Raw genomic sequence first — 57671 nt, 5'->3', positions numbered from 1 at the left:
CATTAAACAAAGCACGATACTACAATTGATCACAGAAGCTTTTGAACTGTATCAAGAGCATATTCCAGAGGTTATTCCTACAGAATTAAGAACGAAATACCGCTTGATCTCTCATCATGATGCTGTTTATGCGATGCATTTTCCAGCTTCAGAAGAACAAAAAAAGCAAGCCAGAAGAGAAGTTGTTTTTGAAGAATTCTTATTGTACCAAATGCGCATGCAGATCGTGCGAAAAAAACAAAAAGCTATGGGCAAAGGAAATACACTAAATTACAATGTAAATGATTTGAGAAATTTTATTGAGACATTGCCTTTTGAATTAACAACAGCACAAAAAAGAGTAGTGAATGAAATCTGCAGTGATTTAAGGCAACCGATTCATATGCATCGCTTACTTCAAGGAGATGTTGGGAGCGGAAAAACAATCGTAGCTGCGATTGCTTTATACGCTGCCACGAACGTTGGCGTTCAATCGGCCTTGATGGTTCCTACAGGAATTCTTGCTGAACAGCATATGGAAAGTTTAACGGAATTATTCAACCCACTTGAAGTGAGAATTGCATTACTGACAGGTTCAACAAAAACAAAAGAGCGGCGCATCATATTAGAACAATTAGCTAGTGGTGAATTAGACGTTCTTATAGGTACACATGCATTGATCCAGCAAGATGTTTATTTCTCTCGTTTAGGTTTAGTCATTACCGATGAACAACATCGTTTTGGGGTGAATCAACGGAAATTATTAAGAGATAAGGGGAAAGATGCGGATGTTTTATTTATGACAGCTACCCCCATACCTCGGACCTTAGCAATTACGGCATATGGTGAAATGGATGTCTCTATTATTGATGAAATGCCTGCTGGAAGAATCCCAATTCAAACCACGTGGATCAAACCGAAAAATTTTGAAAAAACGCTAGAGTTTATTGAAATTCAGTTAAAAAAAGGGTCACAAGCCTATGTGATCTGTCCGTTGATTGAAGAATCGGAAAGCGTCGATGTTAAAAATGCAACTGATATTTATGAAAAATTAACAGCTTATTATGGCGATCGTTTTCAAGTGGGTTTGTTGCATGGGAAAATGAAATCAGCCGATAAAGAAAGCATTATGGAAAATTTTAAAGAAAAAAAACTACAAGTTCTTGTTTCCACAACAGTAATCGAAGTAGGTGTAAATGTACCGAATGCAACAACTATGATTATTTACGATGCAGATCGCTTTGGATTGTCTCAATTACATCAGTTAAGAGGTCGGGTAGGTCGAGGAGATAAAGAATCGTATTGTATTCTTGTCGCAAATCCTAAAACTGAAAATGGGATGGAACGTATGAAAATCATGACGGAAACAACGGATGGTTTTTTGCTAAGTGAAAAAGATTTAGAACTTAGAGGTCCTGGAGATTTGTTTGGCAATAAACAATCTGGGATACCTGATTTTAAAATCGGGGATATAGTGGGAGATTTTGGAGCTTTGGAAGCAGCTAGACAAGAAGCAGTTCAATTGATCAATCAAAAAGACTTTCTAACAAATGAACTTTATCAACCGATTAGAGAAGCTGTTGGATTTAATGAATTAGAAGGATTAGATTTTAATTGAGGTTCAATCATGATTAGTGGTAATATCTATTAGGAACGTAAAGTTTAGAAATGTTGGAAGTTAACTAGGGAGGCAAATGATTTGAAAATTGCAGTAGATGCTATGGGCGGAGATAACGCTCCAAAAGCAATTGTAGAAGGTGTCATGATGGCAGCTAAAGAATACAATGATATTGAGTTTCTTTTATATGGAAAAGAAGAGTCAATAAGAAAATACTTAACGGATGAAACGAATATCACCATTATTCATACAGATGAAAAAATTGCGAGTGATGACGACCCTGTTCGCGCAGTTCGTCGTAAAAAAAATGCTTCAATGGTTTTAGCGGCGCAAGCTGTAAAAGACAAGGAAGCAGATGCTTTATTTTCTGCAGGAAATACAGGCGCATTATTGACTGCTGGATTATTGATTATTGGAAGAATTAAAGGAATCGATCGACCAGGATTGTTAGTTTCATTACCTGTAATTGGAACAGAAAATGGAACATTTAATTTAATGGATGTTGGTGCAAATGCAGACACTAAACCAGAAAACATTCACCAATATGCGATACTGGGAAGCTATTACGCTCAATTCGTTCGAGGAATCAAAAATCCAAAAGTTGGCTTATTGAATAACGGAACAGAAGAAAACAAAGGAAATGATGTAACAAAAAGAGCTTACCAACTGTTAGCAAACAATACAGATATTAACTTCATCGGAAATGTTGAAGCACGTGAATTGTTAGGCGGGGCAGCGGATGTAGTCGTTACAGATGGTTTTACTGGAAATGCTGTATTAAAAACAATTGAAGGTACGGCTATGTCTATGATGAAACTTATTAAAAATGCTGTGTATGAAAATGGCACAAAAGCTAAATTAGGCGGATTGTTATTAAAAGATAGTTTTTCTAATATGAAAGATGTTATGGATTACTCAAAACATGGCGGAGCTGTGTTATTCGGAGTTAAAGCTCCTGTTGTCAAGACTCACGGATCAACTGAAAAAGAAGCTGTGTACCATACAATCAAGCAAATTCACGAAATGTTGGAATCGCATGTTATTGATGACTTGGTTCACTATTTTGAAGCAAAAGAAACACAAGCTGAATAAGTTTTTCTGAACAAATAAAAAAGGCACATTAAAAAATAGTTGGACAATGTTTGTGAATATCGTTAAAATGTATAAAGTAATGGTAATTTATCCTTAATTACAAAGTCGAATACGGAGGTGTAACAAATTGTCTACTAATGAAACTTTCGAAAAAATAAAAAAAATCATTGTTGAAAGATTTGGCATTGATGAAGAAAAAGTAACTAAAGAACTTACTTTTAAAGATGATTTAGGTGCTGATTCTCTTGATGTTGTAGAATTAGTTATGGAATTAGAGGATGTCTTCGGAACAGAAATATCTGATGAAGATGCTGAACAAATCGCTACAGTTGGAAATGCAGTAACTTATATCGATCAACATAAAAATTAATATGGTTCTCTAGAGTCGCTTAACTTATTTTGAGTTTAGCGACTCTTTCTTTTGAAGTAAACCAGATGAAGGGAGTCTTCACTCTTGTTGCACGTTAGAGGATAAAGCTAGAAATGGTTTATTTTTATGACTAAACACAGTATAATGAAAGAGCATGGAGAAATTTTTATAGAAAGGAAGAATACAATGGATGACGCATTTTTAACACAATTAAAGACTAAATTTGATTTGGTTTTTCATGACCTATCATATTTAGAAGAAGCATTTACCCATTCATCATATGTGAATGAGCACAGGAATCTTGAATTAAAGGATAATGAAAGAATTGAATTTTTAGGAGATGCGGTATTAGAATTAACCGTATCAAGATTTTTATACGAATTATATCCTAACTTGCCTGAAGGGAAATTAACACGATTGAGAGCGACTATTGTTTGTGAAGCTAGTTTGAGTCAATTCGCAAAAGAATACGAATTCGATCAATTTATCCGTTTAGGTAGAGGCGAAGAACGTATGAATGGACGAAAACGTCCAGCATTACTTTGCGATTTATTTGAGTCCTTTATTGGAGCATTATATTTAGATCAAGGAATAGATAGCGTATTATCTTTTCTTGAACAAACAATTTTTCCAAAAATCAAGTCCGGTGCTTTCTCACATGTGATGGATCATAAAACTAATTTACAAGAGTTTTTACAACAAAAAGGTGAAATTGGAATCGACTATCAATTAGTTGATGAAATTGGGCCAGCACATCAAAAGGCCTTTGTGGTAGAAGTACTCGCTGAAGGGCAAGTACTTGGACAAGGACAAGGGAAAACTAAAAAAGCAGCTGAACAAGTGGCTGCAGAAAATGCATTACTTGCTTTGCAAGAAAAATAGTACAGGAGAAAGGAGCCAGTAGTTGTGCAATTAAAAAGAATAGACATCGCTGGTTTCAAATCATTTGCGGATAAAACAACAATTGAATTTCATGATGGTGTGACAGCTGTAGTAGGTCCCAACGGAAGTGGGAAAAGTAATATAACAGAAGCCATCCGTTGGGTTTTAGGTGAACAATCAGCAAAGAACCTACGTGGCGGAAGAATGAACGATGTTATTTTTTCAGGATCTGATACAAGAAAACCAGTCAATTTAGCTGAAGTTACGCTGATATTAGAAAATGAAGATCACTTTTTACCGTTAGAATTTAGCGAAATAAGCATCACGAGACGATTGCATCGAAACGGTGAGAGTGAATTCTATTTGAATAAACAAGCTTGTCGGTTAAAAGATATTGTTGATCTTTTTATGGATTCGGGATTGGGAAAAGAATCTTTTTCGATTATTTCTCAAGGGAAAGTTGAAAGTATTTTCAACAGTAAGCCAGAAGAAAGAAGAGCAATTTTTGAAGAAGCAGCCGGTGTACTAAAATACAAAACACGTAAGAAAAAAGCCGAACAAAAATTAACTGAAACCGAAGAAAATCTAAATCGTGTCCAAGATATTGTCTATGAACTGGAAGGGCAAGTTGAACCTTTGAGAGAACAAAGCAGTATAGCGAAAGACTTTTTATTTTATAAGGAACAATTGACTGAAATGGACATTGCTTTGACGGTTGTTGAAATTGAACGTTTGAAAGTAAAATGGGATGAAAGCAAACATGAGATGAGTTCTTTTGAGAAACAATTAGTTGAAAAGCAAATAAGCTTATCGGATTGTGAAACGCAATTGAAACACAAACGGAAACAAAAAGCTGAATTGACTGATGAAATTGAAAAAACTCAGCAAAATTTGGTTGAAACCATTCAATTATTTGAACAGACTGATGGTCAAAAGAATGTTTTATCTGAACGCAATAAGTACACCACTGAAAATCTGCAGCAACTTGAAGCCACTAAAGAGCAAGCAAATCAGAGAGTGGTTCAATTAGAGCAACAATTAAAAGGGATCGATGAAAACCTTGCTGAGAAAACGGAACAAGAACGACAATTAAAGTCAGAACTTCTAGCTGTTGAAAAAGAAGCCTTGTCTCTTTCTGGAAATTCAAAAGAGACGATTGAGAGTTTGCGAGATGAATATGTTGATTTGATGCAAAAACAAACCAGTTTGCGCAATGAGCAAACCTATCTTGAAAGAAGCTCTTATCAAATGGCACAAAAGAACTTAAAGTCAACCGCATCGGTTAAGGAACTTGAACAAACGATTGGAAAAATTACGGAAGACTTCACACGTATTGCTGAAGAATTAACGAATACACAACAAGAGATTGCTCAGAAATTGTTATTTTATCAAGAGAAACAAGCGAGTATTCAAACTAAAAGACAAGAATTAGAAGCGAACGAGACGCGTATGTATGACGCTTTAAAAGTTGTGCAGCAGGCAAAAGCAAAAAAAGAAAGTTTGAAAGAATTAAATGAAGATTATGCTGGTTTTTATCAAGGGGTAAAAGAAGTTCTGAAGCGCAAAAAAGACATCGGTGGGATCATCGGAGCTGTTGCTGAATTGATTGAAGTACCCAAACAAGCTGAGTTAGCTATTGATATTGCACTCGGTGCAGCTAGCCAAAATATCATTGTTCAAGATGAGCAAAGCGGACGTAAAGGTATCCAGTACTTAAAACAAAAACGCATTGGTCGAGCAACATTTTTACCTTTAACCACAATAAAAGCTCGTCATCTGCCAACATCTGTAGAAAATAAAGCTAGCAGTTGCGATGGTTTCTTAGGGATTGCGAGTAAATTGATTGCCTATCCTGAAGCTGTTGCAACGATCATACAAAATTTATTGGGAACAACCATTGTTGCCAGAGATTTGTCTTCTGCTAATACCATTGCACGTGAAATCCAATTTAAGTACCGTGTAGTGACTCTTGAAGGCGATGTGATGAATGCCGGGGGCTCAATGACTGGTGGAGCGAGCAAGTCTGGCAATCAGGGGAGTTTATTTGCTCGGAAAAATGAATTAACAAATTTAACTAAGCAAATCGCTCAAATGGAAACAACTTTGACGGAAAAAGAAATAGAAGTTCGCACAATGAAACAAGTAATAAAAAAAGAAGAGACAAACTTAAATGAATTACGTGAACTTGGAGAAAAACAACGCTTGAAAGAACAAGAACTAAAAAATCAAGCGGAAACATTAGAAGAAAAACAAATCCGGTTAACAAGAGAGTTAAAGGCTGTCCAATATGAATACAAAGAAGCAAAAGAAGAAGTAGAGTCCTATGAGTTGAAAAAAACGGAGTTAACGGAATCTATTCAAACGGTCAAAAAAGAAATGGAGCACATTAATCATCAGATTTTACTGGCTTCTTCTCAAAATGAAGAGCGTGAAAAAAATCATACATTGGTTAATGAGAAACAACAACAACTACGAACTAAATTAGCTGCTTTAAAAGAGCAATTGCTTAGTTTGAAAAAAGAACAAAAAGCGGTCTCTAGTCAACTAGATGATCAACAGAAAGACATTACGACCATCACTAGCCGAATGGAACAAATGACGCATTTTGACGGTACGCATCAGATGACTAAAAAAGAATTAAGCGATCAGCTAGCGCAATTATCAGCCACAAAGCAAACGCTAGAAAATCAATTATTAAAAATAAAAAATGAAAAAGTACGTATTGAAGATCAATTGAATGACATCGAACAATTAACGACACTAACAAATAATCAAAAACATTATCTGTTAGAAGAAAAAGCAAGAGCTGAAGTTTCAATGAATCGTACAGATGTGGCGATTGAAAATCGCTTGACTTATTTAAATGAAGAGTACAGTATGACTTTTGAAGCGGCTAAAGAAAGCCATTTGCTTGAGGTTTCTATAGAAGATGCGACACGTAAAGTGAAATTGCTGAAACAAAGTATTGAAGAGCTGGGTGCTGTTAACATTGGTGCTATCGAAGAATTTGAACGTGTGAATGAGCGGTATTCTTTCCTTGTGGATCAACGTGAAGATTTGATAGAAGCAAAAGTTAGTTTGTATACCACGATGAATGAAATGGATGAAGAAGTAAAGATTCGCTTTTCTGAAGTGTTTGAAGATATTCGACTGAAATTTTCTGAAGTTTTCCCACAGATGTTTGGCGGAGGATCAGCTGAATTACGGTTAACAGATCCTAAAAACTTGTTAACGACCGGTATTGAGATCATCGCTCAACCTCCTGGGAAAAAACTACAGCAGTTAAGTCTCTTATCTGGAGGGGAACGAGCATTTACAGCAATTGCTCTAATGTTTGCTATTATACAAGTCCGGCCAGTACCCTTCTGTATTTTAGATGAAGTTGAAGCCGCACTAGATGAAGCTAACGTCATCCGATTTGGTCGATATTTAAAGCGATTTGATGGAGATACTCAATTTATTGTCATTACTCACCGTAAAGGAACAATGGAAGAAGCGAATGTTCTTTATGGGATAACCATGCAAGAATCTGGTGTTTCTAAAGTTGTATCTGTTCGTTTAGAAGAATTAACAGAAGCACATGTAGGAATAACCTAGAAACGATAGCGGAGGAAAGGTCGATTAGTGTCGATCTTTTTTTCCCTTTTAAAGTAGTTATTAAAGAGATTGGAGTCAAAGCATGATTAAACTAGTTGCAATTGATTTGGATGGAACATTATTAAATGGAAAACATGGTATATCAGATGAAAATAAAGAAGCAATCAAACAAGCAAAAGAACAAGGCGTAAAAGTAGTCCTTTGTACCGGCCGACCTTTGTTAGGAATGATCGCCTATTTAGAAGAGTTAAATTTAAGAGAAGCTGGAGATTATGGCATTACTTACAATGGTGGACTAGTACAACGTACAGATACTGGCGAAGTATTATCTAAGACAACATTAACAAAAGCCGAAACAGAAGAAATTTTTGAACTAAGCAAACAGATCAATGTTCCTTGTAACTTCATTGATTTAGAAAAAATTTATGAGCCTCCATACCCTAAAGGAAGAGACTCGCTATATCCAACAGTCATGTCAGCATTGCCATATGTTCCAATAGCAATGGAAGAAGTACCAGAAGATATTGCCATCAATAAAACAGTGTTTTGTTACGCTCAAACTGATTTAGATGAAGCCATCAAAAACATCCCAGTTCATTTTTATGAAAAATATACGATAATGAAATCTCGTCCAATATTATTAGAGCTAATGCCTAAGGGTGTAGATAAAGGTAGTGGAATAGCTGTTTTAGCCGATTTACTAGGTTTTGAAGCATCAGAGGTAATGGCATTAGGGGATGAAGCTAACGATGCAGCAATGATTGAATATGCAGGTATGGGAGTAGCCATGGGAAATGCTACGGATGACATTAAATCCATGGCTCAATATATTACTAAAACAAATGAAGATCATGGCGTGGCACATGCCATTCAAAAATTTGTGCTCAATTAAACATTAACATTGCCAAGAAAAGAGGGTGTAAAATGGGATTATTCGACAAAATCAAAAAAGCTTTTACAGGTGAAGAGAAAGTTGAAACCACAGAAGTAACCGAAAAGTATGAAAAAGGTCTTGAGAAAACGAGGAAAACATTTTCTCAACGCATGAATGAATTGTTTGCTAATTTTAGAACAGTCGATGAAGACTTCTTTGATGAACTTGAGGAAGTTTTAATTGGGGCAGATGTTGGTTTTGAAGCGACAATGGAAATCACAGATGCCTTACGCCAAGAAGTAAAATTGAAAAATGCAAAAGCATCAAATGAAGTTCAACAAGTTATTATTGAAAAAATGGTTGAAATTTATGAAAAAGGGAATACTGAAAAACCGGAAGTTCTTATCAATCCTGATGGTTTAACGGTGATTCTGATGGTTGGCGTAAACGGTGTAGGGAAAACCACAACAATTGGCAAGATGGCGCATCTTTACCAACAAGAAGGAAAAAAAGTACTCTTAGCAGCTGGAGATACTTTCAGAGCCGGTGCGATAGAACAATTGCATGTTTGGGGTGAGCGTGTTGGCGTAGAAGTAATCAGTGGTAAAGCTGGCGGAGATCCAGCAGCTGTAGTATTTGATGCGATTAAAGAAGCTAAACAGCAACAAGCTGATATTTTATTCGTAGATACAGCTGGACGTTTACAAAATAAAGTAAACCTTATGAATGAGTTAGAAAAAATGAAACGTATTATAGAACGTGAAATACCAGGTGGTCCACATGAGGTATTGCTTGTATTAGATGCCACAACTGGACAAAATGCGATGAACCAAGCTAAACAATTTAAACAAACGACCAATGTAACTGGAATCGTATTAACTAAATTGGATGGTACAGCAAAAGGTGGAATTGTTTTAGCTATTCGTAAAGAGTTGGATATTCCTGTGAAATTTGTTGGGTTAGGTGAAAGTATGGATGACTTGCAACTATTTGATCCAAATGAATACATTTATGGATTATTCAGCGAATTAATTCAAAATTCGATTTAATAAAATTCTTATAGAGTAGCCTTTTAAGTAAAATTAAAAGGCTACTCTTTTTTTCTCGAACGTGTGTGCGTTTACATTTTGAAACTGGTTCACCAATGTGATAACATTGCAAAGTATGCTGTTATTTTACATTCATACAAGCACTTATTTTAGATTTTAAGGAGGAAAAAAAGTGAAAGATAAAATTTTTGAAGGGCTGCAAAAAATGGGTAAAACCTTTATGCTGCCTATTGCATTGCTTCCAGTAGCAGGTTTGCTATTAGGAATAGGGTCATCTTTTACTGGAGATTCATTTGTAAGTCTATATGACTTAGAGTGGTTACTAGGGGAAGGTACTGTTTTATACGGTGTTTTAACAGTACTAAAAGATTGTGGCACGATCGTGTTTGATAATTTACCACTGCTCTTTGCAGTTGGGGTTGCTTTAGGAATGGCTAAAGCTGCCAAAGAAGTTGCGGCTTTATCAGCTGTTGTAGCGTACTTTATGATGTATGCATCTTTAACAAGTACTATTACAAACTTTGGAAATATAGAAAAGTTGCAACAAACGCCAGGATTAATTGCTTCGGTACTTAGTTTTGATGCAACAATGAATACAGGTGTATTTGGCGGAATCATTATGGGATTAATCGTTGCTGCCTTGCACAATCGCTTCTATAAAATCGAATTACCAGATGCTTTATCGTTCTTTTCTGGAACGCGTTTCATACCAATCGTATCAGCATTTGCAGCTGTAATCGTAGGGATGATTCTTGCATTTGTCTGGCCATATGCTGGTGCAGGGATTGCATGGTTAGGTTCAGTTGTAGCTGAACTTGGGTACATTGGAACTTTCTTGTATGGTTTTATTTATCGTGCATTGATTCCATTAGGTCTACATCACGTGTTTTATCTTCCTTTCTGGCAGACAGCACTTGGAGGAACAGCTGAAATTAACGGAACAATTGTTGAGGGAGCTCAAAACATCGTCTTCTCACAATTAGCTAATGGACAAGTTGTTGATCCTGAAGCAGCAAAATTCTTCTCTGGGTTATTCCCGTTCATGATTTTCGGATTCCCAGCCGCAGCTTTTGCAATGTACCAAACGGCTAAACCAGAACGTAAAAAAGACGTTAAGGGACTGATGATGTCTTCTTCACTAACGTCAATTTTTACAGGAATCACAGAACCGCTTGAATTTTCATTCTTATTTGCTTCGCCGTTCTTATACTTCGGAGTCCATTGTGTATTAGCTGCATTCTCGTTTGTAATTATGCACTTCTTGAATGTTGGAGTAGGGCTGACTTTCTCAGGTGGCTTACTTGACTTTGTATTGTATGGTATCTTACCAGGACAAGGAATAACCAACTGGATACCAGTTGTCTTAGTAGGAATTGTTTATGCACTTGTTTACTATTTCGTTTTCCGTTTCTTTATTACAAAATTCGACTTGAAAACACCAGGTCGTGAAGATGAAGTAGCTGAATCAAAAATGTATACAAAAGCAGATTACCAAGCTAAAAAAGCTGGCGGAACTACATCTAATGAACCCGTTCAAGATGAAATGTCACATGATATTATAGAAGGACTGGGTGGAAAAGAAAATTTAGTCGATGTTGACAATTGTGCAACACGCTTAAGAGTAACGATCAAAGATGGACAATTGGTTGATCAAGCTATGTTGAAATCAACTGGAGCAGCTGGAGTCGTTGTCAAAGGAAATAGTGCCCAAGTTATTTATGGACCAAAAGTTTCAAATATTAAATCAAATATAGATGAATATTTAGCTAGCTCAACAAATACAGCAACTGCATCTTCTGTTAAAAATTCTAACCCTGCTGATGAAATGTCTGCAAATATTATTGAAGGACTTGGTGGAGAAGAAAATCTAATCGACGTTGACAATTGTGCTACTCGTTTACGAGTTACAGTTAAAGATGGTCAATTAGTTGATCAAGCTAAGTTAAAATCAACTGGAGCAGCTGGAGTTGTTGTCAAAGGAACTAGCGCTCAAGTCATTTATGGACCTAAAGTAGTAAATATTAAATCAAATATTGAAGAATACCGTAATGGCAAGCTATAATTTGTTTCTTAAGTAATTAAACTAGTGAAGAACTCCTTTAACGGGCAAAGATTGTCCTGCCGTTAAGGGGGTTCTTTTTGTAAGTTATCCGATAACCTTATAACTCAGTAATTAGAAATAGTGAAAACGACTAAATGGATTAAAGAAATGTTTGTAAAAACAAGACAAACTATTGATTATTTAGGCAAAAACAGGTACGCTATTAAGGTGTGTAAACGTGTTTTCCTTGACAGTTGTTAAGCAAAGAAAGAAGGGTTACGATTGGAAATTGAAAAAACAAATCAAATGAACGCCTTGTTCGATTTCTATGGCTCTTTATTGACCGACAAACAAAAAAGTTATATGCAATTATATTATGCAGATGATTTTTCTCTGGGTGAAATTGCAGAAGAATTTGAAGTTAGTCGTCAAGCAATTTACGATAACATCAGGCGAACTGAAAATAGCTTAATCGAGTATGAAAAAAAGCTACACTTATTGGAAGATTTCAATACAACAAAGGCCGTCATAGAGGATATGTCAAGTTACATTAAAAGTCACTATCCAAAAGATGAGGTATTAGAACAGTTTATTGAGTTATTAAAAAAAGACAGAGATGAGAAATAAAGGAATGGTGAAGTAGAATGGCATTTGAAGGTTTAACTGAACGTCTCCAAAATGCGATGACGAAAATGCGTCGCAAAGGGAAAGTATCAGAAGCTGATGTAAAAGAAATGATGAGAGAAGTACGTTTAGCCTTATTAGAAGCTGACGTTAACTTTAAAGTTGTAAAAGATTTTGTTAAAACGGTGAGTGCTCGTGCAGTAGGTTCTGAAGTATTGGACAGCCTTTCTCCTGGACAACAAGTAATTAAAATTGTTAATGAAGAATTGACCGAGTTGATGGGTGGAGAACAAGCCACGATTCAAACGGCACCTAAAGCACCTACAGTTGTCATGATGGTTGGTTTGCAAGGGGCAGGTAAAACGACTACAGCTGGTAAATTAGCTAGCTATTTGCGTAAAAATCAAAACAAACGGCCTCTATTGGTTGCTGCCGATATTTATCGTCCAGCAGCAATTCAACAATTAGAAACCATTGGTAAGCAGTTGGATGTTCCTGTTTTCTCTATGGGAGATCAAGTCAGTCCTGTTGAAATTGCAAGACAAGGGATCGAAAAAGCAAAAGCAGAACACTTAGATTTCGTGTTGATCGATACTGCTGGTCGTTTGCAAATTGATGAAACATTGATGCAAGAGTTAAGCGATATTAAAGAAACGACACAGCCAACAGAAATTTTCTTAGTTGTTGATGCAATGACTGGACAAGAAGCTGCAAATGTTGCTTCATCATTTAATGAGCAATTAGATATCACCGGTGTCATCTTAACGAAATTAGATGGAGACACTCGTGGAGGAGCAGCCCTTTCTATCCGTGCTGTTACTGGTAAACCTATCAAATTTACAGGTTCTGGTGAAAAATTAGATGCTTTAGAACCATTCTATCCAGAGCGTATGGCCAACCGTATTTTAGGTATGGGAGATATGTTAACGCTGATTGAAAAAGCTCAAGAAGATTTTGACGAAAAGAAATCAGAAGAAATGATGACAAAATTACGTGAAAATAGTTTTGACTTCAATGATTTCATTGAACAAATGGATCAAGTCAGCAATATGGGGCCGATGGAAGATATTTTAAAAATGATTCCAGGTATGAGCAATGTTCCTGGATTAGATAAACTTCAAATCGATCCAAAAGATACTGCCCGAATGAAAGCTATTGTTTTATCTATGACACCGCAAGAAAGAGAAAATCCTGATCTTTTATCTCAAAGCCGACGTCGTAGAATTGCTCGAGGATCAGCTCGTCCAATAGCTGAAGTAAATCGATTGATCAAGCAATTTAATGAATCGAAAAAAATGATGAGTCAAATGTCTAAAGGAAATATGAACGGTATGGAAAATTTATTTGGACAAGGTGCAAAAGGCAAACTTGGAAAAATGGCTATGAATTCTATGGTTCGTAAGAATAAGAAAAAAATGAAGAAAAAGAATAAAAAAAGTCGCAAATAATATCTTGAAATAGCAAATAACTACTTTATAAAAAAAAAACAAGCTGTAAAGAAAAAACACTTTACAAGCTATAAATAAACTGGTAAACTACTTATTGTGAGATAGTTAATGGAGGTGTAAGAAATATGGCAGTAAAAATTCGTTTAAAACGCATGGGATCAAAAAGAAATCCTTTTTACCGTATCGTAGTTGCAGATTCACGTTCTCCACGTGATGGACGTTTCATCGAAACTGTAGGAACATACAACCCAGTTGTTGATCCAGCAGAAGTAAAAGTGGACGAAGAAGCAGTATTAAAATGGTTAGCTAATGGTGCTCAACCTTCTGATACAATTCGTAACATCCTTTCAAAAGAAGGCATTATGAAAAAATTCCATGAATCAAAAAACACTAAATAAAAGGATGTTTTCTATGGCTGACATAAAAGATTTAATTCTTACAGTTGTGAGTCCTCTTGTAAGTCATCCGGATGATTTGGCAATTGCTTTAGTAGAAACTGAAGAGTTTTTAGATTATCAATTGTCTGTTCATCCTGAAGATGTTGGACGAGTAATTGGAAAAAAAGGTCGCGTAGCAAAAGCTATTCGTACAATTGTTTACAGTGTTAGAGTTCTTGGACCCAAACGCGTAAGATTGACAATTGCCAATAGCTAAATTCCGGAAAAGAAATCATTTCTTCAATAAGAGATGGTTTCTTTTTTTATAAATGATTTTATTAGACATCCAGCTGAATAGATACTTAAATGAAAAAATTAATTGTAAATGAGGGAACGCAATGAAAACATTGTATAATGTAGGGAAAATTGTTAACACACAAGGGATAAAAGGGGAAGTTCGAGTTATTTCAAAAACTGACTTTCCTGAAGAAAGATACAAAAAAGGGTCTACGTTATCCTTATTTCAAGATGGCAAGTTAGTAACGGATTTAACTGTTGCAAGCCATCGTAAACACAAGAATTTTGATATCCTATCTTTTGAAAACCACCCAAATATCAATGATGTAGAAAAATACCGTGATGGCATATTGAAAGTTAGTGAAGATCGCTTAACAGAATTGCCAAAAAATGAATTCTATTTGCATCAAATAGTAGGATTGACTGTACAAGATGAAGAAAAAAATATCATTGGGAAAATCAGCGAAGTAATGTCTCCAGGTGCTAATGACGTATGGGTAATTGAACGTCCGAAAAAGAAAGATCTACTGATTCCATATATTGAAGAGGTCGTATTAGAGGTTGATTTAGAAAATCAAATGGTAACGATTCATATGATGGAAGGGCTAGATGATTAATGAAAATTGATGTTTTAACATTGTTTCCACGAATGTTTCAAGGACCATTGACCGAATCCATTATTGGAAAAGCAATTGATAAAGACCTACTACAAGTAAATGTGATGAATTTTAGAGACTATACAGATAATAAGCACCAGAATGTAGATGATTATCCGTATGGCGGCGGTGCAGGAATGTTATTAAAAGCGCAGCCTATTTTTGCTGCCATAGATGCAATCAATGAACAGGCGCCTGATACTAAAAAGCGAGTGATCTTATTAGATCCTGCTGGTGTTCCGTTTACTCAAGCGGTAGCGGAAGAACTGGCAGAAGAAGAACATCTAGTATTTATTTGTGGTCATTATGAAGGTTATGATGAACGAATTCGGTCATTGGTAACGGATGAAATTTCGCTAGGGGATTATGTTTTAACCGGTGGAGAACTAGGCGCCATGGTGATGATCGACGCAACGGTACGTTTGTTACCAGAAGTTTTAGGAAACGATCAATCAGCTAAAACGGACTCTCATTCCACTGGATTATTGGAACATCCACAATATACTAGACCAGCTGAGTATCGTGGTATGAAAGTTCCTGATGTGATCATTAGCGGAAATCATAAAAAAATAAAAGAGTGGCAAGACAAAGAATCCATCAGACGTACAATGGAAAGACGTCCGGATATGCTTGAAAAAGTTTTATTAACAGCTGAACAACAAAAATATTTAGAAGAACTAAAAATGGAAAAAGAAGCTTCTAAAGAATAAAGAAACCAAGTTTATCAGAGTTTTTTCTGAGAAATAAGGAAATTTACTTTACACCCTTTAGTGCTTATGTTAGAATTATTTGGTGAGCGGGTAAAGCCTGCCATTAAAACGATGTTCCGCTGTATCCATATGTGATATATGAAGGTTTGTTGGAAGGAGAAAAACATAATGAGTAATTTAATTGAATCAATCACTAACGAACAATTACGTGAAGACATCCCAGCTTTCCGTCCAGGAGATACTGTACGTGTTCATGCTAAAATCGTTGAGGGTACTAGAGAACGTATCCAATTATTTGAAGGTGTTGTAATCAAACGCCGTGGTGCTGGAGTTAGCGAAACTTACACAGTTCGTAAAATTTCTAATGGAATCGGCGTTGAACGTACATTCCCATTACACTCACCACGTGTTGCTCAAATCGAAGTTGTTCGCTTTGGTAAAGTACGTCGTGCTAAATTGTATTACTTACGTGCATTACACGGTAAAGCAGCTCGTATTAAAGAAATCCGTCGTTAAGATGATTTTTTTAAGTTCTAACTCTCCTGAGTTAGAACTTTTTTTGTTTTCTTAAATACGCTGTTAATTATGAATAGAGTACGTTATAATTGAAAATGAAAAAGCGATTAGAACTTAAAAAAGTGGGGTATTGTAGAGTGAATAAAGCATTAGTAAACTTTGAAGCCATCTTGAAGGCAAAACATGTGCCTTTAGCTAAGAAAGAAATAAAAAATGGACAAATTTTGTATAATGGTAAATTTAAACTGAATGATCAGCAAGCTTTGCCATTTGGGGTTGTTTTTGATAATAAAGAAGAAGGCATCATTGATTTTCAAATTGTGTACCATAAACTAGCTTATGTAACGAATTTTGATGCAAAACAAAAAGTGTTAGAAGTTTTAAATGAATTAAATGAAATGAAAACAGGTTATTATCGTGTTTGTCTTGCTGGAGATGGGGAAATTTATATGAGACTTCTTTCACGGACAACAGAAGATGTAAGAGCAGCTTATGAAATGATGATCGTAGGATCCACGATTGCTAAAAGTATCCTTCCTAAAATAGAAGAAGCTGTAGGGAAAAAATAATTTTAGTAGAATCGTTATCATGAATAAGAGAGTAGGGATTTCATGAAAGACCGCAAACCGTTATTTCATGCTGAGATAGTCAACGAAACAGGCGTGAATGGTCAAGCATTTGTAAAAAATGGCGGATTGAATGTTAAACTGTCCAGTCCCTTAAGTGATGAGGAAGGCACAAATCCCGAAGAATTACTTGGATTATCTTTTAGTACGTGCCTCAATGCTACGATTCAATCCTTGTTGAAAGCCAGAGGAAAAGAGAATGAAAGCCGCGTTGAAGTTCATGTTGACTATATGCGTGAACCCAATGGAATCGGATTTTTCTTTAATGTAGAAGCTTTTGCAAAAATTGAGGGGCTACCCTTTGAAGAAAGCGAAGAAATCGTGAAAGAAGCTGAAAATCGTTGTCCGGTATCTAAATTGTTGGTAGGAAGCCAGACAGTTTCTGTAACAGCGGTTGAACAATTTTAAATAAAAACGCTAAAAAGACCTTCAAGTTCATATTTGAAGGTCTTTTGCATTTTACTCACTAAAAAAGTGTCGAACTATCTGTAATTGATAAATTGCAAATCAATTGGGAGATCTGTATCTCTTAATAGAGCAATAACTTGTTGCAGATCATCACGATTTTTACCGGTTACTCGTATTTGATCGTCTTGTATCTGAGTTTTAACTTTAATACCAGATTTTTTAATCAATTGAGTAATCGTTTTTGCGTGTTCTTTATCAATTCCATTAACTAAGTCAGCGAATTGGCGCACATTTCCTCCAAAAGCTTTTTCAGTTGAAGAATAGTGGAGATTTCTGGTAGGAACGCCTCTTTTAACCAATTTATTAGACAATACGTCTTTTACTTGCTCTAATTTGAAGTCGTCATCTGAAACTAAAACCAATTTTTCTTTTTCTAATTTGATCTCGCTGATGGAGCCTTTAAAATCAAAACGATTGGCGATCTCTTTTGTTGCCAACTGAATGGAATTTTTTATCTCTTCCATATTCATTTCTGAAACGATATCAAAACTTGCTTCTTTTGCCATAATTCTTTCCTCCTTCTACATTGTGCTCTTAAATTGTACCACAAAGACGTGTGTAGGAGAAGGAAACGGATACAAATGAGAGCGTAATGAATAAAAGTATTTTTTGCTTTCCTTATAAAGAAAAACTTGTTATCCTTGTTTGATTAAGTAAGTAGGGGGTTGCCAAATGACAAAATTAAAAACACCAAATTTTTGGATCGAACACACAAAAAAAATCTTTTTTATCTTTTTTGCAGCCATTACAAATGCAATAGCTATGAATAACTTTTTAATTCCCTCTAATATTTATGCATCTGGGATTAATGGAGTATCGCAATTATTAGCAGATATTCTTGGAAGCAGTTCAGGAATTGTCATTGATACAGGTATCCTGATTCTCGTATTTAATATCCCAATCGCAATACTTGGGTGGTTTAAAGTAGGGAAAAACTTTACATTATATAGTTTTTTAACCTCTATCTTAATTTCATTTTTCATCATTCTCTTGCCGGTTAATCCATTAACGACTGATCCTATGATGAATGCTTTATTTGGAGGTATTATCAGTGGAGCCGGAATTGGATTTGCTTTGAAATACGGTTTTTCAACTGGTGGAATGGATATTATTTCAATGGTGCTAGCTAAAACAACGGGGAGATCAATTGGCACCTTAACATTTGCCATGAATTTGTTGATTGTTTCGTCAGCTGGTTTTTTATACGGATGGGAATATGCGTTGTACACATTGGTATCGATTTACGTCATGACTAAAGTGATTGATACGATCCATACTAGTCATCAAAAAGTTACGGCCATGATCGTGACCAATGAACCGGATGCTTTAGTAAAAGGTATCCATGAAAAATTAATCAGAGGCATCACTATTATTCCTGCCAAAGGGGCATATTCAGGAATGGATCGTTCTATTTTAATGGTGGTTATCACTCGTTATGAAATGTATGAACTCGAACAAGCGGTCAGGGAAGCTGATGCTTCAGCGTTTGTTAATTTTATGGAAACGAATAAAGTGTTAGGTGAGTTTTGGAGTTCTGATCGACAAAAGGAATCTCAATTAAAGAAATAAAGTAAGACAAGGAACCATTCCTAATGAATGACTCCTTGTCTTTTTTCACGTTTAATTAAAGGAAGAAACTAGACTAATTTAAAGTAATTTTCTAAATAATGAGCCAAGCCTTCTTCATTATTGGTTTTTTCCGTTACATCATTTGAAATGTGTTTTAAAGTATCGATTCCATTTTTCATTACTACGCCATGTCCTGCATATTGAATCATTTCATAATCATTGTCTTCATCCCCAAAAGCAATAATATCTTTTTGTTTGATACCATATACTTGAGCAATGCGTTCGACACCTAATGCTTTTTGTACACCTGCTGCTACGATTTCTAAACAAGGCGTTTGTCCGCCCCAAGTTCGAATTTCGACTGAATCGCCATAACGAGCTGAGATTTTTTCAATGATATACGCTTGATTTTCTTTATCTGTAAATACACAAACAGCAGTAGGGTCTTCTTTTAAACTAGAAGATGTTAGTTTTGAAGCGCCTTTTTTTCCTTCTGGAAAGAAATCACTATAAGGAACGAAATAGTTATCCGCAAAAACCGTATCTCTGAGTTCAGCTGCAATTAAGTGGATATCTAACTCTTTTTTTAACGTTAGCATATCTAAGGCAATTTCACGATCTAATGTTTTGTGGTATTGTGATTCCCAATTTAATTGGTCTGGCAAATGACACAACGCTCCGTTAAAGTTAACCATGGGCGTTTCCATACCTAATTGAGTATAAAACTGTTTGCTGTTTCTATAAGGTCTGCCGGTTACGATTGAAACAAGGTGACCCGCATTTCTTAAAGTTGTGAGAACATTTTGTGTTCTTACTGAAATTTCCGAACGATTGTTCAATGTAGTGCCATCTAAATCAAGAGCAATTAATTTTTTATTCATCAAAATCCTCCGACTATTCTTCATTTGTCTTTATAAAAGCTTCTATGTTTCTTTTATGCTACACTTATCGCATAGAACCTTTACGAATAGTGTACCACAAAGTCTATAAGAATAAATATAGAAAGAGGTTAGATAGATGATAACGGTAAAACAGGAGAATGTGAATGGTATCCCTATATTAGAAGTTGTTTCAACAGAAAGTATAAATGAAACTTTACCAACTGTTGTTTTTTATCATGGATGGACAAATTTTAAAGAAAGCTCTTTAGTCCATGGGTATGAAATCGCCAAAAAAGGATTTAGAGTATTAATTCCTGAAGCTTATTTACATGGAGAAAGAAGTCAAGGAGCACCAGTAAACGAAAGAAGCATGGAATTTTGGGATGTTGTCCAACATAGTCTAGTGGAATTTCCATCCATCATCGACCATTATGTAAAAGCGGGATTAACAGATCCTAGTCGCATCGGTGTGTCTGGCCTTTCTATGGGCGGCGTAACAACTTCAGCTTTATTGACGCAATATCCTTGGATAAAAACAGCGGTTGTCTTGATGGGAAGTCCTGCACCGATTCCATTTTCTAAATGGTTATTGACCTCAAAATGGCAACAAGGGGTAGAAATCGATTTTGAGTCAGAACAATTTGCTCCTGCTATTGAATCGTTAAAAGCTATTTCACTCGATTTACAACCTGAAAAAATTGATGGCAAATTTGTTCACTTCTGGCATGATGAAGATGATGATTTAGTGCCTTATCAACCCACTTTTGATTTTTATAAAAAAATTAAAGATCAAGATTATGGACAACATATGAGTTTTACAACGACAGAAGGACATGGTCATCATGTCCCTTATATGATTTCGGTTGAAACAGCTGAATATTTCAACAAACATTTATAAAAAAATCACAATCTCTCGTTGAAATGATTTACTTTGCCTCTGATAAGAGGTAAAATAAAGTCAAAAATGAGAAGGTGGTTACCCAATGGAACCAACTAGTGAAGATCGTATAGAAGAGCTTAAAGGACGCATAATGACAGCTTTGGAACAAGTTATAGATCCAGAACTGAACATTGACATCGTCAATCTAGGATTAGTTTACGCTATTGAATTGATAGATGAAAATCACTGTGTGATAAAGTTAACGTTAACTACAATGGGTTGTCCATTAGCAGATACTATTACTAATGATATTATGACAGCTATGCAATCAATCCCTGAAATTACTTCAACTGAGGTTAAGTTAGTCTGGTATCCTGCTTGGGATACTAGCAGAATGAGCCGTTATGCAAGAATTGCGTTAGGCGTTAGATAAAAAAAGTTTACTCTAATAACAGCTGAAAGTAAGTTCTGATCCTATAAGTCCAAAAAATTTAAAAATTCAATCATTTTAGTTTGACCTTTACTGACTAATTGAATATAATAAAATTAGAAAAAATCAAGGAGGGGTTCCAATGGATATAGAAAAAATGACCACTACGATGCAGCAAACCCTTGGTGAAGCTCAAAGTATTGCCGTAACGAGAAAACATCAAGAAATTGATCTTCTCCATTTATGGAAAGTATTTTTGACTCCTGATCATTTTGCACGTGGACTTTATCAATCTCTCGGAATCGATACAGATGATTTTGAATTTTTTGTAGACCAAGAATTAGACAACTACCCAACTGTGGAAGGCTCAAATGTTCAATATGGACAAGGAATGAGTCAAAATTTATATCGGTTGCTAACTGAAGCAGATGCGCTGAGGGCTGAATTTCAAGATGATTTCCTTTCAACCGAAATCGTTTTGCTAGCGCTTATGAAATTGAAGAACCATAGTTTAACAAAATATTTAACCAAAAATGGATTAACTGAAAAAGCATTAAAAGCTGAAATTGAAAAGATAAGAGGAGGAGATCGCGTGACCTCACAAAATCAAGAAGAAACCTATCAAGCACTTGAAAAATATGGAACAGATTTGGTTAAAGCAGTAAGAAGTGGAGATCAAGATCCGGTTATTGGAAGAGATGATGAAATTCGTGATGTGATTCGTATTTTATCTCGTAAAACAAAGAATAATCCTGTACTGATTGGAGAACCTGGTGTCGGTAAAACGGCGATAGTAGAAGGTTTGGCTCAACGGATCGTTCGAAAAGATGTTCCCGAAAATTTAAAAGGAAAAACTATTTTTTCATTAGATATGGGCGCATTGATCGCGGGAGCTAAATACCGGGGTGAATTTGAAGAGCGGTTAAAAGCAGTCTTAAAAGAAGTGAAAAAAAGTGAAGGACAAATCATCTTATTTATTGATGAGATCCACACTATTGTAGGTGCCGGTAAAACAGAAGGCAGCATGGATGCAGGAAATCTATTGAAGCCTATGTTAGCTCGTGGCGAATTGCATTGTATTGGCGCAACGACACTAGATGAATACCGGAAATACATGGAAACGGATAAAGCGCTGGAAAGACGCTTCCAGAAAGTACTTGTTGATGAGCCAACAGTAGAAGAGACCATCAGTATTTTAAGAGGGTTAAAAGAACGGTTTGAAATTCACCACAGTGTAAATATTCATGACAATGCTTTAGTTGCTGCTGCAACGTTATCCAACCGTTACATTACGGATCGCTTTTTACCGGATAAAGCCATCGATTTGATAGATGAAGCTTGTGCAACGATTCGAGTGGAAATGAATTCACGACCTACTGAATTGGATCAAGTTTCGCGTCGTTTGATGCAGCTGGAAATCGAAGAAGCAGCGTTGAAAAAAGAGAAAGATGATGCTAGCATCCGAAGATTAGAGATCATCCAAGAAGAATTGTCTAATCTACGTGAAGAAGCCAATCAGTTGAAAATGAAATGGGAAACTGAAAAAGAAGAAGTCGCTAAATTGCGTAACAAACGTGCTGAAATTGAAAAAGCCCGTCATGAGTTAGAAGAAGCTGAAAGCAACTATGACTTAGAACGTGCAGCTGTTTTAAGACATGGACAAATTCCTGCTTTAGAAAAAGAACTGAAAATGCTAGAAGAGGAACAACTAGCTGCCCAAGGCAATTCAATCAGACTTGTACAAGAATCGGTAACGGATGAAGAAATTGCCGTCGTTATTGGTCGAATGACGGGTATTCCTGTTAGCAAGTTAGTTAAGGGAGAACGCGAAAAATTGATGTACTTAGATACGTCATTAAGTGAACGCGTCATCGGTCAAGATGAAGCGGTACAAAGTGTATCAGATGCAGTTATCCGAGCTCGAGCTGGTATCCAAGATCCTAATCGTCCACTAGGTTCATTTCTGTTTCTAGGGCCTACTGGGGTAGGGAAAACTGAATTGGCTAAAGCTTTAGCCGAAAACTTATTTGACTCACAAGATCATATGGTGCGGATCGATATGAGCGAGTATATGGAAAAACATACTGTTTCAAGATTGATAGGAGCGCCTCCAGGTTATGTTGGATATGATGAAGGAGGGCAATTGACCGAAGCAGTAAGAAGAAGTCCTTATACTATTGTCTTGTTAGATGAAATCGAAAAAGCTCATCCGGATGTATTTAATATTTTGTTACAAGTATTAGATGATGGACGCTTAACTGATTCTAAAGGCAGAATGGTCGACTTCAAAAATACGGTTTTAATCATGACAAGTAACATTGGTTCTGGTCTATTGTTGGAAGGTACGGATGAACAAGGGCAAATAAAAGAAGCGACGAAAGAACAGGTGATGTCATTGTTAAAAACATCCTTTAAACCAGAGTTCTTAAATCGAATCGATGATACGATTTTATTTGCACCACTTAGCATACAGGTTGTGAAGAAGATCGTTCTCAAATTAGTACAAAATTTGTCAGAACGTCTAGCAGAACAAGATATTGAACTGACTATTTCAGAAGAGGCACAAATATGGATAGCAGAAAAAGCTTACGACCCAATGTATGGTGCAAGACCGTTGAAGAGATTTATTACTAAAGAAGTAGAAACACCTTTGGCTAAAGGGATTATTTCTGGAGAGATCCCACCAAAATCCAAAGTAACGATTACATTAAAAGAAGATCAATTATCCTATGAGACAGTGATATTCGAGGACTAACAAAAAAAGACATTCGTTAGAATGTCTTTTTTTGTTTATAAAAAGCTTATTTAGCTGCATGTCCGTGTTTTTGATTAGGAAAAGACTTGGCAATTAAAATAACCATAACGCCAATGAATAATCCAATAGCAGATGCTGTAACAAAGTCATACGAGCCGCTTGATAATGAACTACCAATGTAATTTACAGCTTGTCCTATAAGGAATCCCCAAAATAATGTCACTAAATATTTCATGATATAACCTCTCTTCTTTTACTCGTTCATTTTAGCACTTTCAAAAACTTTGTAAAGCAAAAGTAAGTGGGTTTTTTTGGTCTTCGTCTACTTTAAGATAGTGCAGCAAGAATAAAAGTTCTTTTTAGAAGGTTTGCGTATACGAATCTTAGAAGGGTATAATAGATAGTAATGAGTTAGAATGGGGTGACAAAATGTCATTTGTACAATTACAAGTTATTAGTTCTTATAGTTTATTACAAAGTACAACTTCAATTGAAGAGCTAGTGGTCAGAGCAAAAGAAAGAGGTTATCAAGCGATTGCTTTAACCGACCACAATGTCTTATATGGAATGGTCGACTTTTATAAAATGTGCAAAAAACATCAGATCAAACCCATTTTAGGGTTAACGTTAGATGTTGGCGGCATTGTAAATAACGATGAGACGTATTCAATTATTTTATTAGCTAAAAATGCTAGAGGCTATGAAAGTTTGATGGCTCTTTCAAGTGAAAAAATGTTATTAGCTGAAAATGAACGCCTTACAATTGAACAAATAAGTCAATATAGTCAAAATTTAATCGCAGTAACACCTGGAGAAAAAGGGGAAATAGAAACCTTTTTACTTCAAGACGAAAAAAAATCAGCAACAACAGTGGTAAAAAAATGGCAAACTGCTTTTCCTGAGCAACAGTTTTATCTTGGTATACAGTTGCATCAAAAACTTAAACCAATCAAAGATGCAGTAAACGAACTAGCAAATGAAACGAACACTTTAACAGTTGCTATGCAAGATATACGATATATGGATTCAACTGACGACTTTGGCACTACAGTATTAAGAGCGATCAATAAGGGAGAGATCCTCTCCAATCAACAGGAAGCTGAAGAAGGCGAGTATTATTTGCCTGAAAGCAATGAGGTAGAAAAGCTATTTAAAGATAACGACTTGGAACAAGCTGCTCAACGAACCAACGAGATAGCTGGAATGATTGATGCAGATATATCCTTGCATCAACAATTGTTGCCAAAATTTCCTTTACCTAAAGACACAGTGACAACGGAATTTTTAAAAGAACAATGCCTAAAAGGGTTAACGTTGAGAGTAACTCAACCAGATGAGCGATACACAAAGCGATTAGATTATGAGTTAGCCGTTATCCAAAAAATGGGATTTGAAGATTACTTTTTAATTGTGTGGGATGTTATGGCTTATGCTCATAAAGTAAAAATTGTTACGGGTGCAGGCAGAGGTTCAGCAGCTGGATCTTTGGTGGCTTATTTGCTGGAAATCACAGATGTTGATCCAATTGAGTACAATTTATTATTTGAACGGTTTTTGAATGAAGAACGGTATACAATGCCTGATATAGACTTGGATTTCCCTGATAATCGACGTGAAGAAATTTTGCATTATGTAAAAAATAAGTATGGTCAAAATCATGTTGCTCAGATAGCTACTTTTGGAACATTAGCAGCTAAAATGGCTCTAAAAGATGTAGCACGAGTATTTGGGCTAAGCCCTTCAGAAGCAAATGTGTGGTCAAAAGCCATTCCAAAAATATTGGGTATCACTTTAGAAAAAGCCTATAAAGAATCAGCAACACTCAGGAAATTAGTTGAAGAAAATGATAAAAACAACTTGCTATTTAAAACAGCCAAAAGAATTGAAGGTTTGCCTCGACATATTTCCACACATGCAGCAGGAATCGTTATCAGTGATAACCCACTAACTCAGTATGTTCCTTTGCAAAAAGGTGGAGGAGAAATTCTATTAACACAATACCCGATGGGAAATGTAGAAGAAATCGGGTTGTTAAAAATGGACTTTTTAGGATTGAAAAATCTAACGATTATTGACAGTACGCTAAAAATTGTCCAAAGGGAAACTGGAAAACGCTTGGATCTTTTGACTATTCCAATGCAAGACCAAGAGACTCTGCAATTATTCCGTCAAGCAGATATGGTGGGAATTTTTCAATTTGAATCTACTGGAATAAAAAACGTTCTTCGTAAATTAGAGCCTTCTTCAATCGAAGATATCGCAGCCGTAAATGCTTTGTATCGTCCAGGCCCAATGGAACAAATCGATACATTTATTAAAAGAAAAAAAGGTGTCCTTTCCATAGAATACCCTCATGAAAGCTTGTCAGAAATATTAGCGGTCACTTATGGTGTAATGGTATATCAAGAACAAGTCATGCAGGTAGCTGCCAAAATGGGTGGGTACACATTAGGTCAAGCGGATATTTTAAGACGAGCGATCGGGAAAAAACAAAAATCAATTATTGATAAAGAGAGACACCATTTTATTTCTGGTGCAAACCAATTAGGCTACACTAAAGAAGTGGCCATGCAGGTTTATGATTATATCGAACGATTTGCGAATTATGGGTTTAACCGTTCCCATGCAGTAGCTTACTCATTCATTGCGTATCAGATGGCCTATTTAAAAGCGCACTACCCAAATGCTTTTTTTGTGGCGCTATTAAATTCAGCCCTAAATAGTTCTGCAAAGATGAAAGAATACATTATTGAAGCAAAGAAAAGAAAAATAAAAGTTATTCCACCTAATATCAACACGAGTTTTAGCGGATTTACATTAACTGAAAAGGATATTTTATTTGGTTTCAATTCAATCAAGGGATTAAGAAGAGATATGATTGTCGAAATGATCCAAAATCGAAAAAGCGATGGGAAATATTTAGATTTGATTGATTTTCTCAAAAGATTAGATAAAAAATGGTTGAAGCCAGAATACATTAAACCCTTGATCTACGCAGGAGCATTCGATCAATTTGATTACACTAGAGGGGCTCTTTTAGCTTCGGTTGATGGAATTGTTCAAAGTATAAAAATGAGTGGAAACAATATTGATTTATTTGAATTATTAAAACCCAAATATGAATTTGCTCCAGATTTAACGCTTGAAGAAAAATTAGAAACAGAAGAACAGTACTTAGGCACGTATTTGTCAGGTCACCCAACTGAAAAGTATGATCAGCTGAGACAATGGAAACAAGTTGAGTACACAAGCGAGTTGACTGTTGGAAAAACAAGTAGAATTATAGGTATGGTAAAAAATGTGCATAAAATCCGCACGAAAAAAGGCGAGTCCATGGCTTTCGTAACAATTAGTGACACTTCTGGAGATTGTTCGCTCACGCTTTTCCCAACAAAATATCGTCAATTTATTGATCTTCTTAATAACGGGTCTATTTTATATGTTTCTGGGAAAGTTGATTCAAAACGAGAAGATACGCCTCAAATGATTGTCAGTCAAATGGAAGATGTTGAGAGAGTAATGGACAGTTATACTACTAAAAAGTGTTTTATACGGATACAAGAGGTGCAAAATACCAGTGACACCTTAGAAAACATGAAAAGAATAATGATGAAGGCAAAAGGGAATATACCGGTCGTTCTCTATTATGTACAAACAAATAAAAAAATCGTTTTAGCAGAAGAAAATTGGATCCATGATACACCTGAATTAATAGAACAATTGGAAGAGTTACTAGGGAAAGAAAATGTTGTGATTAAAAATAGTTAAATATAAGTATTTTTTTAATAAAAACTGATTTTTAAAAAGACAAGACGTTATAAAAATGGTAGAATAGCAGTTGAGCTTATGTTTGTAAGTTTGAAGAAAGAATGATTTGTGCTAGAATATATATGTGTAATGAGTAAAAAGATTTTTTAGATGATACTAGTTATGAGTTGTTTAGAAGAGCTGTTTTACTTTAATCTATTTTATGAGGTGAAGTCAATATGAAACGTATCGCTGTTTTGACAAGTGGTGGAGATGCTCCAGGAATGAATGCAGCTATTCGAGCTGTTGTACGTAAAGGTCTTTATGAAGGTATGGAAGTATATGGTATTAACTATGGCTATGCTGGTTTGGTAGCTGGTGATATACGTAAATTAACTCGTAGAGATGTAGGTGATAAGATCTCGAGAGGTGGAACTTTTCTCTATTCTGCTCGTTATCCTGAATTTGCTACTGAAGAAGGTCAATTAAAAGGTATTGAACAACTAAATAAATTTGGGATTGAAGGTTTAGTAGTTATTGGCGGAGACGGTTCTTATATGGGAGCTGCTGCGTTAACTAGACACGGCTATCCAACTGTAGCTTTACCAGGTACAATCGACAACGATATACCAGGTACTGATTTCTGTATCGGATTTGATACGGCTATTAACACTGTATTAGATTCTGTTGATAAAATCCGTGATACTGCAACAAGTCACGTGCGCACTTTCATTATTGAAGTTATGGGACGTAATGCAGGGGACATCGCATTATGGACTGGTGTAGCAGGAGGAGCAGAACAAATTATTATTCCTGAAACAGAATTTAATATGGAAGAAATTTCAAGCACGATTCAAAAAGGCCGTGAACGTGGGAAAAAACACAGTATCATTATTTTAGCTGAAGGCGTAATGAATGGAAACGACTTCGCAGATGAATTATCAAAATTTGGTGATTATCAAGCTCGTGTTACAGTTCTAGGACATGTTCAGCGTGGAGGTTCTCCAACTGCTCGTGACCGAGTATTATCAAGTGTTTTTGGTGCGAGAGCTGTTGACCTGTTAAAAGTTGGTAAGGGCGGATTATGTATAGGAATTGTAGACAATAAAATTGTTGAAAATGATATTGTTGAAACCTTGAAAACAAAAAAACATATGCCTGATGTCAGCTTATACAAATTAAATCAAGAAATATCTTATTAAACGAATTACAAACTTTAAAAAAATTGTAATAAAAAATTGCTGTTGGGAGAGATAATAGAATGAAAAAAACGAAGATTGTATGTACGATTGGTCCAGCAAGTGAAACAGTTGAACAACTGGTTCAAATGATAGATGCAGGTATGAATGTAGCCCGCTTAAATTTTTCACATGGTGATTTTGAAGAGCATGGTGCACGTATCAAAAACATTCGCGAAGCCTCAAAACGTACTGGCAAAATGGTAGGAATTCTATTAGATACAAAAGGTCCTGAAATGCGTACACACAACATGAAAGATGGTCGTGTGGATTTTGAAGCAGGAGACGTTGTTCGCATCTCAATGACAGAAGTTGAAGGAACAAAAGAAAAATTCTCAATCAGTTACCCTGAATTGATCAATGATGTAAACCCTGGAACTCACATCTTATTAGATGATGGTTTAGTGGATCTTGAAGTAACAGACTTAGACCATGCAAATGGTGAAATTGTTGTTTTAGTTAAAAACCCAGGAACATTGAAAAACAAAAAAGGTGTTAACGTACCAGGAGTATCTGTTAACTTACCAGGTATTACTGATAAAGATGCTGCTGATATTCGTTTTGGTTTAGAAAATGATATTGACTATATTGCTGCAAGTTTCGTACGTCGTGCAAGTGATGTATTAGAAATCACACAAATTCTTGAAGAAGAAAACATGACTCACGTTCAAATTATTCCTAAAATTGAAAACCAAGAAGGCGTAGATAACATTGACGAAATCTTGAAAGTTTCAGATGGATTAATGGTTGCACGTGGAGACTTAGGAGTTGAAATTCCTACAGAAGAAGTTCCTATCGTTCAAAAAGCCCTTATCCAAAAATGTAATCAAGCTGGTAAACCAGTTATCACAGCTACACAAATGTTAGACTCAATGCAACAAAACCCACGTCCAACTCGTGCGGAAGCAAGTGACGTTGCAAATGCTATCTTTGATGGTACAGATGCTATTATGCTTTCTGGAGAAACTGCTGCTGGGGATTACCCTATTGAAGCTGTACAAACTATGGCACGTATTGCTATTCGTACAGAAGAAGCATTAGTAAACCAAGATGCATTTGCATTAAAAGCTTACAGCCAAACAGATATGACTGAAGCTATTGGTCAATCAGTAGGACATACTGCTCGTAACTTGAACATTCAAACAATTGTTGCAGCAACTGAATCTGGACATACTGCACGCATGATTGCAAAATATCGTCCAAAAGCTAACATTGTTGCTGTTACGTTTACAGAACGTCAAATGCGTGGTTTAGCATTAACATGGGGAGTTTCTCCAGTAGTTTCTGAAAAACCTGGTTCAACTGATGATATGTTTAATCTAGCTACTAAAATCGCTCAAGAAACTGGATTTGCTTCTGCAGGAGATTTAATCATCATTACTGCTGGTGTACCAGTTGGAGAACGTGGAACAACTAACTTAATGAAAATCCAATTAATTGGAACTAAATTAGCTAGTGGTCAAGGTGTAGGATCAGATGCTGTTATTGGTAAAGCAACTGTCGCAACAAGTGCTGAAGAAGCAAATAAAAACGCTGTTGAAGGTGGAATTTTAGTTGTTAAAACAACAGATAAAGACTACTTGCCAGCAATTGAAAAATCATCAGCTTTAGTAGTAGAACAAGGCGGTTTGACTAGTCATGCAGCTGTTATTGCTATTGCAATGAGCATTCCTGTAATTGTGAATGTTGAAAATGCAACAACACTTATTGAAAATGATGAATTAATTACTGTTGACTCACGTCGCGGAATTGTTTATCGTGGAGCTACAACAGCAATCTAATCACAATTAACTAAACAAAACTCTCTTGAGGATTGATTTTAGATCCGATAGGGAGTTTTTTTGAGTAATTTATTATTTAGTTTACATAAAAAAAATATGGTAAACTTGCTTTGGATAAATTGTTCCTTACTTCCCATCTTCTTCTTTTTCCTATAAAATGAAGGAGATGGATCAGTAGAACAAAAATGCAAAGATTATTTTGAAACTTATGGAGGAAAAAATATGAATCAATCATTAGGAAAAGTTATTACAGGTCTTGTTACAGATGTAAACGAGGATGCGTTTTTTGTACAAAAAGATGGAGTAACCTATAAATTAGATAAAGCAGAAGGAATGGAGTACAAACTTGGAGATACCGTTGAAGGTTTTGCTTATATCTCAATGGATAAAGACTTTATGTTGACTCAAGACATACCTAAAGCTCAAGTTGGACATTACGCATGGGGAACGGTTATAGATACACGTAAAGATCTAGGTGTATTTGTAGATGTAGGCTTACCCGATAAAGAATTAGTTGTTTCACTTGACGAGTTGCCTACAATTAAACAACTGTGGCCTAAAAAAGGTGACCGTTTACTGATAACAATAAAAGTAGATGATAAAGACCGTATGTGGGGAGAACTAGCAAGTGATGAAGTATATCAATCACTAGCAAAAAAAGGAACAGAAGAACTAATCAATCAAAATATCAAAGGAACAGCTTACCGTCTGAAAATGATTGGAACTTTTATTTTGACAGAAGATAATCAAATTGGATTCATTCATCCTTCAGAACGTAAAGACGAACCGCGTTTAGGAGAAGTTGTATCAGGACGTGTTATTGGTGTTAGACCAGATGGTGTTATAAATGTTTCCTTAATGCCGCGTGCTTATGAAGCTATCGGAGACGACGCTGCAATGTTGATGGCCATATTAGAAAGAACCAAAACTGGAAGCTTCCCTTATACCGACAAAAGTTCGCCAGAAGACATTTCTGATCGATTTGGAATCAGCAAAGGTCAATTTAAGCGTGCTATTGGCAATTTAATGAAACAACGTTTAATCGTGCAAGAAGATGGCGAAACAAAACTTGTTGCACCCGTAACTAAAGTAGAAAATGAAGAAGATCAAATAGAACTAGATAATGAATAAACTAAAGAAGGCAGTTCACAAAGTGTTCTTGCCTTCTTTTTGTGTTTCACTCAGGATAGTATTTTTAATGAGATAGAGGTGAAGAAATTGAATGAAGATATAGAAGAATATATACGTTTTCTTACAATCGAACGAGGTCTTTCAAAAAATACAATTGAAAGCTATAAAAGAGATATCAGACAATACTTGATTTTTATTGAACAAATCAAGGTAACCGAATGGAATCAAATTGATCGATATACTGTGTTGTCATTTTTGCAGGATTTAAAAGAAAAAGAAAAATCAGCAGGTACTATTATTCGAATGGTTTCTTGCCTAAGACAATTTCATCAATTTTTAAAACAGGAACAAATATCTCAAAGTGATCCGATGTTACATATTGACACACCAAAGAAAGCACAAAAATTGCCAAAAGTATTGTCTATTAAAGAAGTAGATCGTTTAATAGAAACTCCGAATACAGGAGAGACACTAGGATTAAGAGATCGTGCAATGCTTGAAGTGATGTATGCAACCGGTTTGCGAGTTTCTGAATTAACAGAATTGAAATTAGATGATTTGCATTTATCACTTGGATTGATTCAGACGATTGGTAAGGGTGATAAAGAACGAATTATTCCCTTAGGCGATCTGGCAATCACATGGATTGAAAAGTATTTGCGGTATAGCCGGACAAAATTAGAAAAAGAAGGTCAGCGTTCACCGCACTTATTCCTAAACCATCATGGGCGTAAATTAACCAGACAAGGCGTATGGAAAAACTTGAAAATAATCGTAAAAAAAGCTGGGATAGAAAAAGAAGTGACACCTCATACGTTGCGTCATTCATTTGCGACACATTTATTAGAAAATGGTGCTGATTTAAGAGTGGTACAAGAGTTGTTAGGTCATTCAGATATCTCCACAACTCAAATATATACTCATATTACCAAACAAAGGATGTCAAGCGTTTACAAAACCTATCATCCCAGAGCTTGAAAAATAAAGTATTCAGAGTTTTACTCGCTTTCTTGTGTACTTTTTACTATAATGAAACTGTAGAAACCTATTATTAGGAGGATGAAAAACGAATGTCATATAAAAGAGTGCATTTAATCGTTATGGATTCAGTCGGTATTGGAGAAGCGCCTGATGCTGATAAATTTAATGATTTAGGAAGCGATACTTTAGGTCATATTGCGCAAGAAGCTGGCCTAACGATACCTCATCTAGAACAATTAGGGCTTGGAAACATTAAACCGTTGAAAGATGTTCGCAGTGTGGCAGATAGTCTAGGGTATTATACTAAACTAGAAGAAGTATCAGTAGGTAAAGATACTATGACTGGCCATTGGGAAATTATGGGGCTGAATATTCAAACTCCCTTCCGTGTTTTCCCGGAAGGTTTTCCAGATGATTTATTAAAAAAAATTGAAGACTTTTCTGGCCGTAAAATTGTAGGAAACAAGCCTGCAAGTGGGACAGCTATCCTTGATGAATATGGACAGCACCAATTAGAAACAGGAGATTTGATTATCTATACTTCAGCAGATCCTGTGTTACAAATTGCAGCTCATGAAGAAGTTATCCCATTAGAAGAGTTATACCGTATTTGTCAATTTGTAAGAGATATTACAAAAGATGATCCTTATATGATTGGTAGAATTATTGCTCGCCCATACATTGGAGAACCGGGTAATTTCACAAGAACAAGTGGACGTCATGATTATGCGTTAGATCCTTTTGGAAAAACTGTCTTGAATCATTTAAGTGAAGCTGGCAAAGAAGTGATCGCAATCGGTAAGATCAATGACATCTATAATGGAAAAGGCATTACTGATTCTGTACGTACGGAACACAATATGGATGGTGTGGACAAATTGTTGACCATTATGGACAAAGATTTTGAAGGCCTTAGTTTCTTGAATCTTGTTGATTTTGATGCCAAATTTGGGCACCGTCGCGATGTTGTTGGCTATGGTCAAGCAATAGATGAATTTGATGATCGAATTGATGAGATCGTTGGGAAATTAAAAGAAGACGATTTACTGTTGATTACAGCTGACCATGGAAATGATCCGACAGCTCCTGGAACAGATCATACAAGAGAATATGTTCCTTTACTAGCGTATTCCCCATCCATGAAAGGGCATGGCGAAATTCCTCAAGGACACTTTGCAGATATTGGAGCAACTATTGCAGAAAACTTCAATGTTCAAGATACTGGTTTTGGGAAGAGTTTCTTAAAGGAATTAAACTAAAAGGAATTAAACTAAAAAAAGAATTAATGGAGGACGGTTATGACTACCGCAATTTTAAATAAAGTAAATGAAGCAAAAAATTATATCCTCGAAAAAGGCGTTCAAGATATCGAGATCGGTTTAATTTTAGGATCAGGATTAGGAGAATTGGGCGACGAAGTTGAAAATGCAATTGCAATTTCTTATGGTACAATTCCTCATTTCCCTGTTTCAACTGTAGAAGGACATGCTGGACAATTAGTCTATGGAACACTTGGTGGTAAAAAAGTACTAGCTATGCAAGGGCGTTTTCATTTTTATGAAGGCTATTCTTTAGAAGAAGTAACTTTTCCAATCCGTGTAATGAAAGCCTTAGGTATTCATTCGTTAATTGTTACGAATGCAGCTGGTGGAGTCAACACTGACTTTACACCTGGGGAATTGATGATGATTACAGATCAAATCAACTATACAGGCACAAATCCTTTAATTGGACCAAATGATGCCTCTATGGGTCCACGTTTTACGGATATGAGTCATGCCTATGATTTAGCGTATCAAGAAACTGTCCGTTCTGTAGCGAAAGATATGAATATCGATTTAAAAGAAGGCGTTTATATCGGATTTTCTGGACCTACTTATGAAACACCTGCAGAAATAAAAATGGTTCGTCTTTTCGGAGCAGATGCAGTAGGAATGTCAACCGTTCCTGAAGTTATAGTAGCAAAACACGCTGACATGAGAGTAATCGGTATTTCGTGTATCACTAATTTAGCAGCAGGGATGCAAGCTCAATTAAATCATGAAGAAGTTGTTGAAACGACTCAACGTGTTAAGCATACGTTTAAAGCTTTTGTAAAAAATATCCTTTCAGAAATATAATCAGAAAAATACAAAGAGAAACTGTGAAAAGCTATGGTTTATTAGCCGTAATTTTAATCAGTTTCTCTTTTGTTCATCTCTTGAGTAGGTTGGAGAATGAGGCTTTTTATACGTATTAAAGGGATAAGCCTACATTGAGAAATGCTTTATTTTGTGTTAAAGTAAATAAAGCAAAAATCAAGAGAAATTGAAATGAGGATAGTCGATTAATGGATGAAAGATTACTAACGGGCACAATGAGAATGAATGAAGCTAACCATTTAGAAATTGGCGGTGTAGACACAGTTTCATTAGTTGAAAAATATGGAACACCAGTCTATGTATATGACATTTCTCAAATAAAATACAAAGCACGGACATTCAAAAAAGCTTTTCAAGATCGTAACATCAAAGCTCAAGTTGCCTATGCAAGTAAAGCATTCTCTTGCTTGGCAATCTATCAACTGATGGCAGAAGAAGAAATGTCATTAGACGTTGTTTCTGGTGGAGAGTTATTTACAGCCATAAAAGCAGAATACCCAAATAAAAAAATCCATTTTCATGGGAATAATAAATCAGATTCAGAAATTATTGCAGCTTTGGATTATGACATTGGTTGTTTTGTTGTCGATAATTTTTATGAATTAAGTAAACTGAATGAATATACTCAACAGCGTCAACAAAAAGTGTCTATTCTATTACGGGTGACTCCTGGAGTCGAAGCTCATACTCATGAATACATCACCACTGGGCAGACCGATTCTAAATTTGGATTTGATTTAGAAAATGGACAAGCTCAGCAAGCTTTAGAAATGTCTTTGGAAATGCCTTATATCGATGTAATGGGTTTGCATTGTCATATCGGTTCACAGATTTTTGAAACAGACGGTTTTAGTCTAGCGATTGATAAACTAATGATACAGTCAAAAGAATGGCAAGTATTGTTTGGCTTTCAATTGCGTGTTTTAAATGTTGGTGGAGGTTTTGGCATTAGATATACATCTGAAGATGAGCCTTTACCAATTGAAGATTATGTGAATAACTTAATTGATGAAGTTCAGTCTGTTTCAAAAAAAATTCAACTGCCAATGCCTGAAATTTGGATTGAACCAGGTCGTAGTCTAGTAGGAGATGCAGGAATCACTTTATATCAAGTTGGTTCGCAAAAAATGATACCAGATGTTCGAAACTACCTAGCGATTGATGGCGGTATGACGGATAACATCAGACCTGCCTTATACGATGCAAAATATACAGGAGTTTTGGCTAATCGTGTAGCAGATGCAGTAGAAGAAACTTACTCTATAGCTGGGAAATGTTGTGAGTCTGGCGATATGTTAATTTGGGACCTGCCACTGCCAAAAGCAGATGCCACCGATATTTTAGCTGTTTTTAGTACGGGTGCTTATGGTTATGCAATGGCAAGCAATTACAACCGCATTCCAAGACCACCAGTAGTATTTGTTGAAAACGGAAAAGATTTTTTGGCTATTAAGCGAGAAAGTTATGCAGACTTAATGAGATTAGATTGCTCTCTGTATTAATAGATATGCACTAATAGTTAGTGTTGCAAGCTTAAAGCGCTAGGAGGAAATTATGTTACTCGATTACAAAAATGATTATGAAAAAATTTCAATGGGATTGCTCTCGTTCGTTCCAGATTTAAAAGACGTTTCACGTTTGCAAGATGAAATGGATTGGTATCAAAGTAAAGAAGATCGTAAACTTTATTTATGGAAAAGTGAGGACACTCAAGATATCATAGGTGTAATAGGCGTAGAAATTGGAAACGACATGATATTGTTAAGGCATATCTCAATCAATCCTTCATTTAGAAATGAAGGCGTTAGTTATAAAATGTTAGAAGCTTTAGAACATCGTTTCCTACAAAAAAAAATAATGGGAACATTAGAAACGTCCGCTTTGGTTGCTAAGTGGGAACAAGAAAAAGGTAAACAAAACCAACAGCAGAGCTTAGTAACTGATGAAAAAGGCGAGGGTTAGATGTCATCTGATATAAATATAAAAACTGATGCGTTTGAAGGGCCGCTAGACTTATTGCTGCACTTGATCAAACATTTAGAAATTGATATTTACGATATTCCAATTGCTGATGTAACGTCACAATACTTGAATTACATTCGAGCAATGAAAGTATTGCAGCTAGATGTTGCGGGCGATTATTTAGTTATGGCCGCTACGTTAATGGCCATTAAAAGTAAACTTCTGTTACCTAAACAGGAGATCGATGCAGATCAAGAAGATGAAGGGTTTTATGATTCTGGTGAAGATCCCCGAGATGCATTAGTAGAACAATTGCTAGAATATCGAAAATTTAAATCAGCAGCCGCTTTGTTAAAAGTAAAAGAAGAAGAACGAAGTCACTACTTTTCTAAGGAGCCCGCTAATTTAGAGCTGTTACAAGAAAAAGTCCCTCTCGAACCTCTTCAAATCAGTACATTTGATTTAGTAGCTGCTTTTCAAGAAATGTTTAATAAAAAAATGAAAAAAGTCCCTTTACAAACAAAAATTAAAGCTGAAGAGACTTCAATTAATGAAAAAATGGATTTTATCATGGGAAAACTGAGAAATGTAAAAGCCGATCAAGGGGTTTTGTTTGCAGGTTTTTTTGAAGAGCCAACAAAAAATGAGATGGTAACGACCTTTATGGCTTTACTTGAACTTATTAAGGAAAAAGATATTTACATTCAACAAGAAATAACCTATGGAGATATTATTGTCTATCCATCAGAAACAGAAGAAATAGGTGATGAGTAGTATGGATGAATTAGCAGCAATTGAAGCACTGCTCTTTGTAGCTGGAGATGAGGGGATGACACTAGAGGAAATTTCGAGTCTTTTAGAGTGTTCAACTCAACAAGCGTATCAATTTTTAATGCGACTTCAAAAAGAGTATGAGACGATGACTGCCAGAGGGCTGATGCTGCTTGAAGTAGGAAATCAGTATCAACTAGCGACTAAAAAAGAGTATGCAGATGTCATAAAAAAATATGCTATCTCACCTTTAACCACTAACCTTTCACAGGCAGCATTAGAAACACTCGCCATTATAGCGTATAAGCAGCCTTTGACTCGGATGGAGATTGATGAAATACGGGGAGTTCAAACAAGTGGAGCATTGCAAAAACTTACGCTTAGAGGATTAATAGAACCGAAAGGACGAGCAGAAGGCCCTGGAAGAGCTATTTTATATGGGACTTCGGACTATTTCATGGATTATTTTGGTCTTAAAGATCTAAATGATCTACCTAAGATAACCGAATTAGAAACTGAAACCAGCGAAAAAGAATCAGATTTATTTTTTGAACGTTTTAATCAGCAGTTTGAATAAGAATAAAAATAGAGTTGTATGAAGGAGAAATTATGGAAAGATTGCAAAAAGTTTTAGCTCATGCCGGAGTAGCCTCGCGTCGTAAATCAGAGGAACTTATTTCTAAAGGACATGTTAAAGTAAATGGAAAAGTTGTTAAGGAAATGGGAATTCAAATTGGGAATTCTGATGTAGTGGAAGTGGATGGAGTTCCAATTTATAGAGAAGAACCGGTCTATTTTTTACTAAATAAACCTAGAAATATGATCACAGCCGTTTCAGATGATAAGGGACGTCCTGTAGTAACGGATTTATTTGCTAATATCGAACAACGAATTTATCCAGTTGGTCGATTAGACTATGACACAACCGGAGCATTGATGTTAACAAATGACGGAGAACTTTCCCAATTATTGATGCATCCTAAGTATCAAATAGATAAAACGTATGTTGCTAAAGTAAAAGGTTTAGTTGATAGAAAAGCACTGAATAAGCTTGAAAAAGGTATTGTTATTGAAGGTAAAAAAACGGCTCCAGCTAAAGCTAAAATCCTTTCATCTGATCGTGCAAAAGATATCACTATGGTGGAATTAACCATACATGAAGGCCGCAATAGACAAGTAAAAAACATGTTTCAAGCTATTGGTCATCCGGTAGAAAAGTTAAAAAGAGAATCTTATGGTACATTGACGTTAGATGGATTACAACCAGGCGAATGGCGTGAATTAAAGACATTTGAAATTTATCAATTGCGTAATTCAGCAACTCAAGAAGAAAATAAAACAAACTAATAAATAAATGAGTAAAGAGCTTGAATAAAACCAAGTTCTTTTTTTTATAAACAAATAGATGATGTAGCTTTTCTTTTTTTAGAATAAGCACTTCTTTTTTGAGAACGTTTTAATGTTTCAATAAGGAATCATGTCAATTAGTTGAAAATTGTAACAAATGTTGTGTATACTGATATTAGACTAAATTTCTGTATGTAAGTGTTAAAGGAAAATGATGAGGTGGAAATATAATGGAAAATGATGTAATGCATCTGTTAGTAGTAGATGACGAAGATCGTATTCGTAGACTATTAAAAATGTATTTAGAAAGAGAAAATTATGTCGTTTTTGAAGCAGACAATGGTGAAGATGCCGTTAAGATGGCTTTAGAGAATGATTACGATTTAATTTTGCTAGATTTAATGCTTCCCAAAATGGATGGTATCCAAGTTGCTGAGAAAATACGTGAAACTAAAAATACTCCAATCATGATGTTGACCGCTAAAGGGGAAGAAGTTAGTCGTATAGAGGGATTTGAAGTGGGTGCAGACGATTATATTGTGAAACCATTTAGTCCAAGAGAAGTCGTTTTAAGAGTATCGGCTATTCTAAAAAGAACCCAAAGCGGAAAACCAAAAGAAAAAGCAAATCCTGATTTAATTAAAATGCCTCATTTTGAAATAGATGACCAATCTCATCGTGTCTTGGCAGATGGGAATGCTGTCAATCTGACTCCAAAAGAATATGATTTATTATTATATCTGGCACAATCTCCAGATCAAATTTTTGGAAGAGAACAATTATTACGTGAAGTATGGAAGTATGAGTTCTTTGGTGATTTAAGAACGGTAGATACTCATATTAAACGTTTAAGAGAAAAATTAACGAAGCATTCTGAACCGGCTGCAAAAATGATCGTGACCGTATGGGGTCTAGGGTATAAATTTAATTCTTTTCCAGAAGAATCTGAAAAGTAGGTCGGGATATGTTTAAACTAAATAGCCTTGTAACCCGTACTTGGGTAGTAACCATGTTAGCTATAGGTTTTTGTTTTTTTACCTCAACTCAAGTATATGGAATGATTTATAAAAAAAATATTGAAGAAAATTATATAAAAGATTTTGAAAGTTCAATGGATGCTATTGCAATCATGTCTGAAGAAGATCCAAATTTTTTAATAGAAAATTTGGATAAAATAAGACCTTTTAATTCGCATCTTTTTTTGATTATCCAACAAGAAAATGAACCTATTGCTTATTCGTCCAACATTGATTTGGATAAACAATTAGAAGCTATAGAAAAAGTTGCAGCCACTAGGCAAGTGAACGCTGCATTAAATAGTGGAGAAGACGCTTTAATTAAGGATGAAGTGAAATTTGATGGAGAGTCAAAAACACCGTTTATCATGAAAATTCATCATTTTGACCTTAATAACCAAGATGGTCAACTATACATCTATGGAGATTTATCTTTTTTAAATAAAACCAACAGTAGGATGGCAATGTGGTCAGTTGCGAATTTGATTCTTTATATCGTGATAGGAATTATATTGTTTTATTATTTCCAACGCAGACTAGGCCATCCTTTAACTCAATTGAGAGATATCGCTTATGATTATGCTAAAAATGATTTTTCAAAGCAAACGCAATCGAATTACAAAGATGAGTTAGCTCAATTAGCACTTGCTATGAATAAAATGGGCAAATCATTGGAAGTAACAGGAGCGGCAACTAGACAAGAAAAAGAACTGTTAGAAAATATTGTGACGTCCATCTCAACGGGAGTATTGTATTACAATCAAGATAAAACATTATTGATGTCTAATCCACTTGGAGATGAATATTTACAACACTTGTATCGATCAGATCAAGTAATGAAAACAGTCATACCTGAAGTGTTAGAATACCGAATTGATTCTGTTATCAGATTTCCCGAAAAAGTAAGTTATGAAAACAATATTGATGATTATTATTACAATATAACATTGATACCACTTTTTGATGAGAATTTAGAAAGTGTTCGTGGTGTATTGGTTTCTATTCAGAATATCACTAAAGAAAAAAGGCTTGATATTATGAGAAATGATTTTATTAACAATATCTCTCATGAATTAAGAACACCTTTAGTTATGATTCAAGGATACAGTGAAGCTATTTTGGATGATGTAGCCGAAACGCAAGAAGAGAAAAAAGAAATGGCTAAGATAATCGGTGAAGAATCTATTCGAATGAACCGTATGGTTAATGAAATGCTTGATAGTTCTAGAATGGAAGCGGGCTTTATAAATTTGATTAAGCTGGATGTTCAGTTAGATGATTTTTTCAATAAATTATTTACACGATTTGCTACGATGTCTGAAAAAAATAATATTGAAATGAAATTGTCTATTGATCCTAATTTAGATTCTTATTATATGGATGAAGACAAGATGAATCAGGTATTTGTAAACTTGATCAATAATGCAATCAGACATACTAGTTTGGCTAATAAAGAACATAAGCAAGTGGAAATTTGGGTACATTTGGATAAAATTATGGATGAAGTACTAATCGAAGTAAGAGATAATGGAACAGGAATTTCTGAAGAAGATGTTCCTTATGTTTTTGATCGATTTTATAAAGCTGATAAATCACGTACTGTAATGAAAGGCAATAAAACAGGTACAGGTATTGGTTTATCCATTGTTAAAAATATTATAGAAGCGCATGGCGGCTTTGTCGAAGTAAAAAGTGTCATACATGAACATACTATTTTTATTGTTCATTTACCTTATATCGATTGATTTACGAATAAAAAGTAAGTAACTGTTGATTTTTCTTTTGTTATGGTATACAATTAAGATGTTAAAAAAAATATAAAGATTCGTCTTCAGGGGCAGGGTGAAATTCCCGACCGGTGGTATAGTCCACGAGCTAAATAGCATTATTTAGTTGAACTGGTTTAATTCCAGTACCGACAGTAAAGTCTGGATAAAGAAGATGGAGTTTATTTGAATATGCTTCACTATTCAAGTGCTCTGTTTAATTATCTGAAGATAATTAGGACGAGCATTTTTATATTGTTTTTATTTAAATAGACTCAGTAATGCCTGTGCTGATGAGTCCTTTTAGGAGGATTTTTATGCAAACTAGTAATACGAAGAAAATGGTGGGAATCTCCATGTTGGCTGCTTTTGCAACCATTTTGATTTCATTTGGTTTTCCAATAATTCCAGGAGTTACTTTTCTTAAAGTAGATTTTAGTGATATTCCTGTTTTGATTGGAATGTTTTTATACGGTCCGGTTGGAGGCGTAATGGTTGCGTTTATACGTTCATTACTTCATTATATCCAAACGGGCGGTGACGCAGGATATCCTATTGGGGATACTGCAAGTTTTATAGCTTCTGTTGCTTACACATTGCCAATTTATTTAATCATGAAGGCTAAAATTCATGATACAAAAAATATTATTTTTGCAAATGTGATTGGAACTGCATCGTTAACAATTGTTCTATCATTTGTAAATTATTTATTCTTACTTCCTTTGTACTTAAAAGTATTAAACTTTAGTGTAGGACCTATTAGAGAGTATCTTTTAATGGGTGTTATACCATTTAATATAATAAAAGGAGCGATAGTAAGCACAGTATTTATCTTACTCTTTGCAAAATTAAAAACTTGGTTGTTTCGTAACCAAATGACAAAAATCAGTTTTAAATAAAAAAAGAAACCGCAGTTTTTGCGGTTTCTTTTTTTATTGAAACTTATATACACTTTTGATTAATATTTTTTAAAATTTATAAAAGAATACCCTAAAATTAGTTATTTTTGGTATATTAGATTTAACGAGGTATCAGTGTTGCTTTTACTTTTGTTAAAGTATTTGAAATGAGGGTGAATGTCTTGGATCAATCGTTATACAGTCAATTTTTCTGTCTGTCATTATATTCAAAAGACTATCCAATTAAGCCTTCAACGTTATACCATATTTTAATTGGGAAAAGAACCGCTTCGATTTTATTCAAAGCGCATATGTATCAACTAATAAAGTTTTTTTCAATTTTTCCTAATTTAAAACGAGCACATTATAATCAGATGATTCAAAAGTTCGTTACAAGAGGTTGGATCAAAGCAAACGGTACGAGTGAGGAGTTTTATCTTTCTGAACAAGGAAAGGCAGAAGTAGAGATCTATTTTTCTGAACATTTTTATCCCACGAATTTAAATCAATTATTAAATGGAAAATCTACTAAGGAATTTTGGAAGAAAATAGTGTTTTTGACGCAAGTTCTTTCGGAATTACGGTATCAAAATAAACGGTATTTGCCTCTTGATAAAGAATGGAAAAACCAACTTTGGGTAAAAAATTGGTTGAAAAATAATCCATTGGATAAACAAAAACTTGCTCAATCTTTTGGAAAAGAATGGATTCAAGTATTAAATAATTTGGATTCATTTTCTGCAGAAATAGCGGTATCGCAATTAACCGGACATGAAAAATTTGGGAAAACGATCACTCAACTAGCTTCTATGCATAAAATTGAAGCGTTAGAAATAGCTTTTTTACTTCAAGATGCTATTATTCAATTAATGGATCAAATCGTTCGTAAAAAAGAAAAGTATCCTTTATTTTATTTGATTTATCAAGAATGTATCGGAGATCCTTATAGCAGTCTAAGCCAAAGTACAAGGTTGACCGCTTATTATTTAGATAAAGGACTTTCTATTGAAAATATTGCACTAAAGAGGAATTTAAAGGCGAACACTATTTCAGAACACGTTATTGAATTAGCTATTATTTTTTCGGATTTCGATGTTGCTAGTGTAATACCTGACACCGATTACCAACGTTTAATTACAGTATTTCAATCTAACGAAAAAATCACCTATGAGGAATTAGAAAAAGATATGCCGCAGGTCCCTTTTTCATGGTATAGATTGATTCAAGTTGAAAGGAGTCGTACCGATGAATAATAAAGAGCTCATCAAACAAAATTTAGAGAAATATTTTGGGTACACTTCTTTTAGAAATGGGCAAGAAGAAGCCATTTTAGCAGCTTTAGAGGGGAGACACACCTTAGTCATGCTGCCAACAGGCACAGGGAAATCAATTTGTTACCAATTAACAGGTTATTGTTTGAATGGTCTTGTAGTAATTGTTTCACCTCTATTGTCATTGATGCAAGACCAAGTAGAACAATTAAAGCTTAACGGTGAAAAAAGAGTCGCAGCTATCAACAGTTTGATGGATGCACAGGAAAAAGAATGGGTTCTGAAGCATTTAGCTCAGTACAAGTTTATTTTTCTTTCACCTGAGATGCTTCAACAGGAATATGTGATGGCATATTTAAAAAAAGTTCCAATTGGTCTTTTTGCCATTGATGAAGCTCATTGTATCTCTCAGTGGGGATTGGATTTCAGACCGGATTACTTAGATTTAGGATTGGTTCGTAAACAATTAAGCTTCCCATTAACCATGGCATTAACCGCTACAGCTACAAAACGTGTACGAGAAGAGATTTTAGCGTCATTGCATATTGATGATGGAAATACAAAGGAAATTGTTTATTCAGTCGATCGTTCAAATATTGCTTTTTCAGCTATTATCTGTGACCGAGACAAGAATGAGCATTTGATGAATCAAATTGAACAATTAAAAAAACCAGGAATCATCTATTTCTCTAGTAAAAAAACAGCCGATGAAATTGCTGGATTAATTCGAGAAAAAACAACCATCATTGCAGAAAGTTACCACTCAGATATAGAATCAGAAGATAAAATTAAAATACAACAACAATTTGTTCATGATGAAATTGATATTATTTGTGCGACAAGCGCATTTGGAATGGGCATCAATAAAAGTAATATTCGATTTGTTATTCATTATCATCTTCCGGGCAGTCCTGAAGCGTATTTGCAAGAAGTCGGGAGATGTGGCAGAGATGGAGAACCCAGCCTAGCTCTATTGTTATACGAACAGGGAGACAGTATGATTCAATTTCGTTTACAAGAGTATACATTACCGACAGTTGAGATGTTGGAATACGGGTATAAAAAAGGCGTGATTCCAGAAGGAAGTTGCAGTCCTTCCCAAAAGCAACTAATAGAAAATTATTTAAAATCCAATTTGTCTATTGAAACAGCCAAACAGCAAGTAAAAAGTAGGATTGTATACAAACAACAGCAATTGTATTATATGATGGATTATGTTGAAACATCTAGTTGCAAAAGAAGCTTTCTCTTGCATTATTTTGATGAAAAATTAGACAGCAAACCAGATCGTTGCTGTAGTAATTGCAGTCTTAAGATCGCTGATTTTTACGGCGAATCTGATTTGAAACAAAAAATAGGTTCTCAAAATGAAAAAAGTTGGGAAGAAACTATAAAGGAATTATTTTTAATAGGAAATTAATAAGACAATTCTGTATAAAAATGATACAATAATACAGAGTTTAGTCTAGGAGGAGTACTAAAAGATGAGTAAAAGAAATTCTAAAAACAACCCAAAAAAAGAAAAAGCATGGAATCGTAAATTTGATGATGACGATAGTTTAGTGGATGATAAATATTCTAGAACAGCAAGAAAAAAAGCGAAGAAAAGTGTACACCCCGTTATCACCTCTTTGGTTATTTTCTTACTATTGATTATTATCTTACCAAGTGTTGCTTATCTTTGGTGGTCTAATGTAGACTCCGATAGTAGCAAAAAACAGAACGAAACGGAAGAAAGAATGACGATAACACAAAATAGCAGTAGTGAATCAAACAGCTCAGAAGAATCAGTTTCTGAGTCGGAACCCGAATCAGAAGTTTCATCTGAAAGTATAGAAGAAGAGTCATCTGATGAGAGTGAAGCTTTACAGCCACAAGAGCCTGAATCACAAGTGGCAGAACAACCTGTGATCGAAGAGCCAGAAAGTGTTGAAGAACCAGAGTCTGAAGTAGTAGAAGAAGCAACAAATACTTATACTGTTCAAGCAGGAGACAATCTGTATCGTATTGCTTTGAATCACAACATGACAACAGATGAATTGAAAGCATTAAATGGTATAGCAGGCGATTCAGTTAGTGTTGGAACGGTCTTGAAAGTTAAATAGACGGTCTATAGAGTTGGATTTTTATAATTGACAGAAGGCTAGGGTTAACCTAGCCTTTTTAATATGAGAAAGAAAGTAGGAAAAAAAATGAAAAAAACAATACAAGTTGCCATTGACGGCCCGGCATCGGCTGGAAAAAGCACTGTCGCTAAGATATTAGCGACAGAATTAGGGTACATTTATTGCGATACTGGAGCAATGTATCGTGCTCTAACGTATCAAGCAATCAAAAATAAAATCGAAGTAACCGACGAAAAACAATTAGTTCATTTGTTAAAAGAAATGATTATTTCTTTTGAACCAAACAAAGGCAATCAAAAAGTATTTATTAATGGTGAGGATGTAACTGATGCTATTCGTTTAACAGATGTAACAAATGCTGTTTCTGCTGTTTCAGCGCATGGAGAAGTTAGAAAAGAACTAGTAAAAAGACAACAAGAAATAGCTGCACACGGTGGAGTTGTTATGGACGGTCGTGATATTGGTACTGCTGTTTTGCCAACTGCAGAAGTGAAAATATTTCTTATTGCCAGTGTTGATGAACGAGCAGAAAGACGATACAAAGAAAATTTAAGCAAAGGTATACCTACTTCACTAGAAGTATTAAAGCAAGAAATTGCGGATCGAGATTACAAGGATTCACATCGTGAAGTTTCTCCGCTTACACAAGCTGAAGATGCTATTCGTTTAGATACAACGAGCTTATCTATTGAACAAGTTGTGGAAAAAATCAGAGAATTAATCCAAACTAAACTTATTAATTAAGGATTCTTTTACATTTCCAGTCGTTTTGGTGGCAATAATTTAAATAATTGGTTAAAATATAGAGAGAAAGTATTTTATTGGCTAGTTATAGGAGGGCAAACATATGACGGAAAATGAGAAAAACCAAGAGATCAACGAACAAGAATCAATGATGGATGCAATGAATAGTGTTCAAGAAATTAATATTGGAGATATTGTTAAAGGTGAAATTTTAACGATTCAAGATAATAAGCAGGCTATAGTTGGCATCATTGGTGGTGGAGTTGAAGGTGTCATTCCGAACAATGAATTATCAGCTGCTCCATTTGAAAACGTTACAGATGTTGTAAACGTTGGAGATGTTGTAGACTTAGTTGTTATCAAAGAAATTAAAGAAAAAGAAAATGGCAGTTATTTACTATCAAAACGCCGTATTGATGCTAAAAAAGTTTGGGAAAAAGTTCAAAAAGAATTTGATGAAGGCACCATTATTGAAGCACCTGTTAAAGAAGTAGTAAAAGGTGGTTTAGTTGTAGATGTAGGCGTCAGAGGATTTGTACCTGCTTCTATGGTAGATGTTCATTTTGTAGAAGATTTTTCTAGTTACAAAGGACAGACATTGAAATTTAAAATCGTTGAAATCGAACCTAGTGAGAACCGTTTAATTCTTTCTCATAAAGCTGTTGTTGAAGCAGAAAACGAAGAAAAGAAAAAGGGGTTGCTTAGTCATTTGGTTGAAGGCGATATTGTAAAAGGGAAAATCGCTCGTTTAACAAACTTTGGAGCGTTTATTGATCTTGGTGGTGTAGATGGCCTAGTCCACATCTCACAAATTGCTTATGAGCATGTAAAAGATCCAGCCGATGTCTTAACAGTCGGAGAAGAAGTTAACGTGAAAATTCTTTCTGTAAACGAAGAAGAAGGACGTATTTCTCTTTCTATTAAAGAAACATTGCCTGGCCCATGGGACGATATTGAAGAGCGTGCAGCTGTAGGGTCGGTTCTAGATGGCCTAGTTAAGCGTCTAACAAGTTTTGGCGCGTTTGTTGAAGTCTTTCCAGGAGTTGAAGGACTTGTTCATATTTCACAAATTTCGCACAATCACATTGCTACTCCGCATGAAATTTTAAGTGAAGGCGACGAGATTAAAGTGAAAGTGTTAGAAGTTAATCCAACAGATCAAAGACTTTCTTTAAGTATTAAAGCGTTAGAAGAGAAACCAAATCAACCGAAAGCAAGTCAAGAAGAAACCAATTACGACTTGCCTGAAGAAGATAGTGGTTTTACTTTAGGTGATATTTTAGGCGATCAATTGTCTGATATTACAACAGATGATGAGAACTAATTAAACCGTTAAAAAGGATATGTGAGCATTTTTTGCTCTCATGTTCTTTTTTTTTGCATTTATTGAGTAAAATGTAACAAAAAAATAAAGTATTTATGAGAGTTTGCCTTATTCCTTAAGCAAAAGCTTGCATGTTTTGAGGTATTTCTATAAACTTACAAGAGAATATAAAAAAGGAGGCAAAAACAATGGCAAAACCAGTTGTAGCCATCGTTGGTCGCCCTAACGTAGGAAAATCAACTATTTTTAATCGTATTGTTGGAGAACGCATCTCAATTGTAGAAGACGTATCAGGAGTAACCCGTGATCGTATTTATGCACCAGCAGAATGGCTAGGAAAAGAATTTAATGTGATTGATACAGGTGGGATCGATTTAGGTGATGAACCATTTTTAGAACAGATTAAACATCAAGCTGAAATAGCTATGGATGAAGCAGATGTGATTATTTTTATCACAAGTGTAAAAGAACACATAACAGATGCAGATGAGAATGTAGCGAAAATTCTTTATCGTACAAACAAACCAGTACTATTAGCTGTTAACAAAGTAGATAATCCTGAAATGCGTAACGATATTTTTGACTTTTATTCTTTAGGATTAGGTGAACCTTTCCCAATCTCCGGAAGTCATGGTTTAGGAATCGGTGATTTGTTGGATGCAGCAATCAGCCACTTTCCAGAAGAGCAAGAAGAAGAGTATGATGATTCTGTTATAAAATTCAGCTTGATCGGTAGACCAAATGTAGGGAAATCATCACTTGTAAATGCTATATTAGGAGAAGATCGAGTGATTGTTTCGAGTATTGCAGGAACAACTCGTGATGCTATCGATACAGCATTCGAAGGCGAAGATGGAACTGAATTTGTTATGATCGATACTGCTGGAATGCGTAAAAAAGGGAAGGTTTATGAAAATACTGAAAGATATAGTGTTTTAAGAGCCCTAAGAGCAATCGAACGTTCTGATGTCGTCTTATGTGTATTGAATGCAGAAGAAGGTATTAGAGAGCAAGATAAAAAAGTTGCTGGATATGCTCATGAAGCCGGAAAAGGAATCATCATTGTTGTAAACAAATGGGATACTCTTGAAAAAGATAACCACACAATGAAAGCATTTGAAGAACAAATTAGAGCCGAATTTTTGTATCTAAGCTATGCACCAATCATATTTGTGTCAGCTTTAACGAAGCAACGTCTAAATAAACTTCCTGAAATTATTGAGCGAGTAAGTATGAATCAAAACTTACGCATTCAATCAGCTACCTTGAATGAAGTCATATTAGATGCAGTAGCTATGAATCCAACTCCAACGGATAAAGGAAAACGATTGCGTATTTATTATGCTACTCAAGTAGCCGTTAAACCGCCAACGTTTGTAGTATTTGTGAATGAACCCGAAATGATGCATTTCTCTTATGCTCGTTTCTTAGAAAATCGCATTCGTGATGCCTTTACTTTTGAAGGAACACCGATTCATTTGATCGTAAGAAGAAGGAAATAAAAAATCAAATTGGCATTTTAACATAACTCTTAAGGGGTTTCAAATAATTTAATCATTATTTATAAAATGCATAAGAAAATTTCCTGAAACGCTAAAAATCATTGCAGTATCAGTATTTATATGATATCTTTTTAAATGAAATGTCATTTAGAAATACTAATTTTACATTTCGCAATGATTCATTTTTGGGCCACTCAAAAATGTCTAAATGATGTTTATTTGCTTAAAAATAAAGCATCAATTCTTCTTTCCGAGGGAGGTGAAATACACATGGCTAACAAAGCAGAATTAATCGAAAACGTTGCTACTTCAACAGGTCTTACTAAAAAAGATGCAACTTCAGCAGTAGATGCTGTTTTTGAATCAATTCAAACTTCATTAAGTGAAGGTGAAAAAGTTCAAATTATTGGTTTTGGTAACTTTGAAGTTCGCGATCGTGCTGCACGTAAAGGTCGTAACCCTCAAACAGGGGAAGAAATCCAAATTGCTGCAAGCAAAGTACCTGCATTTAAACCAGGTAAAGCTCTTAAAGACGCAGTTAAATAATACAGTACTTAAAACCCCTGAGAAATCAGGGGTTTTTGCTGTTTATAAGGTGCTGGTACTTATAAAAATAGCATTTTTTTGTAATCTACTCTTCTGAAACACTCAATAACAATACGGCTACAGATTTGTTTAAATCGGCTAATAGAGAGGTATGAGAGTGTTTAAAGATAGGATAGGAAAAGGACCAAGTCAGTTAGGCTAGTTCATTCTCTGGCCATTTTAAACGCAAATTAAGCAAGTTGTTTACAAAATTGATTATGCGAAAAAAATTCGTAGGGAAAATTAAACACCAAAAAAAAACTAAAGCCTTCTTTCGTAAACTTATACTTTACGAAAGAAGGCTTTAGTTACATGATAATTTGATTTCCTCCGTTTTTAACGGCGGTTACTAATTTTTTTGAGACATTATTAACTAACTCACTGATTGTTTCTTCTTTATTGAATTCTGATATACCAACGCTTACGCTTACATGCTTTGGAACATCGAAAAGAGTTTCTAAAACAGTCTGTCTTATTGTGTCAGCAAGGGTATAAGCTTCTTCTTTTTTTGTATCATTTAGTAACACCAAAAACACGGATTCTCTGTATCTACCAGCAATGTGTCTATTTTCTTGAATGGCTACTTGTATGATTTGACCAGTGACTTTTAGTATTTCTTCACTTAGGACAACTCCAAACAATTCCTCATATTCGGAATACTTATCAATTTTTAAAAACATCACGGATAAAGGAAGATCATATTTTTTTGAATGGTTTGCATGTTTTGCTAGCTCCACCGTAACAGCTGTTCTGTTATATAGAGAGGTGAGAGTATCCTTTTTCATTTGTTTGGATAAATTTTGATTTCTGACCATTAGTTGATCTCGTTCTTGTTCTTCCTGTGTAATGTCAAATACAATTCCCTTAAGAAATAGTGGAGCTCCTTGTTCATTCCGCTCTGTTACTTTTCCGAAATCGCGGTACACTTTCCATGAACCATCTTTGGCTTGAATGCGGTATTTTGTATTCCAAGCAGGTATTTCTCCCTTAAGATGGTCTGTCATTAGTTGCATCACTTCATCTATGTCATCAGGGTGAATTTTATCTGTAAAGAAATGATAGGGAACTTTTTCCGGTAGATCTTCTTTTAAGTATCCAATTGCTTCAGCTTTTAGTGGATTAAAGGTGACTTCATTCAATGTAAAATCCCAGAACCATTGCCCTAAATTTTGTGTCCATTCAAATTCTAGACGCTCTGTTTCTTGAAGAGCTACCAATAGTTCTTTATTCAATCTTTTCAAAGAAGTCATTTGTAAGATGAGCTCTTCTTTAGTATATTCTTGCAAAGTACTAGCCCCTTTGTTAAAAATTTAGTTGACTGAAAATATTAACCGTTTAAGCTTACTTTAAATTAGAGTTGAGTTCAATAAGTTTGTACACTTTAATAAATAGAAAAAGGCTAGGACCCTACTTGTTCTAATTTATGTTAAAATAGAAGATATAGAAGATTGTAAAATGAAAGAGGTTTTTTGACATGTCATATGGACAAATGATGATCGATACGCTTCAAAATAATCAATTAGAAGAAGCAATGAATTATTTTGAACAGGCTTTAAAACAAGATACAGATGAAGAACTGTATAATCTTGCAGATTCTCTTTATCACCTTGGTTTTTTAAATGAAGTAAAAAAAATAAATCTGCACCTGCTGGAACGTTATCCTGAAGACGATGAATTAAGAATAAGTTTAGCAGAAATAGCTATTGAAGCAAATGAATTAGACACAGCAATGGATTGGCTACTCGAAGTCACGGAAGACAGTGCTGTTTATCCTCAAACGTTGCTTGTTTTAGCCGACTTATACCAAGTTCAAGGTCTTTATGAAGTAAGTGAACAAAAGCTGCTCAAAGCGAAAGAAATCTTATCTGATGAACCGGTTATTGATTTTGCCTTAGCAGAACTACATTTTTCTATGGGGAAATATGCGCAAGCGATTCATGGCTATGAAGAATTGATGAGCCAAGGCTTATCTGATTTTTCAGGCATCAACCTTGCTGCTCGATGTGGCAGCTCATACAGTGCTTTAGGCGATTTGGAACAGGCGATATTATACCTAGAGCAAAGTTTGGAAGAAAAAGAGAACGTTGATACGTTATTCCAATTGGGATTCTCTTATTTACAAGACAAACAATACCGTCGTTCAATTGAAGCTTTAAATAAATTAAAAGAATTAGACCCGAACTACACAACTTTGTACCCTTATTTAGCTAAAGGACTTGAAGAAGAAAATGAACTGGACAAGGCTCTTGAAATCATTAAAGAAGGATTAAGAGTTGATGAATATAATTATGAACTTTTCTATTATGGCGCTGATATAGCCATCAAGTTAGAAGATGAATCTTTAGCGGAAGCTTATTATATAAAGGCCGTTCAACTTGTTCCAGAAAATTCAACTGTGCAGTTAGCGTATACAAATTTATTGCTGAAACAAGAACGTTTCGATGAAACAGTCGAATGGATTCAAAAAATGCTCGTGCAAAATGAAGTCGATCCTCAGTTTTATTGGAACTTAGCCTTAGCCAATGAAGGTTTGGAAGAATATTCAGCAGCAAGTACTGCCTATCAAAAAGCTTATCCGTCACTTCGTCAAAATAAAGATTTCTTAAAATCTTATATCTATTTTCTACGTGAAGAAGGAGAACGCACTATTATTAAAGACGTCATAAATGATTATTTGCTTCTTGAGCCAACAGATGCAGAAATATTAGAAATACTAGAAGAAATAAATAGCAACTATTAATTGATTAAGTTATAATGAGAAAAAGGGTAAGATAGGGAGGTTTTTTACATGAACATCCAAATTACTTTAGAAGCTAAAAAGATTTTTCTTGGCTGGTTTTTAGACCGATTCCAATTGAAGAGAAGAGAATCCATGTGGATCCTAAACTACTTACTAAATCATGATATAGTATTAAATAAAGTCCATTTTGTAGAGGCTGTAGATAAAACTCCACGGGGCATGATGATGTCTACAACGGAAATGAATAGTGAAGCATTTCTATTTTATAAAAATGGAACAGTGTTTAGCGATCCAGAACAAGCTTTCCATGAAGTTCGATTAAATTGGCAAGAAGAGATGTATATTGAGCTAGTTTTTTTAAATCCATGGAAGTCTGCAGAATATCTGACTGTATTAGAAGACAATCCTTATTACAAGTGGAATGAAACCATTAGTATGCAACTGGTTGAAGAAGTAGAACTTGCACTTGAAACGTTGTCATTGACTGAACGAAAACAAAATACATTACATCAAATTGATTTGTCTTTAGAAAAAGAGGATCGAGAAAGATTTATTCAATTGTCAAAACAATTAAAAGAAATTGAAGAGGATTTAAAGAACGAACAAAAAAAGCCAAACCATTAAGGTTTGGCTTTTTTTTTGAAAATTGGTTGTTTTGGTTTAGGGTCGAATGAGAAACCTTCTCCTAGAACTTCATGTACCGTTAGAAGAGAATAAAAAGCTTTTGAATCAATCTCATGAATGATTCGTTTAGCCATGACAATTTCATGATTGCCTAAAACACAATACAATACTTTTTTTTCTTCTTTTGAATAAGCGCCCTCAGCTTTGAAGAAAGTTACGCCTCGTTCCATTTCTGACATAATCGTTTCAGCTATACGATCATTTTTCTCTGAAATAATGAGGAGTCCTCTTGCTGCATAAGATCCATCTTGCATAAAGTCAACGATTTTAGAAAATACATAAGAAGCAAGTAACGTATACATCATGTGAGGCAAGTCTATGTAAGTTAACGATAACGTTAAAATAAAAACATCAAAAACCAATAATGTTTTTCCCATTGAAATGCCTTTCTTCTTTTCTAAAATGCGAGCAAGAATATCGCTGCCGCCAGTTGTTCCACCCGAACGGTAAATCATACCGCTACCTACTCCACCACATAAGCCAGCTAAGATACCAGCTATAAAAAGGTCGTTTTCTAAATCAATAGCAATTGAAGTTCTTTGCCATATGTATAAGAAGAAGGACAACATTGCTGTTCCGTATATGGTGTAAACTAATGAACGGTTGCCTAACATTTTCCATCCGATTAATATCGTTGGAATGTTTAGGAGCAATGTAGATAGAGCTGGATCAATTTGAAACCAGTAGCGTAACAATAAAGAAACACCGGTCATTCCACCTTCAGCTAATTCGTTTGCAATATTGATGTACACTAGTCCAAATGCATAAAGTGCACAGCCGATTGTAATAATCAGTAAATCTTTTACAGCTATTTTTTCGTTTAACATACCTTCACTCCTGACTTGATTTATCTTATAAAGAATACATTTTTTTTTAAAAACAAGCAACAAGTCTTGCAACCTTCTCACTTTTTGGTAGACTTAAAGAATAACAGACTATGAAGTGAAGAGCCTAATAGTCATTTTTTATAGATAAATAGATAACGTAAAAAAAAGAAGTTACGGTGAAAAAAGCCGTTTGAGAGGAAAGAATAAAAATGATTAAAATTGTAGTTGCAGGCTTTAAAGGTAAGATGGGATTAACGGCCACAAAAATGGTACTAGAAAATGAAAAATTCTCTTTAGTAGGCGTACTTGATCCACATGCTTCTGAAAAAAATTTAAATGAGTTGAGCGAATTTTCAACTATAGATGTACCTGTGTTTCAAGACAAAGAACTAATGGTGAAAGAAGTCCAAGCAGACGTGTGGATCGACTTTACAATTCCCGCTGTTGCTTTTAAAAATACATGTTTTGCTTTAGAAAAAGGGATTCGTCCAGTAGTGGGTACAACTGGTTTTACAGAAAGTGAAGTTAAAGAAGTCCAACAATTAGCTAAAGATAAAAATATTGGGGGATTAATTGCACCTAATTTTGCCATTGGAGCAGTTTTGATGATGGAGTTTGCTGCTAAAGCTTCTAAATATTTCCCAGATGTTGAAATAACTGAGATGCATCATGATAATAAATTAGATGCTCCAAGCGGTACAGCAATAAAAACAGCTGAAATGATCTTTGCTGAGCGTGGACATCATGAGCAAGGAAACCCAGAGGAAAAAGAACTGATCAAAGGAGCACGTGGAGCAGATTATGAAGGCATGAAAATCCATAGTGTTCGTTTACCAGGTCTAGTAGCTCATCAGCAAGTTCAATTTGGTAGTGTCGGCGAAGGGCTAGTAATCCGTCACGATTCATTTGATCGTTCTTCGTTTATGACAGGTGTGGCTTTAGGCTGTGAAAAGGTGATGTCATTAAATGAACTAGCCTATGGATTGGAAAACCTTTTATGATTCTGTTCGATTATCAGTTTAAACAGGCGTTACCAATTATTGATAAAATAGAAGAAGCTGGTTTTGAAGCTTATTTTGTGGGGGGAAGTGTCAGAGATACTCTTTTAAATAAGCCAATCAATGACGTGGATATCGCCACAAGTGCAAAGCCCAATGAAATCAAGGGAATTTTTCCAAAAACAATAGACGTTGGAATCGAACATGGCACTGTAATGGTGTTATGGAAAGATGCAAGCTATGAAATCACTACATTTAGAACGGAATCAACGTATCAAGATTTCAGACGACCGGACAATGTTGAATTTGTTCGTTCATTAAAAGAAGACTTAAAGCGGCGTGATTTCACAATAAATGCATTAGCAATGAACCGAAATGGAGAAATCATTGATTATTTCAATGGGAAAAAAGATTTAGAAAATAAACTGATTAAAGCTGTCGGTATTCCTGAAGAGCGTTTTTTCGAGGATGCTTTACGTATGATGCGAGGAGTAAGGTTTGTTAGCCAACTAAATTTTAGCATGGATAGCGAAACAGAAGTAGCGATTCACAAAAATCACCCGTTACTTGAAAAAATAGCAGTTGAGCGTATTCAAGTTGAATTTATAAAGCTTCTTTTAGGAAGTGGAAGAAAACAAGGGCTTGGGTTATTTATTCGAACAAATCTCTTTTATTATTGTCCAGGACTGAAAGATTTTAAAAAAGAGCTAGAAGAGTTCGCAAAACTAGATTGTGTGATTGAGAATCGCGTCGTTGCATGGACATTGTTAAGTCACTATCTGAGAAAAACGAGTGGGAATATTGAGTTGTTTCTAAGAGATTGGAAATGTTCAAAAAAAGAGATTAATCAGGTGAAATCAGCAATGAATGCTTTACAGCACCGATTGAAAGGTGATTTTAATCGTCAAGTTCTTTATCAAACTGGACTTCAAATTGCTTTAGATGTTGAAACAGTTATGGATTGTTTAGGGTATCCGATTAATTTTGAGTTCGTTCACACGTTGTATCAAGAGTTGCCGATTTATAGTAAGAATGACATTGACGTAAATGGCAATGATCTGCAGGTAGTGTTGAAACGAAAACCTGGTAAATGGTTAGGGGATTTGATGGCAGAAATAGAGGTCACTATTTTATCTGGTGAGTTGCCCAACGAAAAATCGGTTATAATTGAATGGGTTTCAAACAACTATACTAATGATGTTTGAAAAGTTGCTACAGCGTTACCTAAGTAAAAAGAATCTGTCTAAAACATGGACAGATTTCTTTTCACTTATTTTTTGTAACTATTTTAACAAAAAGTAAGAAAAAGGTTTACGCACTAAAAATAAGTTGTTATACTAATAAAGTAAGTTAATTAAAGGAGGAATTTTTAAATTATGGAAAATCAATTCACAAAATTATTAGAAGAACGTCGTTCAATTTATTCTTTAGGAAAAAATGTTTCTTTACCTGAATCAGAAATCGTTGGATTAGTTGCAAAAGCAATTAAAGAAAGCCCGTCTTCATTCAATTCACAAACTTCACGTGCAGTAGTATTATTTGGATCTGCTCACAACAAACTTTGGGATATTACTGAAGAAGCTTTAATTAAAGCTATTCCAGAAGGACAAGATGTTGCTCCAACTAAAGCAAAATTAAATAGCTTCCGTGCAGCATTCGGAACAATTTTATTCTTTGAAGATACAAGTATCGTTAAAGCTTTACAAGAACAATTCGCATTATACGCAGATAACTTCCCTATCTGGTCTGAACAATCTACTGGGATTGCACAAAACTCTGTATGGACAGCATTAGCTGTTGAAAATATTGGAGGAAGTTTACAACACTACAACCCATTAATTGATGATGCTGTTCAAAAAGAATGGAATCTTTCTGCAGACTGGAAATTAACTGGACAAATGCCGATTGGTTCTATTGAAGCTCCAGCTGGTGAAAAAGAATACATGGACGATTCTGCTAGAGTTCTTGTATTTAACTAATCATTAATGAACTAAACGAACGGTCTATTAAGAAGTAAATGAAGGAATAGGAAATTGGTGAACTTCCTATTCCTTTTTTTGTTTTATCTTGTTAAAAAAATCACAATTTACAATCTTTTTTATTTACATATAGTTATTTTATGGTAAAATGAAACTAGTAAAAGAATCACAAACTTTTTAAATAATAAAAAAAGGGAGCGAAAATAATGAAAAAAGAAGTTAAGGCATTAAAAATGACGTTTAAAAATGGACAAACTTGGACAATCGATAAAGAATTTATTGGAGATCTATGGATTAAACACATTTCAAAAAGCTTTGGACGCATTGGTGATAGCGAACTTCAAGAAATTTTCCCGTGTGAATCTTTAAAAA

At 35.0% G+C, this 57671-nt stretch carries 53 protein-coding genes and 1 riboswitch (1 of these 54 running past the window's edge); of the genes, 48 read left to right on the top strand and 5 right to left on the bottom strand.

What is annotated here, in order from left to right; translation table 11 throughout:
• From recG to ABS911_RS02300, 17 genes are all read left to right on the top strand, one after another.
• Positions 1 to 1597, top strand: the 3' portion of a protein-coding gene (recG, locus tag ABS911_RS02380) for an ATP-dependent DNA helicase RecG (RefSeq protein WP_350466119.1). 452 nt of this gene lie to the left of the window's left edge; the window shows 1597 of its 2049 coding nt (coding positions 453–2049); its start codon lies beyond the left edge, outside the window; its stop codon occupies positions 1595 to 1597.
• Positions 1598 to 1678: 81 nt separating this feature from the next.
• The gene (gene plsX / locus ABS911_RS02375; RefSeq protein ID WP_350466118.1) at positions 1679 to 2689 is read left to right on the top strand and encodes a phosphate acyltransferase PlsX; all 1011 of its coding nucleotides are present in this window, start codon (positions 1679 to 1681) and stop codon (positions 2687 to 2689) included.
• 127 nt (positions 2690 to 2816) lie between these two features.
• On the top strand, positions 2817 to 3059 hold the full coding sequence (locus tag ABS911_RS02370) for an acyl carrier protein (protein WP_035022551.1): 243 nt from the start codon (positions 2817 to 2819) through the stop codon (positions 3057 to 3059).
• Between the two features lie 186 nt (positions 3060 to 3245).
• Complete coding sequence (gene rnc / locus ABS911_RS02365; protein WP_350450176.1) at positions 3246 to 3941, top strand: ribonuclease III; 696 nt, start codon at positions 3246 to 3248, stop codon at positions 3939 to 3941.
• 24 nt (positions 3942 to 3965) lie between these two features.
• Positions 3966 to 7538, top strand: a complete 3573-nt coding sequence (gene smc / locus ABS911_RS02360) for a chromosome segregation protein SMC (RefSeq protein WP_350466117.1) — start codon at positions 3966 to 3968, stop codon at positions 7536 to 7538.
• 82 nt (positions 7539 to 7620) lie between these two features.
• Entirely contained in the window at positions 7621 to 8430 is an 810-nt protein-coding gene (yidA, locus tag ABS911_RS02355) for a sugar-phosphatase (RefSeq protein ID WP_350466116.1), read from the top strand.
• Between the two features lie 32 nt (positions 8431 to 8462).
• On the top strand, positions 8463 to 9461 hold the full coding sequence (gene ftsY, locus ABS911_RS02350; protein ID WP_350466115.1) for a signal recognition particle-docking protein FtsY: 999 nt from the start codon (positions 8463 to 8465) through the stop codon (positions 9459 to 9461).
• A gap of 172 nt (positions 9462 to 9633) precedes the next feature.
• Entirely contained in the window at positions 9634 to 11523 is a 1890-nt protein-coding gene (locus ABS911_RS02345) for a PTS transporter subunit EIIC (protein WP_350466114.1), read from the top strand.
• A gap of 261 nt (positions 11524 to 11784) precedes the next feature.
• Positions 11785 to 12129: a putative DNA-binding protein gene (locus tag ABS911_RS02340; protein ID WP_089974827.1), complete on the top strand. Its 345-nt coding sequence runs from the start codon at positions 11785 to 11787 to the stop codon at positions 12127 to 12129.
• 17 nt (positions 12130 to 12146) lie between these two features.
• Entirely contained in the window at positions 12147 to 13574 is a 1428-nt protein-coding gene (gene ffh, locus ABS911_RS02335) for a signal recognition particle protein (protein ID WP_350466113.1), read from the top strand.
• A gap of 125 nt (positions 13575 to 13699) precedes the next feature.
• The gene (rpsP, locus tag ABS911_RS02330; RefSeq protein ID WP_023177665.1) at positions 13700 to 13972 is read left to right on the top strand and encodes a 30S ribosomal protein S16; all 273 of its coding nucleotides are present in this window, start codon (positions 13700 to 13702) and stop codon (positions 13970 to 13972) included.
• Positions 13973 to 13985: 13 nt separating this feature from the next.
• The gene (gene khpA / locus ABS911_RS02325) at positions 13986 to 14228 is read left to right on the top strand and encodes an RNA-binding protein KhpA (RefSeq protein WP_350466112.1); all 243 of its coding nucleotides are present in this window, start codon (positions 13986 to 13988) and stop codon (positions 14226 to 14228) included.
• A gap of 121 nt (positions 14229 to 14349) precedes the next feature.
• Positions 14350 to 14865, top strand: a complete 516-nt coding sequence (rimM, locus tag ABS911_RS02320; protein ID WP_350466111.1) for a ribosome maturation factor RimM — start codon at positions 14350 to 14352, stop codon at positions 14863 to 14865.
• Positions 14865 to 15614, top strand: coding sequence for a tRNA (guanosine(37)-N1)-methyltransferase TrmD (gene trmD / locus ABS911_RS02315; RefSeq protein WP_350466110.1), 750 nt, complete (start codon positions 14865 to 14867; stop codon positions 15612 to 15614). Before rimM ends, trmD begins: the two co-directional genes overlap by 1 nt.
• Positions 15615 to 15782: 168 nt before the next feature.
• Positions 15783 to 16130 (top strand): 50S ribosomal protein L19, encoded by a 348-nt coding sequence (gene rplS / locus ABS911_RS02310; RefSeq protein ID WP_013710634.1) that lies wholly within the window; start codon positions 15783 to 15785, stop codon positions 16128 to 16130.
• 137 nt (positions 16131 to 16267) lie between these two features.
• Positions 16268 to 16699 (top strand): hypothetical protein, encoded by a 432-nt coding sequence (locus tag ABS911_RS02305; protein WP_035022582.1) that lies wholly within the window; start codon positions 16268 to 16270, stop codon positions 16697 to 16699.
• Positions 16700 to 16741: 42 nt separating this feature from the next.
• Complete coding sequence (locus tag ABS911_RS02300) at positions 16742 to 17164, top strand: OsmC family protein (protein WP_350466109.1); 423 nt, start codon at positions 16742 to 16744, stop codon at positions 17162 to 17164.
• A gap of 74 nt (positions 17165 to 17238) precedes the next feature.
• Here the strand turns inward: ABS911_RS02300 and ABS911_RS02295 are convergent, their stop codons facing one another.
• Positions 17239 to 17730, bottom strand: coding sequence for a YajQ family cyclic di-GMP-binding protein (locus ABS911_RS02295; RefSeq protein ID WP_350466108.1), 492 nt, complete (start codon positions 17728 to 17730; stop codon positions 17239 to 17241).
• A gap of 166 nt (positions 17731 to 17896) precedes the next feature.
• Between ABS911_RS02295 and ABS911_RS02290 the strand changes: the two genes are divergently transcribed.
• Positions 17897 to 18793, top strand: a complete 897-nt coding sequence (locus ABS911_RS02290; RefSeq protein ID WP_350466107.1) for a YitT family protein — start codon at positions 17897 to 17899, stop codon at positions 18791 to 18793.
• Between the two features lie 68 nt (positions 18794 to 18861).
• Here the strand turns inward: ABS911_RS02290 and ABS911_RS02285 are convergent, their stop codons facing one another.
• Complete coding sequence (locus tag ABS911_RS02285) at positions 18862 to 19674, bottom strand: Cof-type HAD-IIB family hydrolase (RefSeq protein WP_350466106.1); 813 nt, start codon at positions 19672 to 19674, stop codon at positions 18862 to 18864.
• 136 nt (positions 19675 to 19810) lie between these two features.
• On the opposite strand from ABS911_RS02285, the gene ABS911_RS02280 reads away from it, so the two are divergent.
• From ABS911_RS02280 to clpB, 3 genes are all read left to right on the top strand, one after another.
• Positions 19811 to 20572 (top strand): prolyl oligopeptidase family serine peptidase, encoded by a 762-nt coding sequence (locus ABS911_RS02280; protein ID WP_350466105.1) that lies wholly within the window; start codon positions 19811 to 19813, stop codon positions 20570 to 20572.
• Between the two features lie 85 nt (positions 20573 to 20657).
• The gene (locus ABS911_RS02275) at positions 20658 to 20987 is read left to right on the top strand and encodes a metal-sulfur cluster assembly factor (protein WP_350466104.1); all 330 of its coding nucleotides are present in this window, start codon (positions 20658 to 20660) and stop codon (positions 20985 to 20987) included.
• A gap of 139 nt (positions 20988 to 21126) precedes the next feature.
• The gene (gene clpB, locus ABS911_RS02270) at positions 21127 to 23739 is read left to right on the top strand and encodes an ATP-dependent chaperone ClpB (protein WP_350466103.1); all 2613 of its coding nucleotides are present in this window, start codon (positions 21127 to 21129) and stop codon (positions 23737 to 23739) included.
• Positions 23740 to 23785: 46 nt separating this feature from the next.
• Here clpB and ABS911_RS02265 read toward each other — a convergent pair whose 3' ends face one another.
• Positions 23786 to 23974 (bottom strand): YjzD family protein, encoded by a 189-nt coding sequence (locus tag ABS911_RS02265; protein WP_350466102.1) that lies wholly within the window; start codon positions 23972 to 23974, stop codon positions 23786 to 23788.
• Positions 23975 to 24168: 194 nt separating this feature from the next.
• Here ABS911_RS02265 and dnaE point away from each other — a divergent pair, with 194 nt between their 5' ends.
• The 22 genes from dnaE (at position 24169) to hbs (ending at position 50032) form a co-directional block, all read left to right on the top strand.
• Entirely contained in the window at positions 24169 to 27507 is a 3339-nt protein-coding gene (gene dnaE / locus ABS911_RS02260) for a DNA polymerase III subunit alpha (RefSeq protein WP_350466101.1), read from the top strand.
• 218 nt (positions 27508 to 27725) lie between these two features.
• Positions 27726 to 28688: a 6-phosphofructokinase gene (gene pfkA, locus ABS911_RS02255; RefSeq protein ID WP_350466100.1), complete on the top strand. Its 963-nt coding sequence runs from the start codon at positions 27726 to 27728 to the stop codon at positions 28686 to 28688.
• A 59-nt stretch (positions 28689 to 28747) separates the two neighbouring features.
• A complete protein-coding gene (gene pyk / locus ABS911_RS02250; protein ID WP_350466099.1) occupies positions 28748 to 30505 on the top strand; it encodes a pyruvate kinase in 1758 nt (585 codons plus the stop codon).
• A 222-nt stretch (positions 30506 to 30727) separates the two neighbouring features.
• Positions 30728 to 31636, top strand: coding sequence for a CvfB family protein (locus ABS911_RS02245; RefSeq protein WP_350466098.1), 909 nt, complete (start codon positions 30728 to 30730; stop codon positions 31634 to 31636).
• A gap of 87 nt (positions 31637 to 31723) precedes the next feature.
• Positions 31724 to 32614: a site-specific tyrosine recombinase XerD gene (gene xerD / locus ABS911_RS02240; RefSeq protein WP_350466097.1), complete on the top strand. Its 891-nt coding sequence runs from the start codon at positions 31724 to 31726 to the stop codon at positions 32612 to 32614.
• 92 nt (positions 32615 to 32706) lie between these two features.
• Positions 32707 to 33876: a phosphopentomutase gene (gene deoB, locus ABS911_RS02235; RefSeq protein WP_350466096.1), complete on the top strand. Its 1170-nt coding sequence runs from the start codon at positions 32707 to 32709 to the stop codon at positions 33874 to 33876.
• 39 nt (positions 33877 to 33915) lie between these two features.
• Positions 33916 to 34737: a purine-nucleoside phosphorylase gene (locus tag ABS911_RS02230; RefSeq protein WP_350466095.1), complete on the top strand. Its 822-nt coding sequence runs from the start codon at positions 33916 to 33918 to the stop codon at positions 34735 to 34737.
• A gap of 209 nt (positions 34738 to 34946) precedes the next feature.
• The gene (gene lysA, locus ABS911_RS02225) at positions 34947 to 36260 is read left to right on the top strand and encodes a diaminopimelate decarboxylase (RefSeq protein ID WP_350466094.1); all 1314 of its coding nucleotides are present in this window, start codon (positions 34947 to 34949) and stop codon (positions 36258 to 36260) included.
• 52 nt (positions 36261 to 36312) lie between these two features.
• Complete coding sequence (locus tag ABS911_RS02220; RefSeq protein ID WP_350466093.1) at positions 36313 to 36720, top strand: GNAT family N-acetyltransferase; 408 nt, start codon at positions 36313 to 36315, stop codon at positions 36718 to 36720.
• Complete coding sequence (locus ABS911_RS02215) at positions 36721 to 37494, top strand: segregation/condensation protein A (RefSeq protein ID WP_350466092.1); 774 nt, start codon at positions 36721 to 36723, stop codon at positions 37492 to 37494.
• 1 nt (position 37495) lies between these two features.
• On the top strand, positions 37496 to 38068 hold the full coding sequence (gene scpB / locus ABS911_RS02210; RefSeq protein WP_350466091.1) for an SMC-Scp complex subunit ScpB: 573 nt from the start codon (positions 37496 to 37498) through the stop codon (positions 38066 to 38068).
• Positions 38069 to 38100: 32 nt separating this feature from the next.
• Positions 38101 to 38838: a pseudouridine synthase gene (locus ABS911_RS02205; protein WP_350466090.1), complete on the top strand. Its 738-nt coding sequence runs from the start codon at positions 38101 to 38103 to the stop codon at positions 38836 to 38838.
• A gap of 230 nt (positions 38839 to 39068) precedes the next feature.
• On the top strand, positions 39069 to 39794 hold the full coding sequence (locus ABS911_RS02200) for a response regulator transcription factor (RefSeq protein ID WP_350466089.1): 726 nt from the start codon (positions 39069 to 39071) through the stop codon (positions 39792 to 39794).
• Positions 39795 to 39802: 8 nt separating this feature from the next.
• Entirely contained in the window at positions 39803 to 41599 is a 1797-nt protein-coding gene (locus ABS911_RS02195) for a sensor histidine kinase (RefSeq protein WP_350466088.1), read from the top strand.
• Between the two features lie 78 nt (positions 41600 to 41677).
• A riboswitch (FMN riboswitch) is annotated at positions 41678 to 41801 on the top strand.
• 136 nt (positions 41802 to 41937) lie between these two features.
• Entirely contained in the window at positions 41938 to 42519 is a 582-nt protein-coding gene (locus ABS911_RS02190) for an ECF transporter S component (RefSeq protein ID WP_350466087.1), read from the top strand.
• A gap of 182 nt (positions 42520 to 42701) precedes the next feature.
• Entirely contained in the window at positions 42702 to 43772 is a 1071-nt protein-coding gene (locus ABS911_RS02185) for a YpbB family protein (RefSeq protein WP_350466086.1), read from the top strand.
• A complete protein-coding gene (locus tag ABS911_RS02180; protein WP_350466085.1) occupies positions 43765 to 45210 on the top strand; it encodes a RecQ family ATP-dependent DNA helicase in 1446 nt (481 codons plus the stop codon). The genes ABS911_RS02185 and ABS911_RS02180 overlap by 8 nt, the downstream gene beginning before the upstream one ends.
• 64 nt (positions 45211 to 45274) lie before the next feature.
• Positions 45275 to 45895, top strand: coding sequence for a LysM peptidoglycan-binding domain-containing protein (locus ABS911_RS02175; protein ID WP_350466084.1), 621 nt, complete (start codon positions 45275 to 45277; stop codon positions 45893 to 45895).
• 87 nt (positions 45896 to 45982) lie between these two features.
• Positions 45983 to 46660, top strand: a complete 678-nt coding sequence (gene cmk / locus ABS911_RS02170; protein WP_350466083.1) for a (d)CMP kinase — start codon at positions 45983 to 45985, stop codon at positions 46658 to 46660.
• A gap of 103 nt (positions 46661 to 46763) precedes the next feature.
• Complete coding sequence (gene rpsA / locus ABS911_RS02165; protein ID WP_350466082.1) at positions 46764 to 47984, top strand: 30S ribosomal protein S1; 1221 nt, start codon at positions 46764 to 46766, stop codon at positions 47982 to 47984.
• A 188-nt stretch (positions 47985 to 48172) separates the two neighbouring features.
• The gene (gene der / locus ABS911_RS02160; protein WP_350466081.1) at positions 48173 to 49486 is read left to right on the top strand and encodes a ribosome biogenesis GTPase Der; all 1314 of its coding nucleotides are present in this window, start codon (positions 48173 to 48175) and stop codon (positions 49484 to 49486) included.
• A 270-nt stretch (positions 49487 to 49756) separates the two neighbouring features.
• The gene (gene hbs, locus ABS911_RS02155; RefSeq protein ID WP_013710665.1) at positions 49757 to 50032 is read left to right on the top strand and encodes a non-specific DNA-binding protein Hbs; all 276 of its coding nucleotides are present in this window, start codon (positions 49757 to 49759) and stop codon (positions 50030 to 50032) included.
• Positions 50033 to 50379: 347 nt separating this feature from the next.
• On the opposite strand, the gene ABS911_RS02150 is transcribed toward hbs, so the two are convergent.
• Entirely contained in the window at positions 50380 to 51357 is a 978-nt protein-coding gene (locus ABS911_RS02150) for a GGDEF domain-containing protein (RefSeq protein WP_350466080.1), read from the bottom strand.
• A gap of 188 nt (positions 51358 to 51545) precedes the next feature.
• Between ABS911_RS02150 and ABS911_RS02145 the strand changes: the two genes are divergently transcribed.
• Both ABS911_RS02145 and ABS911_RS02140 read left to right on the top strand, forming a co-directional pair.
• Complete coding sequence (locus ABS911_RS02145; protein ID WP_350466079.1) at positions 51546 to 52811, top strand: tetratricopeptide repeat protein; 1266 nt, start codon at positions 51546 to 51548, stop codon at positions 52809 to 52811.
• 48 nt (positions 52812 to 52859) lie between these two features.
• A complete protein-coding gene (locus ABS911_RS02140) occupies positions 52860 to 53435 on the top strand; it encodes a ReoY family proteolytic degradation factor (RefSeq protein ID WP_350466078.1) in 576 nt (191 codons plus the stop codon).
• On the opposite strand, the gene ABS911_RS02135 is transcribed toward ABS911_RS02140, so the two are convergent.
• Complete coding sequence (locus ABS911_RS02135) at positions 53432 to 54322, bottom strand: YitT family protein (protein ID WP_350466077.1); 891 nt, start codon at positions 54320 to 54322, stop codon at positions 53432 to 53434. The genes ABS911_RS02140 and ABS911_RS02135 overlap by 4 nt on opposite strands.
• Positions 54323 to 54531: 209 nt before the next feature.
• On the opposite strand from ABS911_RS02135, the gene dapB reads away from it, so the two are divergent.
• From dapB to ABS911_RS02120, 3 genes are all read left to right on the top strand, one after another.
• Positions 54532 to 55323, top strand: a complete 792-nt coding sequence (gene dapB / locus ABS911_RS02130) for a 4-hydroxy-tetrahydrodipicolinate reductase (RefSeq protein ID WP_350466076.1) — start codon at positions 54532 to 54534, stop codon at positions 55321 to 55323.
• Complete coding sequence (locus tag ABS911_RS02125) at positions 55320 to 56525, top strand: CCA tRNA nucleotidyltransferase (RefSeq protein ID WP_350466075.1); 1206 nt, start codon at positions 55320 to 55322, stop codon at positions 56523 to 56525. The genes dapB and ABS911_RS02125 overlap by 4 nt, the downstream gene beginning before the upstream one ends.
• A 171-nt stretch (positions 56526 to 56696) precedes the next feature.
• The gene (locus ABS911_RS02120; RefSeq protein ID WP_350466074.1) at positions 56697 to 57299 is read left to right on the top strand and encodes a nitroreductase family protein; all 603 of its coding nucleotides are present in this window, start codon (positions 56697 to 56699) and stop codon (positions 57297 to 57299) included.
• The last annotated feature ends 372 nt before the right edge of the window (positions 57300 to 57671 follow it).

This window comes from Carnobacterium sp., from assembly GCF_040274425.1.
Note: the sequence above shows the minus strand (reverse complement) of the source record. Positions and strands in the feature narration are given on the sequence as shown.

Bases quoted from the DNA above. Each gene is read 5' to 3' on its own strand.
- rnc (WP_350450176.1), top strand. From the start codon at position 3,246: ATGGATGACGCATTTTTAACACAATTAAAGACTAAATTTGATTTGGTT.
- yidA (WP_350466116.1), top strand. From the start codon at position 7,621: ATGATTAAACTAGTTGCAATTGATTTGGATGGAACATTATTAAATGGA.
- ftsY (WP_350466115.1), top strand. From the start codon at position 8,463: ATGGGATTATTCGACAAAATCAAAAAAGCTTTTACAGGTGAAGAGAAA.
- ffh (WP_350466113.1), top strand. From the start codon at position 12,147: ATGGCATTTGAAGGTTTAACTGAACGTCTCCAAAATGCGATGACGAAA.
- rpsP (WP_023177665.1), top strand. From the start codon at position 13,700: ATGGCAGTAAAAATTCGTTTAAAACGCATGGGATCAAAAAGAAATCCT.
- khpA (WP_350466112.1), top strand. From the start codon at position 13,986: ATGGCTGACATAAAAGATTTAATTCTTACAGTTGTGAGTCCTCTTGTA.
- rimM (WP_350466111.1), top strand. From the start codon at position 14,350: ATGAAAACATTGTATAATGTAGGGAAAATTGTTAACACACAAGGGATA.
- trmD (WP_350466110.1), top strand. From the start codon at position 14,865: ATGAAAATTGATGTTTTAACATTGTTTCCACGAATGTTTCAAGGACCA.
- rplS (WP_013710634.1), top strand. From the start codon at position 15,783: ATGAGTAATTTAATTGAATCAATCACTAACGAACAATTACGTGAAGAC.
- ABS911_RS02300 (WP_350466109.1), top strand. From the start codon at position 16,742: ATGAAAGACCGCAAACCGTTATTTCATGCTGAGATAGTCAACGAAACA.
- ABS911_RS02295 (WP_350466108.1), bottom strand. From the start codon at position 17,730: ATGGCAAAAGAAGCAAGTTTTGATATCGTTTCAGAAATGAATATGGAA.
- ABS911_RS02290 (WP_350466107.1), top strand. From the start codon at position 17,897: ATGACAAAATTAAAAACACCAAATTTTTGGATCGAACACACAAAAAAA.
- ABS911_RS02285 (WP_350466106.1), bottom strand. From the start codon at position 19,674: ATGAATAAAAAATTAATTGCTCTTGATTTAGATGGCACTACATTGAAC.
- ABS911_RS02280 (WP_350466105.1), top strand. From the start codon at position 19,811: ATGATAACGGTAAAACAGGAGAATGTGAATGGTATCCCTATATTAGAA.
- ABS911_RS02275 (WP_350466104.1), top strand. From the start codon at position 20,658: ATGGAACCAACTAGTGAAGATCGTATAGAAGAGCTTAAAGGACGCATA.
- clpB (WP_350466103.1), top strand. From the start codon at position 21,127: ATGGATATAGAAAAAATGACCACTACGATGCAGCAAACCCTTGGTGAA.
- ABS911_RS02265 (WP_350466102.1), bottom strand. From the start codon at position 23,974: ATGAAATATTTAGTGACATTATTTTGGGGATTCCTTATAGGACAAGCT.
- dnaE (WP_350466101.1), top strand. From the start codon at position 24,169: ATGTCATTTGTACAATTACAAGTTATTAGTTCTTATAGTTTATTACAA.
- pfkA (WP_350466100.1), top strand. From the start codon at position 27,726: ATGAAACGTATCGCTGTTTTGACAAGTGGTGGAGATGCTCCAGGAATG.
- pyk (WP_350466099.1), top strand. From the start codon at position 28,748: ATGAAAAAAACGAAGATTGTATGTACGATTGGTCCAGCAAGTGAAACA.
- ABS911_RS02245 (WP_350466098.1), top strand. From the start codon at position 30,728: ATGAATCAATCATTAGGAAAAGTTATTACAGGTCTTGTTACAGATGTA.
- deoB (WP_350466096.1), top strand. From the start codon at position 32,707: ATGTCATATAAAAGAGTGCATTTAATCGTTATGGATTCAGTCGGTATT.
- ABS911_RS02230 (WP_350466095.1), top strand. From the start codon at position 33,916: ATGACTACCGCAATTTTAAATAAAGTAAATGAAGCAAAAAATTATATC.
- lysA (WP_350466094.1), top strand. From the start codon at position 34,947: ATGGATGAAAGATTACTAACGGGCACAATGAGAATGAATGAAGCTAAC.
- ABS911_RS02220 (WP_350466093.1), top strand. From the start codon at position 36,313: ATGTTACTCGATTACAAAAATGATTATGAAAAAATTTCAATGGGATTG.
- ABS911_RS02215 (WP_350466092.1), top strand. From the start codon at position 36,721: ATGTCATCTGATATAAATATAAAAACTGATGCGTTTGAAGGGCCGCTA.
- scpB (WP_350466091.1), top strand. From the start codon at position 37,496: ATGGATGAATTAGCAGCAATTGAAGCACTGCTCTTTGTAGCTGGAGAT.
- ABS911_RS02205 (WP_350466090.1), top strand. From the start codon at position 38,101: ATGGAAAGATTGCAAAAAGTTTTAGCTCATGCCGGAGTAGCCTCGCGT.
- ABS911_RS02200 (WP_350466089.1), top strand. From the start codon at position 39,069: ATGGAAAATGATGTAATGCATCTGTTAGTAGTAGATGACGAAGATCGT.
- ABS911_RS02195 (WP_350466088.1), top strand. From the start codon at position 39,803: ATGTTTAAACTAAATAGCCTTGTAACCCGTACTTGGGTAGTAACCATG.
- ABS911_RS02190 (WP_350466087.1), top strand. From the start codon at position 41,938: ATGCAAACTAGTAATACGAAGAAAATGGTGGGAATCTCCATGTTGGCT.
- ABS911_RS02180 (WP_350466085.1), top strand. From the start codon at position 43,765: ATGAATAATAAAGAGCTCATCAAACAAAATTTAGAGAAATATTTTGGG.
- ABS911_RS02175 (WP_350466084.1), top strand. From the start codon at position 45,275: ATGAGTAAAAGAAATTCTAAAAACAACCCAAAAAAAGAAAAAGCATGG.
- cmk (WP_350466083.1), top strand. From the start codon at position 45,983: ATGAAAAAAACAATACAAGTTGCCATTGACGGCCCGGCATCGGCTGGA.
- rpsA (WP_350466082.1), top strand. From the start codon at position 46,764: ATGACGGAAAATGAGAAAAACCAAGAGATCAACGAACAAGAATCAATG.
- der (WP_350466081.1), top strand. From the start codon at position 48,173: ATGGCAAAACCAGTTGTAGCCATCGTTGGTCGCCCTAACGTAGGAAAA.
- hbs (WP_013710665.1), top strand. From the start codon at position 49,757: ATGGCTAACAAAGCAGAATTAATCGAAAACGTTGCTACTTCAACAGGT.
- ABS911_RS02145 (WP_350466079.1), top strand. From the start codon at position 51,546: ATGTCATATGGACAAATGATGATCGATACGCTTCAAAATAATCAATTA.
- ABS911_RS02140 (WP_350466078.1), top strand. From the start codon at position 52,860: ATGAACATCCAAATTACTTTAGAAGCTAAAAAGATTTTTCTTGGCTGG.
- ABS911_RS02135 (WP_350466077.1), bottom strand. From the start codon at position 54,322: ATGTTAAACGAAAAAATAGCTGTAAAAGATTTACTGATTATTACAATC.
- dapB (WP_350466076.1), top strand. From the start codon at position 54,532: ATGATTAAAATTGTAGTTGCAGGCTTTAAAGGTAAGATGGGATTAACG.
- ABS911_RS02125 (WP_350466075.1), top strand. From the start codon at position 55,320: ATGATTCTGTTCGATTATCAGTTTAAACAGGCGTTACCAATTATTGAT.
- ABS911_RS02120 (WP_350466074.1), top strand. From the start codon at position 56,697: ATGGAAAATCAATTCACAAAATTATTAGAAGAACGTCGTTCAATTTAT.